At 63.6% G+C, this 56,881-nt stretch carries 51 protein-coding genes and 1 pseudogene (1 of these 52 only partly in view); 35 read left to right on the forward strand and 17 right to left on the reverse strand.

From position 1 onward, the window contains the following. A protein-coding gene (locus tag NKJ28_RS17660) for an Xre family toxin-antitoxin system antitoxin (RefSeq protein ID WP_023674344.1) crosses the window boundary here: on the reverse strand, positions 1-682 show its 5' portion. Its footprint begins 23 nt before the window's first position; only the first 682 of its 705 coding nucleotides appear in the window; it begins with the start codon at positions 680-682; its stop codon lies beyond the left edge, outside the window. A gap of 42 nt (positions 683-724) precedes the next feature. Between NKJ28_RS17660 and ileS the strand changes: the two genes are divergently transcribed. Together ileS and NKJ28_RS17670 are read left to right on the forward strand one after the other, a co-directional pair. Further along, a complete protein-coding gene (gene ileS / locus NKJ28_RS17665) occupies positions 725-3,715 on the forward strand; it encodes an isoleucine--tRNA ligase (protein ID WP_352636560.1) in 2,991 nt (996 codons plus the stop codon). 195 nt (positions 3,716-3,910) lie between these two features. Next, entirely contained in the window at positions 3,911-4,591 is a 681-nt protein-coding gene (locus tag NKJ28_RS17670; RefSeq protein ID WP_352458053.1) for a hypothetical protein, read from the forward strand. 85 nt (positions 4,592-4,676) lie between these two features. Here the strand turns inward: NKJ28_RS17670 and NKJ28_RS17675 are convergent, their stop codons facing one another. Next, on the reverse strand, positions 4,677-5,129 hold the full coding sequence (locus NKJ28_RS17675; protein WP_352636561.1) for a nucleoside deaminase: 453 nt from the start codon (positions 5,127-5,129) through the stop codon (positions 4,677-4,679). A gap of 76 nt (positions 5,130-5,205) precedes the next feature. Here NKJ28_RS17675 and NKJ28_RS17680 point away from each other — a divergent pair, with 76 nt between their 5' ends. From NKJ28_RS17680 to NKJ28_RS17700, 5 genes are all read left to right on the forward strand, one after another. Next, the gene (locus NKJ28_RS17680) at positions 5,206-7,110 is read left to right on the forward strand and encodes a pseudouridine synthase (protein WP_352636562.1); all 1,905 of its coding nucleotides are present in this window, start codon (positions 5,206-5,208) and stop codon (positions 7,108-7,110) included. After that, on the forward strand, positions 7,091-7,645 hold the full coding sequence (rsmD, locus tag NKJ28_RS17685) for a 16S rRNA (guanine(966)-N(2))-methyltransferase RsmD (protein ID WP_352636563.1): 555 nt from the start codon (positions 7,091-7,093) through the stop codon (positions 7,643-7,645). Before NKJ28_RS17680 ends, rsmD begins: the two co-directional genes overlap by 20 nt. A 97-nt stretch (positions 7,646-7,742) precedes the next feature. Next, positions 7,743-9,107 (forward strand): M16 family metallopeptidase, encoded by a 1,365-nt coding sequence (locus tag NKJ28_RS17690; RefSeq protein WP_352636564.1) that lies wholly within the window; start codon positions 7,743-7,745, stop codon positions 9,105-9,107. Positions 9,108-9,273: 166 nt separating this feature from the next. After that, positions 9,274-10,524, forward strand: a complete 1,251-nt coding sequence (locus tag NKJ28_RS17695; protein WP_502898243.1) for a M16 family metallopeptidase — start codon at positions 9,274-9,276, stop codon at positions 10,522-10,524. After that, positions 10,521-11,390, forward strand: a complete 870-nt coding sequence (locus NKJ28_RS17700; RefSeq protein ID WP_352636566.1) for a patatin-like phospholipase family protein — start codon at positions 10,521-10,523, stop codon at positions 11,388-11,390. The genes NKJ28_RS17695 and NKJ28_RS17700 overlap by 4 nt, the downstream gene beginning before the upstream one ends. A 169-nt stretch (positions 11,391-11,559) precedes the next feature. Here NKJ28_RS17700 and NKJ28_RS17705 read toward each other — a convergent pair whose 3' ends face one another. Further along, positions 11,560-12,456: an MBL fold metallo-hydrolase gene (locus NKJ28_RS17705; RefSeq protein ID WP_352636567.1), complete on the reverse strand. Its 897-nt coding sequence runs from the start codon at positions 12,454-12,456 to the stop codon at positions 11,560-11,562. On the opposite strand from NKJ28_RS17705, the gene NKJ28_RS17710 reads away from it, so the two are divergent. Beyond that, the gene (locus NKJ28_RS17710; RefSeq protein WP_023674354.1) at positions 12,434-12,565 is read left to right on the forward strand and encodes a hypothetical protein; all 132 of its coding nucleotides are present in this window, start codon (positions 12,434-12,436) and stop codon (positions 12,563-12,565) included. The two genes, NKJ28_RS17705 and NKJ28_RS17710, sit on opposite strands and share 23 nt — an antisense overlap. A 30-nt stretch (positions 12,566-12,595) precedes the next feature. Then, on the forward strand, positions 12,596-13,507 hold the full coding sequence (locus NKJ28_RS17715; protein ID WP_352636568.1) for a LysR family transcriptional regulator: 912 nt from the start codon (positions 12,596-12,598) through the stop codon (positions 13,505-13,507). A gap of 218 nt (positions 13,508-13,725) precedes the next feature. On the opposite strand, the gene NKJ28_RS17720 is transcribed toward NKJ28_RS17715, so the two are convergent. The 3 genes from NKJ28_RS17720 to NKJ28_RS17730 all read right to left on the reverse strand — a co-directional run bounded on the left by NKJ28_RS17720 (position 13,726) and on the right by NKJ28_RS17730 (position 16,645). Continuing rightward, positions 13,726-14,262, reverse strand: a complete 537-nt coding sequence (locus NKJ28_RS17720; RefSeq protein ID WP_352636569.1) for a dihydrofolate reductase family protein — start codon at positions 14,260-14,262, stop codon at positions 13,726-13,728. Positions 14,263-14,492: 230 nt separating this feature from the next. Next, positions 14,493-16,223, reverse strand: a complete 1,731-nt coding sequence (locus NKJ28_RS17725) for an adenylate/guanylate cyclase domain-containing protein (protein ID WP_352636570.1) — start codon at positions 16,221-16,223, stop codon at positions 14,493-14,495. A 179-nt stretch (positions 16,224-16,402) separates the two neighbouring features. Further along, entirely contained in the window at positions 16,403-16,645 is a 243-nt protein-coding gene (locus tag NKJ28_RS17730; RefSeq protein WP_352636571.1) for a dihydrofolate reductase family protein, read from the reverse strand. A 191-nt stretch (positions 16,646-16,836) separates the two neighbouring features. Between NKJ28_RS17730 and NKJ28_RS17735 the strand changes: the two genes are divergently transcribed. The 4 genes from NKJ28_RS17735 (at position 16,837) to NKJ28_RS17750 (ending at position 19,861) form a co-directional block, all read left to right on the forward strand. After that, positions 16,837-18,009: a nucleoside triphosphate pyrophosphohydrolase family protein gene (locus tag NKJ28_RS17735; RefSeq protein ID WP_352636572.1), complete on the forward strand. Its 1,173-nt coding sequence runs from the start codon at positions 16,837-16,839 to the stop codon at positions 18,007-18,009. Continuing rightward, the gene (locus NKJ28_RS17740; protein ID WP_352636573.1) at positions 18,006-18,674 is read left to right on the forward strand and encodes a uracil-DNA glycosylase; all 669 of its coding nucleotides are present in this window, start codon (positions 18,006-18,008) and stop codon (positions 18,672-18,674) included. The genes NKJ28_RS17735 and NKJ28_RS17740 overlap by 4 nt, the downstream gene beginning before the upstream one ends. Positions 18,675-18,767: 93 nt before the next feature. After that, positions 18,768-19,247 carry a TIR domain-containing protein gene (locus NKJ28_RS17745; protein ID WP_352636574.1) on the forward strand — a complete coding sequence of 160 codons (480 nt, stop codon included), beginning with the start codon at positions 18,768-18,770 and terminating at the stop codon, positions 19,245-19,247. Then, a complete protein-coding gene (locus tag NKJ28_RS17750; protein ID WP_352636575.1) occupies positions 19,181-19,861 on the forward strand; it encodes an Nmad2 family putative nucleotide modification protein in 681 nt (226 codons plus the stop codon). Before NKJ28_RS17745 ends, NKJ28_RS17750 begins: the two co-directional genes overlap by 67 nt. Positions 19,862-19,907: 46 nt before the next feature. Here the strand turns inward: NKJ28_RS17750 and NKJ28_RS17755 are convergent, their stop codons facing one another. After that, the gene (locus NKJ28_RS17755) at positions 19,908-20,747 is read right to left on the reverse strand and encodes a hypothetical protein (protein ID WP_352636576.1); all 840 of its coding nucleotides are present in this window, start codon (positions 20,745-20,747) and stop codon (positions 19,908-19,910) included. Next, positions 20,744-21,898, reverse strand: coding sequence for a toll/interleukin-1 receptor domain-containing protein (locus tag NKJ28_RS17760; RefSeq protein WP_352636577.1), 1,155 nt, complete (start codon positions 21,896-21,898; stop codon positions 20,744-20,746). The genes NKJ28_RS17755 and NKJ28_RS17760 overlap by 4 nt, the downstream gene beginning before the upstream one ends. Before the next feature lie 375 nt (positions 21,899-22,273). Here NKJ28_RS17760 and NKJ28_RS17765 point away from each other — a divergent pair, with 375 nt between their 5' ends. From NKJ28_RS17765 to NKJ28_RS17785, 5 genes and pseudogenes are all read left to right on the forward strand, one after another. Further along, positions 22,274-23,329 carry a LacI family DNA-binding transcriptional regulator gene (locus NKJ28_RS17765; RefSeq protein WP_352636578.1) on the forward strand — a complete coding sequence of 352 codons (1,056 nt, stop codon included), beginning with the start codon at positions 22,274-22,276 and terminating at the stop codon, positions 23,327-23,329. A gap of 69 nt (positions 23,330-23,398) precedes the next feature. Further along, positions 23,399-24,652, forward strand: coding sequence for an ABC transporter substrate-binding protein (locus tag NKJ28_RS17770; protein ID WP_352636579.1), 1,254 nt, complete (start codon positions 23,399-23,401; stop codon positions 24,650-24,652). A gap of 291 nt (positions 24,653-24,943) precedes the next feature. Then, a pseudogene (locus tag NKJ28_RS17775) lies at positions 24,944-25,868 on the forward strand (carbohydrate ABC transporter permease). Next, a complete protein-coding gene (locus tag NKJ28_RS17780) occupies positions 25,868-26,725 on the forward strand; it encodes a carbohydrate ABC transporter permease (protein ID WP_254817449.1) in 858 nt (285 codons plus the stop codon). The pseudogene NKJ28_RS17775 and the gene NKJ28_RS17780 overlap by 1 nt, the downstream one beginning before the upstream one ends. 27 nt (positions 26,726-26,752) lie before the next feature. Further along, positions 26,753-28,735, forward strand: coding sequence for a glycoside hydrolase family 127 protein (locus NKJ28_RS17785; RefSeq protein WP_352636580.1), 1,983 nt, complete (start codon positions 26,753-26,755; stop codon positions 28,733-28,735). On the opposite strand, the gene NKJ28_RS17790 is transcribed toward NKJ28_RS17785, so the two are convergent. Then, positions 28,722-29,462, reverse strand: coding sequence for a gamma-glutamylcyclotransferase (locus NKJ28_RS17790; RefSeq protein WP_023674368.1), 741 nt, complete (start codon positions 29,460-29,462; stop codon positions 28,722-28,724). The genes NKJ28_RS17785 and NKJ28_RS17790 overlap by 14 nt on opposite strands. Positions 29,463-29,672: 210 nt before the next feature. Beyond that, complete coding sequence (locus NKJ28_RS17795) at positions 29,673-31,055, reverse strand: FAD-binding oxidoreductase (RefSeq protein WP_352452295.1); 1,383 nt, start codon at positions 31,053-31,055, stop codon at positions 29,673-29,675. A gap of 224 nt (positions 31,056-31,279) precedes the next feature. On the opposite strand from NKJ28_RS17795, the gene NKJ28_RS17800 reads away from it, so the two are divergent. Next, complete coding sequence (locus tag NKJ28_RS17800; RefSeq protein WP_352636581.1) at positions 31,280-32,287, forward strand: AraC family transcriptional regulator; 1,008 nt, start codon at positions 31,280-31,282, stop codon at positions 32,285-32,287. Between the two features lie 131 nt (positions 32,288-32,418). Here the strand turns inward: NKJ28_RS17800 and efp are convergent, their stop codons facing one another. Next, positions 32,419-32,985 carry an elongation factor P gene (gene efp / locus NKJ28_RS17805; protein ID WP_352569791.1) on the reverse strand — a complete coding sequence of 189 codons (567 nt, stop codon included), beginning with the start codon at positions 32,983-32,985 and terminating at the stop codon, positions 32,419-32,421. 114 nt (positions 32,986-33,099) lie between these two features. On the opposite strand from efp, the gene epmA reads away from it, so the two are divergent. The 7 genes from epmA to lpxK all read left to right on the forward strand — a co-directional run bounded on the left by epmA (position 33,100) and on the right by lpxK (position 39,898). Further along, entirely contained in the window at positions 33,100-34,146 is a 1,047-nt protein-coding gene (gene epmA, locus NKJ28_RS17810; protein ID WP_352593087.1) for an EF-P lysine aminoacylase EpmA, read from the forward strand. Between the two features lie 167 nt (positions 34,147-34,313). Beyond that, the gene (locus NKJ28_RS17815) at positions 34,314-35,657 is read left to right on the forward strand and encodes a TldD/PmbA family protein (RefSeq protein WP_352636582.1); all 1,344 of its coding nucleotides are present in this window, start codon (positions 34,314-34,316) and stop codon (positions 35,655-35,657) included. After that, positions 35,644-36,450, forward strand: coding sequence for a 3'(2'),5'-bisphosphate nucleotidase CysQ (locus tag NKJ28_RS17820; protein ID WP_352636583.1), 807 nt, complete (start codon positions 35,644-35,646; stop codon positions 36,448-36,450). The genes NKJ28_RS17815 and NKJ28_RS17820 overlap by 14 nt, the downstream gene beginning before the upstream one ends. A gap of 74 nt (positions 36,451-36,524) precedes the next feature. Further along, positions 36,525-36,770, forward strand: a complete 246-nt coding sequence (locus tag NKJ28_RS17825) for a DUF4170 domain-containing protein (protein ID WP_023674378.1) — start codon at positions 36,525-36,527, stop codon at positions 36,768-36,770. Positions 36,771-36,775: 5 nt separating this feature from the next. Then, positions 36,776-37,555 carry a lysophospholipid acyltransferase family protein gene (locus NKJ28_RS17830; RefSeq protein WP_352636584.1) on the forward strand — a complete coding sequence of 260 codons (780 nt, stop codon included), beginning with the start codon at positions 36,776-36,778 and terminating at the stop codon, positions 37,553-37,555. Further along, positions 37,552-38,868: a lipid IV(A) 3-deoxy-D-manno-octulosonic acid transferase gene (waaA, locus tag NKJ28_RS17835; RefSeq protein ID WP_352636585.1), complete on the forward strand. Its 1,317-nt coding sequence runs from the start codon at positions 37,552-37,554 to the stop codon at positions 38,866-38,868. The genes NKJ28_RS17830 and waaA overlap by 4 nt, the downstream gene beginning before the upstream one ends. A gap of 1 nt (position 38,869) precedes the next feature. Then, entirely contained in the window at positions 38,870-39,898 is a 1,029-nt protein-coding gene (gene lpxK, locus NKJ28_RS17840; RefSeq protein ID WP_352636586.1) for a tetraacyldisaccharide 4'-kinase, read from the forward strand. Between the two features lie 252 nt (positions 39,899-40,150). Here the strand turns inward: lpxK and NKJ28_RS17845 are convergent, their stop codons facing one another. Both NKJ28_RS17845 and NKJ28_RS17850 read right to left on the reverse strand, forming a co-directional pair. Then, complete coding sequence (locus tag NKJ28_RS17845; RefSeq protein ID WP_031211156.1) at positions 40,151-40,384, reverse strand: DUF2093 domain-containing protein; 234 nt, start codon at positions 40,382-40,384, stop codon at positions 40,151-40,153. Between the two features lie 275 nt (positions 40,385-40,659). Further along, positions 40,660-41,586: a LysR family transcriptional regulator gene (locus tag NKJ28_RS17850; protein ID WP_352636587.1), complete on the reverse strand. Its 927-nt coding sequence runs from the start codon at positions 41,584-41,586 to the stop codon at positions 40,660-40,662. 90 nt (positions 41,587-41,676) lie between these two features. On the opposite strand from NKJ28_RS17850, the gene NKJ28_RS17855 reads away from it, so the two are divergent. After that, positions 41,677-42,570 (forward strand): DMT family transporter, encoded by an 894-nt coding sequence (locus NKJ28_RS17855; protein WP_352593097.1) that lies wholly within the window; start codon positions 41,677-41,679, stop codon positions 42,568-42,570. A 207-nt stretch (positions 42,571-42,777) separates the two neighbouring features. Here the strand turns inward: NKJ28_RS17855 and mutL are convergent, their stop codons facing one another. Together mutL and NKJ28_RS17865 are read right to left on the reverse strand one after the other, a co-directional pair. After that, positions 42,778-44,628 (reverse strand): DNA mismatch repair endonuclease MutL, encoded by a 1,851-nt coding sequence (gene mutL, locus NKJ28_RS17860; protein ID WP_352636588.1) that lies wholly within the window; start codon positions 44,626-44,628, stop codon positions 42,778-42,780. Between the two features lie 80 nt (positions 44,629-44,708). Continuing rightward, positions 44,709-45,611 carry a LysR family transcriptional regulator gene (locus NKJ28_RS17865; protein ID WP_352636589.1) on the reverse strand — a complete coding sequence of 301 codons (903 nt, stop codon included), beginning with the start codon at positions 45,609-45,611 and terminating at the stop codon, positions 44,709-44,711. Positions 45,612-45,714: 103 nt separating this feature from the next. Here NKJ28_RS17865 and NKJ28_RS17870 point away from each other — a divergent pair, with 103 nt between their 5' ends. Further along, entirely contained in the window at positions 45,715-46,704 is a 990-nt protein-coding gene (locus tag NKJ28_RS17870) for a zinc-dependent alcohol dehydrogenase family protein (RefSeq protein ID WP_352636590.1), read from the forward strand. A gap of 17 nt (positions 46,705-46,721) precedes the next feature. Here NKJ28_RS17870 and NKJ28_RS17875 read toward each other — a convergent pair whose 3' ends face one another. After that, a complete protein-coding gene (locus NKJ28_RS17875) occupies positions 46,722-47,624 on the reverse strand; it encodes a LysR substrate-binding domain-containing protein (RefSeq protein WP_023674388.1) in 903 nt (300 codons plus the stop codon). A 92-nt stretch (positions 47,625-47,716) separates the two neighbouring features. Between NKJ28_RS17875 and NKJ28_RS17880 the strand changes: the two genes are divergently transcribed. The 6 genes from NKJ28_RS17880 to NKJ28_RS17905 all read left to right on the forward strand — a co-directional run bounded on the left by NKJ28_RS17880 (position 47,717) and on the right by NKJ28_RS17905 (position 54,197). Further along, the gene (locus NKJ28_RS17880) at positions 47,717-49,267 is read left to right on the forward strand and encodes a trimethylamine methyltransferase family protein (RefSeq protein WP_352452281.1); all 1,551 of its coding nucleotides are present in this window, start codon (positions 47,717-47,719) and stop codon (positions 49,265-49,267) included. Between the two features lie 41 nt (positions 49,268-49,308). Continuing rightward, the gene (locus NKJ28_RS17885) at positions 49,309-50,958 is read left to right on the forward strand and encodes an ABC transporter substrate-binding protein (protein WP_352636591.1); all 1,650 of its coding nucleotides are present in this window, start codon (positions 49,309-49,311) and stop codon (positions 50,956-50,958) included. A gap of 105 nt (positions 50,959-51,063) precedes the next feature. Next, positions 51,064-51,543 carry a DUF3828 domain-containing protein gene (locus NKJ28_RS17890; RefSeq protein ID WP_352636592.1) on the forward strand — a complete coding sequence of 160 codons (480 nt, stop codon included), beginning with the start codon at positions 51,064-51,066 and terminating at the stop codon, positions 51,541-51,543. A 4-nt stretch (positions 51,544-51,547) separates the two neighbouring features. After that, positions 51,548-52,105 carry a hypothetical protein gene (locus NKJ28_RS17895; RefSeq protein WP_352636593.1) on the forward strand — a complete coding sequence of 186 codons (558 nt, stop codon included), beginning with the start codon at positions 51,548-51,550 and terminating at the stop codon, positions 52,103-52,105. An 11-nt stretch (positions 52,106-52,116) separates the two neighbouring features. Beyond that, positions 52,117-53,301, forward strand: coding sequence for a mandelate racemase/muconate lactonizing enzyme family protein (locus NKJ28_RS17900; RefSeq protein WP_352636594.1), 1,185 nt, complete (start codon positions 52,117-52,119; stop codon positions 53,299-53,301). A gap of 110 nt (positions 53,302-53,411) precedes the next feature. Next, positions 53,412-54,197 (forward strand): alpha/beta hydrolase, encoded by a 786-nt coding sequence (locus tag NKJ28_RS17905; RefSeq protein WP_352636595.1) that lies wholly within the window; start codon positions 53,412-53,414, stop codon positions 54,195-54,197. 14 nt (positions 54,198-54,211) lie between these two features. Here NKJ28_RS17905 and queF read toward each other — a convergent pair whose 3' ends face one another. Then, complete coding sequence (gene queF, locus NKJ28_RS17910) at positions 54,212-54,673, reverse strand: preQ(1) synthase (protein WP_023674394.1); 462 nt, start codon at positions 54,671-54,673, stop codon at positions 54,212-54,214. A gap of 114 nt (positions 54,674-54,787) precedes the next feature. On the opposite strand from queF, the gene NKJ28_RS17915 reads away from it, so the two are divergent. Then, the gene (locus NKJ28_RS17915; RefSeq protein ID WP_352636596.1) at positions 54,788-56,833 is read left to right on the forward strand and encodes an oxidoreductase; all 2,046 of its coding nucleotides are present in this window, start codon (positions 54,788-54,790) and stop codon (positions 56,831-56,833) included. Positions 56,834-56,881 lie beyond the last annotated feature (48 nt).

Consider the following 56,881-nt stretch of genomic DNA (forward strand, 5'->3'; position numbering starts at 1 on the left):
TGCGATGGAGCTCTTCTTCCACCAGGACGGCACCCGTCTCGGACTGCAAGAGGTTGATCGGTATCTCGTTGAGCACTCTGCTGCGCTTGCGCAACCAACGCTGCGCCTTTTCATGACTGCCGAAAACCCGGTCCGCCATCGCTGAAACCCGCTCAAGTCGCTGGACGCGGTCGGATTCGGTGATCGTCAGAGTCTCGTTTCGCTCTTTACGACGCGCCAGGGTCCGTCGCGGGCCGACGATCTTGTAGATTTCATCACTACTGAAGCCCCGTTGACGGAGCCCTTCGACCCTGGTGACATGAACGAGAAACCGTTCCGTCGCGGTATCGGGAATTGCGGCGTCGGCGGGATCGGCTTCTGGGCGAACCTTGCTATGCAGACTAGACATGAGCTGGCTCCGCTGCCACTTGCCCCTAGACATAGGCGCAAGTGGCACATCATGCAAGGAAAACCACGACAACAAACTAACGACCATGATGCCCCGACAGGAAACCGCCGAGAGTTCGGGCTTTTCAACATCGCCTGTGTCGGTTAAAAGCCCAGCCATGACGAGCTTTTCGCGCCTTCTCGCGACTGCGATACGAATTACAGGCCCGGTGTTCCGGGCGGCCTGACCGCCGCCGGAGCCGCCGGGAATCTTGCGCGCGGCCTCTCGCGCTTTTTCCAGATCATGATAGTTCAACGCCCGGGCTCTTTTGCCGCCGGCAACGCATATGGCAGACGAATGACTGATACCGAGACCGCCGAGACGATCGATTATTCCAAAACGCTCTACCTGCCGCAGACGGATTTCCCGATGCGCGCCGGGTTGCCGGAAAAGGAACCGCTGCTGGTCAAGCGCTGGCAGGACATGGACCTTTACCGCAAGTTGCGCGAAGACGCAGTCGGCCGCGAAAAATACGTGCTGCACGACGGCCCGCCCTACGCCAATGGCAACATCCATATCGGCCACGCGCTGAACAAGATCCTCAAGGACGTCATCACCCGCTCGTTCCAGATGCGCGGCTATGACTCGAACTATGTACCCGGTTGGGATTGCCACGGCCTGCCGATCGAATGGAAGATCGAGGAGCAGTACCGCGCCAAGGGCAAGAACAAAGACGAGGTGCCGGTCAACGAGTTCCGGCAGGAATGCCGTGAGTTTGCGGCGCACTGGATCAACGTGCAGGGTTCCGAATTCCAGCGGCTCGGCGTCGTCGGCGACTTCGACAATCCCTATACGACGATGGCTTTCCATGCCGAGGCGCGCATCGCCGGCGAGCTGCTGAAATTCGCAATGTCCGGCCAGCTCTATCGCGGCTCCAAGCCGGTGATGTGGAGCGTGGTCGAGCGCACCGCGCTGGCCGAGGCGGAGGTCGAATACCAGGACTATGAGTCGGACACGATCTGGGCGAAGTTTCCGGTCGTCAGCCTCGCTCGCCAGGTCATCAACATCGAGGATGGGCAGCCAGCCCTGGACCCCAAGCTGACGCAGACGTCGCTCGATCTGCTTGATGCCAACGTCGTCATCTGGACGACGACGCCGTGGACAATCCCCGGCAACCGCGCCGTCAACTACTCGCCGCGCATCAACTATGGTCTCTACGAGGTTACGGCGGCCGAGAACGCCTTTGGTCCTCAGCCCGGCGAAAAGCTGATCTTTGCCGAGAAACTTGCGGACGACGCTGCCGCGAAGGCCAAGGTCACTCTGAATCGGCTTCGCAGCGTTGGCGCCGAAGAGATTGAAAACCTTACGCTTTCGCATCCCCTCAAAGCTCTGGGCGGCGGCTACGATTTTCCCGTGCCGATGCTCGCCGGCGATCACGTCACCGACGATGCCGGCACCGGTTTCGTCCACACCGCGCCGGGGCATGGCCGCGAAGACTTCGACGCCTGGATGGATGCTGCCTCTGATCTTCGCCAGCGTGGCATCGACACCGCGATCCCCTTCACCGTCGACGATGCCGGCTTCTTCACCAAGGACGCGCCGGGCTTCGGCCCGGACCGCGAGGGTGGAGCGGCGCGCGTCATCGACGACAATGGCAAGAAGGGCAACGCCAACCAGGCTGTCATCGACGAGCTGATCAAGCGCAACGCGCTGTTCGCGCGCGGCCGCCTGAAGCACTCCTATCCGCATTCCTGGCGCTCGAAGAAGCCGATCATCTTCCGCAACACGCCGCAATGGTTCGTCTATATGGACAAGGAGCTTGGCGACGGCACGACGCTGCGCAGCCGCGCCCTGAAAGCCATCGACGATACCCGCTTCGTGCCCGCCGCCGGCCAGAACCGCATCCGCGCCATGATCGAGGAGCGCCCCGACTGGGTGCTGTCGCGCCAGCGCGCCTGGGGCGTGCCGATCGCCGTCTTTGCCGATGCCGACGGCAATGTGCTGCGCGACGAGGCAGTCAACCAGCGCATCATGGACGCCTTCGAGAAAGAAGGCGCCGACGCCTGGTTCGCCGCCGGCGCCAAGGAGCGGTTCCTCGGCAATCACGATGCCTCGAAATGGCAGCAGGTCATGGACATCCTCGATGTCTGGTTCGATTCAGGCTCGACGCATGCCTTCACGCTTGAGGACCGGCCCGACCTGAAATGGCCGGCCGACGTCTATCTCGAAGGCTCCGATCAGCATCGCGGCTGGTTCCACTCCTCGCTGCTCGAAAGCTGCGGCACCAGGGGCAGGGCGCCCTACGACACCGTCGTCACCCATGGCTTCACCATGGATGAGGAGGGGCGGAAAATGTCGAAGTCGCTCGGCAACACCGTCGTGCCGCAGGACGTCATCAGGCAGTCCGGCGCCGACATCTTGCGGCTGTGGGTGGTGACGACCGATTATTGGGAAGACCAGCGGCTCGGCAAGAACGTGCTGCAGACCAATATCGACGCCTACCGCAAGCTGCGCAACACCATCCGCTGGATGCTGGGCACGCTCGCCCACGACGATGGCGAGGAGGTGCCGCTGGATAAGATGCCTGAACTGGAGCGGCTGATGCTGCACCGGCTCGCTGAGCTCGATGAGGTCGTACGCTCGGGCTACGACGCGTTCGAATTCAAGCGCATCACCCGCGCGCTGCTCGACTTCATGGTGGTAGAGCTGTCGGCCTTCTATTTCGACATCCGCAAGGATGCGCTTTACTGCGAAGCGCCTTCCAGCGTGAAGCGCAAGGCTTCCGTGCAGGTGGTGCGCCATCTCTTCGACTGCCTGGTGAAATGGCTGGCGCCGATGCTGCCCTTCACCATGGAAGAGGCTTGGCTCGACCGTCATCCGGATGCGGTCTCCCTGCATCTCGACCAGTTCCCGGAGATCCCGGCGGACTGGAAGAACGAGGCGCTGGCGGAGAAGTGGCGCAAGGTGCGGCAGGTTCGCCGTGTCGTCACCGGCGCGCTGGAAATCGCCCGCGCGCAGAAGGTCATCGGCTCTTCGCTGGAGGCGGTGCCGGTCGTCACCCTCGACGACGCCGCGCTCGAAGCGGCGATTGCCGATGTCGATATGGCCGAGATGGCGATCACCAGCGATCTGGTAATCGTGCACGGCAAGGCGTCGGCGGGCAGCTTTACCCTCGACGACGTCAAAGGCGTCGCCGTGGTCGTCGAGAAGGCGGAGGACCGTGGTCTGGTGAAGTGCGCGCGCTCCTGGCGCTACACCGCCGATGTCGGCTCAGATCCGGAATTCCCGGATGTTTCGGCCCGTGACGCCGCTGTTCTGCATGAGCTGAAGGCTTTGAGCCGTCTTTAAGGCGGTGCACAAATGCCACGGCGGGCGGCCGATCGGCCCCCGCGCGTTGCCCTTAACGAGTGGTTGAGGTAAACACGCGAAACTCCGGACGACAAATTGTCGCCGGAATTCCGTCGGAAGAGCATAGGCGATGGGGACCGGACCTTTCTTTGGCCGGCGGCAATCGAGAGGCTGTCTACAGTGGGACTTTTTGGCATGACCGAGAGAACTTACGCGCGCGTTGCGCTGCTGGCGCCGCTTGTCGTATCGGGCCTCGCTTTGTCCGGCTGCATGGGCTCGCCCACTTACGGGACCGACAAGACCGCGGGCGCGCAGCTTGCCGGCGACCTCACCGGGGCTTTTTCCTTCGCACCCAAGCGCAAGGATAGTATCGACTACAAGCCGCGTCCCACGCTGGTGAAGCCAGGTCCGGGGCAGAAGGAAGTCTTGCCGCCGCCGCAGGAAAGCATCGAGACGGCAAGCGCCGAATGGCCCGAATCGCCGGAGCAGCGCCGTGCCCGCCTGCGCGCCGATGCCACCCTGCATCAGGACGACCCGGCCTACCAGGCGCAGGTCATCGATGACGTGCAGACGGATCCGGCGTCGGTCAAGGCCGCGCTGAAGCAGTCGGGCTCGAGCCACCCGCCAGCCTGGACTCCGGCCGATTCGGACAAGAGCCGCGCCGCGGAAATCATGCGCCGCCGGGCTGAAGGCAAACAGGGCGACCCGACCACCCGCAGATATCTGAGCGAGCCGCCGGTGCAATACCGCGCTGCCGCCGCCACCGCGCCGCAGGGTGACCTCGGCGAGGACGAGTACAAGAAGGAACGCCGCCTCAAGAGGGAGGCGGCCGCCAAGAGTAAGAGCGGCGGCATGTTCGACTGGCTGCCCTGGTAGGCTGACGGCGCCAGAGACGTTCTTGCCCTGGATTGGCTGGCTGGATTGGCTGACTTGGATTTGGACCGTCTGCCGGACCAGAAAATCAGGGTCCGCGTCGCTCTCGAAAAAAGTCCTTCAGCAATGCTGCTGCTGCGTTCTCGGCCATGCCCGGATAGATGTCGGGCACATGGTGGCAGGTCGGTGACGTGAAGAAGCGAACGCCGTTGACCACTGCGCCGCCCTTCTCGTCGGCAGCGCCGAAATAAAGCCGGCGCAGCCTGGCGAAGGAGATGGCGCCGGCACACATGGCGCACGGCTCCAGCGTCACATAGAGATCGTGGCCGCTGAGCCGCTCGCTGCAAAGCTTGCGGCAGGCCTCGCGGATCGCCAGCATCTCGGCATGGGCGGTGGGATCGGCAAACTCGCGGGTGCGGTTGCCGGCACTCGCAACGACCGTATCGCCGCCGACGACGACCGCGCCAACCGGCACCTCGCCACGCTGGGCGGCGGCTTCGGCTTCTTTCAGCGCCAGGGCCATGAAATCCTGCCGCTTCACGCGGTTTCCATTCCGATTATCTCCTCGCCACTAGAGCGCGATCCTGTTACTACCCGCGCAAACGAGCAAAGGCCACATGGACGACAAAAACAAGAAATTCCCGCGCAAGGCCGGCCCGAAGCCGGCGGGGCCGCGTGGTCGCGATGGCGCTCCCGGCAAGGGCGGCAAGCCACCCTTCGGCGCCAAAAAACCTTACGCTCCGCGCGGCGACCGGCCGGCGGCGGCCGAAGGCGAACGGCCGAAGCGCGACTTCAAAGGCGGCGACAGGCCGTTCAGCAAAGGGCCGCGTCCGGAAGGCAAGCCTTATGAACAGCGCGAGGGTCCACGCAAGCCTTATGCGCCGCGCGGCGACCGGCCGGCAGCTGCCGAAGGCGAGCGGCCGAAGCGCGACTTCAAAGGCGGCGACAGGCCGTTCAGCAAAGGGCCGCGTCCGGAGGGCACGCCTTATGAAAAGCGCGAAGGTCCGCGCAAGCCTTACGCACCGCGCGGCGACCGGCCGGCAGCTGCCGAAGGCGAGCGCGGCGAGAGGCGCTTCGACCGTCCCAAGCGTGATTTTGGCGGCGATCGACCGCAAGGGGCACAAAGGGCACAGGCGGCATCGGAAGGCGGCTTCAAGCCGCGCCCGCGTCGCGTCGAGGCAACGGAAGAAGCCGGCGAACGCATTGCCAAGCGGCTGGCGCGTGCCGGCCTGGCCTCGCGCCGCGACGCCGAGGAACTGATTGCGGCCGGCCGCGTCAAGGTCAATGGCAAGGTGTTGTCCTCGCCGGCCTTCAACGTCATGCCCGGCGACATCATCCATCTCGACGGCATGGAGATCCCGCCGATCGAGCGCACCAGGCTGTTCCTGTTCCACAAGCCGGCCGGCGTGGTCACGACAAACCGCGATCCCGAAGGCCGCAAGACCGTCTTCGACGTGCTGCCGCCCGGGCTGCCGCGGCTGATGACCATCGGCCGGCTCGACATCAACACCGAAGGCCTGCTGCTGCTCACCAATGATGGCGGCCTGTCGCGCGTGCTCGAACTGCCGGCGACCGGCTGGTTGCGACGCTACCGCGTGCGCGTCCACGGCAAGGTCGAGGAAAGCGCGCTTGCCGGCCTGCGCGAAGGCATTGCCGTCGACGGCGTCTTTTACGGCGCCATCGAAGCGACGCTCGACCGCGAGCAGGGCTCGAACGCCTGGCTGACACTCGGCCTGCGCGAAGGCAAGAACCGCGAGGTCAGGAACATCCTGGGCGCGCTCGGTCTCGACGTGACGCGGCTGATCCGTATTTCCTACGGGCCGTTCCAGCTCGACGATTTACCGGAAGGCCATGTGCTGGAGATCAAGGGCCGCGTGCTGCGCGACCAGCTCGGCGAGCGCCTGGTCGAAGAGTCCGGCGCCAATTTCGATGCCGATATCGCCAAGCCGTTTTCCAACAAGCCGGTCAGGCGTGAGCGCGAGGAGGAGCCCGAGCGGCCGAAATTCACCCGCGACGGCGAACGCCGGCCGATCGGCGAGGGCGGCCTGATCAAGAACCGCAAGCGGCGCGAGGGCAGCCGCGACGAAGCGCTCGGCAAGCTGTCGACAAGCCCTGACAGGAGCTTTGGGCCAAAAAAGAGCTTTGGCGAGCGTGGCCCCAGACCTGAACGCAGCGACTTCGGGGACAAACCCCGTGGCGACAAGCCTCGTGGCGGCTTCGGTGGGAAAAAATCCGAACGCGAGCAGCGGCCGATCGAGCCGCCGGGCCAGCGCAAGGCCAATGTCTGGATGGCGCCGGGCGCACGGCCGATCGGCAAGGGCAGAGCGGAGGCAGACGCCGCCAAGGCGGCAGAAAACAAGGCGCGCAAGGCATCGTTCAAGCCGTCTTACGGCAAGCCCGGCGGCAAGCCGCAAGGCGGCGGTGCAAAGCCGTTCGGCAAACCGCGCGGCGAGCGCCCGGATGGCGGTGGCGACCGGCCGCGCGGCGGCCCGAAAGGAAGCAATGCGGATCGTCGGCGGTGAGTTTCGCGGGCGTCCGCTGGCGACGCCCCGCACCTTTGCCATCCGCCCGACCACCGACCGCACGCGTGAGGCGGTCTTCAACGTGCTGGCGCATCGCTTTCCCGAAAGACTGGACGGCGCGCGCGTGCTCGACCTGTTCGCCGGCACCGGCGCGCTCGGCCTCGAAGCGCTGTCGCGCGGCGCCTCCTACGCTGTCTTCATCGAGGAATCCGCCGAAGGGCGCGGCCTGATCCGCACCAATGTCGAGGCCTTCGGCCTCACCGGCCGCACCAAGATTTTCCGCCGCGACGCGACGGGCTTGGGCGAGGCGGGCACCATCGCCGCATTCGGCCTGGTCTTTGCCGATCCGCCCTATGGCAAAGGCCTTGGCGAACGCGCCTTGCGCTCGGCCAAAGCAGGCGGCTGGCTCGCCCCCGGCGCGCTATGCGTCGTCGAGGAAGCGGCGGCGGCGCCGTTCGAGGCAGGGCCGGGCTTTTCGGTTGTCGACGAGCGCAACTATGGCGAGACGGTCATCCGGTTCATCGAGGCCGCCTGAGTTCGGCTTCCACGATGGCGCCTTCAAAATGACGAACAATTCGCTTTGCCTCGACCAGCAACCCCGCCTATCGTCCCACTACAAACCGGAGCCATCTATGACATTTCAGGCTGAATGGCTGCGCGGAACGCTCTTGGGACTGGCTCTGGTGATGGCCGCGCCGGCTCTGGCGGATAACAATCCTGACGATGGCGTCGTGACCGATTTCCTGCTCGACAACGGCATGGAGGTCGTCGTCATCCCCGATCACCGCGCCCCCATCGTCACCCATATGGTCTGGTACAAGATCGGCAGCGCCGACGAGCCGCCGGGCAAGTCCGGCATTGCCCATTTCTTCGAGCATCTGATGTTCAAGGCGACCAGCAACCATGCGGCGGGCGAGCTCGACCGTGCCGTCGCCGCCATCGGCGGCTCGGACAACGCCTTCACCTCCTACGACTACACGGCCTTTCACGAGACGGTGGTGCCTCAGGCGCTCGGTGAGATGATGGGCTTCGAGGCCGACCGCATGCGCAATCTCATCCTCAACGACGACGTCATCAAAACCGAGCGCGACGTCATCCTCGAGGAGCGCCGCTCGCGCATCGATAGCAATCCGCAGGCGGTGCTCGACGAGGAGATCGACGCCACGCTGTGGCAGAACCAGCCGTACCGCATTCCGGTCATCGGCTGGATGCAGGAGATGGAGAAGCTGAACCGCACCGACGCGATGGCCTTCTACAACAAATATTATACACCCAATAACGCCGTGCTGGTGGTGGCCGGCGATGTCGAGCCGGAAACGGTCAAGGCGCTGGCCGAAAAGACCTATAGCAAGGTCGCGCGCGGCCCGGATCTGCCTCCGCGCATCCGCCCGGTCGAGCCGGAGCAGAACACCAGGCGCACGGTGACGCTGACCGACGGGCGCGTCAGCGTGCCGAGCTTTACCACGCAATGGGTGGTTCCGTCCTATCACACGGCAAAGCCCGGCGAAGCCGAAGCGCTCGACGTGCTGTCCGAAATCCTCGGCGGCGGCAACCGCAGCCGGCTCTACCAGGAGCTTGTCGTCAGGCAAGGCATCGCCGCCGAGGCCGGCGCCTTCTTCCAGGGCACCATGCTCGACGACACCAATTTCACCGTCTACGGCGCGCCGCGCGGCGATGCCAAGCTTGCCGACATCGAGGCCGCGGTCGACGCCGAGATCGCCCGCATCGCGAAAGACGGCGTCACCAGCGACGAGCTGGAAAAATCCAAGGACCGTTTCGTACGCTCGATGATCTTTGCCCGCGACAAGCAGGAGGACATGGCCAACATCTACGGCTCGACGCTCGCCACAGGCGGTAACGTCCAGAACGTCCAGCAATGGCCGGACCGCATCCGCAAGGTCACTGCCGACCAGGTCAAGGCGGTCGCTGCCCGCTATCTCAATCTCGACCACGCAACGACCGGCTATCTTCTGCCGCAAACCCAAGCTGGGAATTGATTTGATGATGAGCCAGCATGGTCCTGCTCTGCCTTCTCCCCTCGTGGGCTCCTCCCCTTCTTCCCTTGTGGGAGAACGGAAGCGCCCGCACGCCGGCTCTCTTCTAGCAACCCTGTTCCTCTCCCTTCTCTTTGTCATCCTGCCGGCGCTTTCCGCTCGCGCCGCCATGAACATCCAGGAGGTGACCTCGTCGAAGGGCATTGCCGCCTGGCTGGTGGAGGATTATTCGGTGCCGATCGTCGCCATCCGCTTCGTCTTCGATGGCGGCGCGACGCAGGATCCGCCCGGCAAGGAAGGGCTTGCCAATCTGATGAGCGGCCTGTTCGACGAAGGTGCCGGCAACCTCGACAGCGAGGCCTTCCAGATCAAGCTTGACGATGTCGGCGCCGAGATGAGCTTCGATGCGCAGCGCGACGGCATCTACGGCTTGATGCGCATGCTGGCCGAGCAGCGCGACGGCGCCTTCGACCTGTTGCGGGTGGCGGTCAACCAGCCGCGCTTCGACCAGGTGCCGATCGACCGCATCCGCGCGCAAATCCTGTCCGGCATCATCGCCAACGAGCGCGATCCCGATACGCTCGCCCAACGCAAATGGCTGGACGCGATCTACGGCAGGCATCCCTATGCGCGGCCCGACCAGGGCACCAGGCAAAGCATCGCGACGATCACGCCGGCCGATCTCAGCGCCTTCCACAAGGCAAGTTTCGCCCGTGACGGCCTGCATGTCGCGGTGGTCGGCGCCATCGACGCCGAGACGCTGAAGCAGAAGCTCGACCTGGTGTTCGGCAGCCTGCCGGAAAAGCAGGCGCTTACGCCCGTTCCCGACATCGACCTGAAGCTCGGCCAGCAGCTCGAGGTCGTTTACGACCAGCCGCAGGCCTCGCTGCAACTCGCCTATCCCGGCGTGAAGCGGAATGCGCCGGATTTCTTCGCCGCGGTGCTGATGAACGAGATCCTCGGCGGCGGCACCTTCACCTCGCGGCTGTTCGACGAGGTGCGCGAGAAGCGCGGCTTGGCCTACAGCGTCAGCTCCGACCTCGTCGACCACCAGCATTCCGAGGCGCTGTCCATCACCACCTCGACCCGCGCCGATAGGGCGGCCGAGACGCTGGCCGTGGTGCGCGATGTGGTCAAGCGCATGGCCGAGGAGGGGCCGACCGAAGCCGAGCTGGCGGCGACCAAGAAATACATGATCGGCGCCTATGCCATCAACAATCTGAATTCCTCCGGCGCGATCGCCTCAACGCTGCTCGAGATCCAGCTCGGCAAGCTCGGCATCGACTACATGCAGCGCCGCGCCGCCCTGATAAACGCGGTGACGCTGGACCAGGTGAAAGCGGTGGCGAAAAAGCTGCTCTCCGCCGAGCCGGCCGTCATGGTGGTCGGGCCGAAGCTCGGCGCGGCCAACAAGGGATGAGCCCTAGCTTCGGCATCGCCTTTGGCGGCGGCGGGGCGCGTGGGCTGGCGCATATCCATGTCATCGAGGCGCTGGACGAGCTGGGCATAAGGCCGGCAGCAATCGCCGGCTCGTCGATCGGCGCCATCATGGGCGCCGGCATGGCCTCGGGCATGACCGGCAAGGACATCCACGACTATACGCGCTCGATCCTCGGCCGCCGCGCCGAAGTGGCGACGCGCATGTGGCGGGCGCGGCCCGGCACTTTTGCCGAAGCGTTGCAGGGCGGCTTGCGGGTCAGCCAGTTCAATGTCGAGCGCATCCTCAAGGCGTTCCTGCCCGACGCCATTCCCGAAACCTTCGCCGAATTGAAGATGCCGCTGAAGGTGACGGCAACGGACTTTTATGGCCACCAGCTCGCCGTGTTCGACGAAGGCGAGCTGCATTCGGCGCTGGCCGCCTCGGCGGCGATCCCGGCGGTGTTCCGTCCGGTGATGCGCGACGGCAGGCTGCTGATCGACGGCGGCATCTACAATCCCGTGCCGTTCGACCTGATCGAGCTCGACGCCGACATCATCATCGCCGTCGACGTGGTCGGCGCGCCAACCGAGGCCGGCCGCAAATTTCCGACCTCCGTCGACCTGATGTTCGGCGCCACGCAGCTGATGATGCAGTCGATCATCGCCAGCAAGCTGAACCAGAGCCGGCCCGACATATTGATCAGGCCGGCCGTTTCGAAATACCGGGTGCTCGATTTCATGAAGGTCGAGGCGCTGATGGCCGAGACGGTGGCGATCAAGGACGAGCTGAAGCGCGAGATCGAGAAGGCGGTCGAGGCCCGGGCCAAGGCCGAAGCCAGCAAGCGCACGAACCGTCTCGGCGGATGACAGCCATCAGTCGTCGGGCGTCAGCGCCCGCTGGACCATGAGCGTGTCGAAATCAGGCGGGCAGGGGCGGTAAGTTTGGGCGAGGCGCCCTTGGCCGAGACGGGCGAGCTTTGCGCGCCGAAAGCCGAAGCTGCGATCTCCCCCTCAAGGGAGGAGATTGGCGCCCATCTCAGCCCCACTTCATCTCGCCGGTGGCAACCTTGGAGCCGATGTCGAGCGCGACGCCCATGCCGAGGCCGGGGAAGCGGGCTTCCATGGCGCTCTTCAGCGCGGCAGCGTCCTTGGCCTTGGCCAATTCTTCCTCGAAGGCGACGAGATAGGTTTTGGTGTGCTCGACGCCCGAAAGGTCCGTAGCGGCCTCAGGCGTCATGTGCCCGGGCACGACGATTGCCGGCTTGCGCGCCGCGATCTTTTCGAGATTGGCGAGCCAGGCGGCGCGCAGTTCCCTGGTCGGCGTGTCGGCGGTCCAGACATGCACCCCGGCAAAGATCATCACCCCGCCGAACACCGCATTCAGCGACGGCACGAAGAGATAGCGCCGGTTGGTGAGGCCTTCCGCGGCGACGATCTCGATGGTCTCGCCATCGACGCTGAGCGTCTTGCCGTCGAATGCTTCGGGGATGACGACGTCGGCTAGCGCCTGCGGGCCATTCTCCTTGAGCTGCGGCCCCCAGACGGCGAGCTTCTTTTCGACATTGCCGTTGATGGCGGCCACCGTCTCGGCTGCGGCGATCACCCGTGCCTGCGGGAACGCCTGCTTGATCGGCTTGAGGCCGAAATAATAGTCCGGGTCGGACTGGCTGACATAGATGGTGGTGAGCGTCTTGCCGGTCGCCTTGATCGCCTCGGCCACGGCCCGGCCGTCGGGGTAAGTGAAACCGCCATCGATCAGCACGGCTTCGGCGGCGCCGGAGACCAGCACCGGGGCGCGGAAGAAGCCGTTTTGCCCGGCGGGGAAATGTTTCCAGGAAAGCCCGCCGGCCGCATGGCCAAGCCCGGCGGGAGCAAAGACCGCGGCAGCGCCGGCGGCGAGGGTGGTTTTCATGATGCTTCTCCGTGTGAACATGGATGTCTCCTGGGATCCGGAATTCGGCGGCCTCGATGCCCGCAAGATGGCAAAAGCGGAATGCGTATTGAAGGCCGACAAAATAGACGTAATGTATGCCATTGCCTGACAATGAGACTGCCTCTGCCATGAGCGAAGCATGAACCTGAACCGGCTGGCCTATTTCGCGGCGGTGGTCGATGCCGGCTCGTTCACGCGGGCCGCCGAGCGGCTGGGCATCACCAAGGCGGTGGTCAGCCAGCAGGTGGCGCGGTTGGAGCGCGATGTCGGAACGACGCTGCTGATCCGCACGACGCGGCGCGTCCATCCGACCGAGGCCGGCCGAACGTTCCATGCCCGCTGCCTGCAGGTCCTGCAGCAGGCCGAGGATGCATTCGACGAGCTCGCGCAGGCCGCCGCCGAGCCGACCGGCACGCTGCGCATCGCTGCGTCCAACGACTACGGCACATCGGCGGTGGTGCCGGTGGTCGCCGCCTTCAGCGCGCGCTATCCCGCCTGCCGGGTGGAGCTGACGCTGGGCGACGAGACGATCAACCTGGTTTCCGGCCACATCGACGTGGCCATCCGCGTCGGCTGGCTGGCCGATTCCAGCCTGCAGGCCCGGCGCATCGGCACCTTCCAACAATTCATGGTATGCGGCGCCGGCTTTGCAGGCCGGTTCACCGCCGGCGAACCGCAAGACCTCGCCGGGCTGCCCTTCGTCGCCAACATGGCGCTGCGCGAACCGCTGCTATGGCAATTTTCGCGCGGCGATGACGAGCAGCAGACCGTGCGCATGCAGGCAACGATTTCGATCGACGCAACGCCGGCAGTGCTGGCAGCGGTCCGCGCCGGCGCCGGCCTGTCGGTGCTGCCGGACTTTTTGGTGCGGAACGAACTGGCCGCCGGGCGGCTGGTGCAGATCCTGCCCGAGTGGCGGCTGCCCTCCGGCGGCATCTACACAGTCTACCCCGCCGCCCGCTTCCGCCCGCCCAAGGTGACGAGGTTTGTCGAGATGCTGATCGCGGCCGAGCAGAAGCTGGAGGCAGGCGGGCGGGGGCGGGGACGATAGCTTGGGCGAGGCCGCTGTTGGTCGGACGCTTGCGAGCCTGACACGCCAAGGCCGAAGCTGCGATCTCCCCCCTTGAGGGGGAGATGGCCGGCAGGCCAGAGGGGGTCGGTTCGACCGGGCGCGGCCTCCCTCTTGCGTCGGTAGGGGTTGGCGCATTACGCGAGACGACCCCCTCTGCCCTGCCGGGCATCTCCCCCTCAAGGGGGGAGATTGGCTCATTACGACTTTCCCGCCGCATACTCCAGCGCCACCACGCCGTTGCCGAATTGCGTGGCCGAGATCAGCTCGAGCGGCAATTGTGCGCCGGGCGGGAACAGCAGCTTGCCCTGGCCGACGGCACCGGGATAGCTGAGTAGCCTGATGCGGTCGACCAGGCCGTGGCGCAGCAATTCCTGCGCGACGCTGAGGCTGCCATGCACATAGATGTTGCCGCCGCTGCCTTGCTTCAGCCCTCTGACCGCTTCCGGCAACGCGCCCTGCAGCAGCTCGGCCGGCTGCCAGTCGAGCGCCTGCAAGCTGGTCGAGGCGACATATTTCGGCAGCGCATTGAACCGGTCGGCGAAGTCTCCGGTCTCCTTGGGCCACGAGCCGGCAAAAATCTCATAGGTCGTGCGCCCCAACAGCATGGCGCCGCTGTCGGCAAGCTCGTCGTCCTTGAATTTCTGCATCTCATCGTTCCAGGCCACGCTCGGCAGCTTCTCGACCTCGGCAATGCCATCGACGCTGATGAATTCGGTGATGATGAGTTTTCTCATGGCGGGTTCCTTTCTGGCAGGGCCGAGTGGCGCGGGCCTTATGCGACATGCGCCGTCAACTAGCGCTGCGCTTTTTCAGGGGGAGGGTTTTCCCTGTTCGCTTCCAAAGACCGATACCGTGGGAAAAGCTTCTCCGACCTGCCCGTCGTTCGGTCATGCGACAAGGTCCGCATCGGGGGCCGGTCTTTTTTTCTGTCCCAGATTGGATCTGGTTCGTAGTTACGGGCTGGCTACAGGTTGGCAATACCGGCTTTCAGCAGTCCTTCGCGGACGTGCTGCACATCAGACTCCTGGGCAAAGTGCAGGGTGGCGATAAATGAATCGAGGTCGAATTGGGGATCGAGCGTTCTGATCTTGCCTAGATGCGCCGCGGCCGCGATTTCGTCGCCGAGCCAGCCGTAGCAGGCAGCGGCGAAAGCGTGCTGAGCCGAGTCCATGGTTGACAGATGCATGAAAGCTTCGATCGCCTCGCCATACTGGCGCGCGGCGAAATGCGCCTTTCCCAGATGGCTCCAGAACCTCTCCGGGTGGTGCGGGTTCAACTGCATTGCCTTGCGGATCCATTCAATTCCCTCTTCCGGCCTCCCCAGCCACGTCAATAACTCGCCTTGCTGCACCACCACGAGGTCGTAATTGGGATTGAGGGCCAGCGCCCGCTCTTGATGGTAGCGCGCAGTGGTCAGCTCATTGTTGTTCACGTTCACTGCCGCGAGGATGCGGTGGACATCGGCATCGTTGTTGTCCAGCGCCAGCGCCCTGTCCAGCGCCGCCATGATGTTGTTCCAGACGGCATCCCTGTCTTCGCACCAACTATGGACCCAGGCCTGGCCAAGAATGCAGGCCCGCCAGGCATGGGCATGGGCATAATCGGGGTCGAGCGCGACGGCCCTTTCAATCAAGGTTTGCGCGCGTTCATTATCCGCAATCGTGCTTCGGTGATGCAGCACCTTGGCAGCAAGCACACATTCATACGCGGCCATGTTTGCAGGTTTCGCTCGCGCGAGCTGGTCCCGCTGAGCCGCCTCGACACGACCGGGCAGCGTGGCTGCGATCGCCGCGGTCACCTCATCCTGAATCGCGAATATGTCGTCCAGCTTCCGGTCATATTTGTCTGCCCAAATATGAGCGTCATTCGCCGTGTCGATGAGCTGAACCGTCACGCGCACCCTGTCGCCGATCTTGCGGACGCTTCCCTCCACCAGGTATTGGACGGTGAGTTTCTCGGCCACCTCGCGCACATTCACGGCGCGGTTCTTGTAGACGAAGCTGGAATTGCGCGAGATGACGAACAGCTCATGGTGGCGGGACAGTTCGGTGATGATGTCCTCGGTCAGTCCGTCCGCGAAAAATTCCTGCTCGGGGTCGCCGCTCATGTTGGTGAACGGCAGCACCACTATCGAAGGTTTCGAGATGGATCGCTTTGCCTCGACTTCCGGCAGGACAGAACTGTCAAACCCAACGCGATAGAGGCGAACCGGGCGGCTGATGTTCTTTAACGTCTTCTCGCCCAGGTCCTCCATGGCAATTTCGAGACGGTCGGCAATTTGGGTCGCCACTGCTGCGGTCACGCAGATACCGCCGACGTCGGCGAGTTGCTCGATGCGCGAGGCAATATTGACGCCGTCGCCGAAAATGTCCTCATCGTCGAAAATGATGTCGCCGAGATTTATGCCGATCCTGAATTCGATACGCCGTTCTTGCGGCACATCCGAATTGCGCCGTTTCATGCGCTGTTGGATTTCCACGGCGCATTTCACGGCATCGGTCACGCTCTGGAACTCAACGAGCATGCCGTCTCCGGTGGTCTTGATGATCCGGCCCTTGTTCTTCGCGATGGCGGGATCGACCAGTTCTATGCGATGGGTCCGAAGGCGTGCGAGCGTGCCGGATTCGTCGGCCTCCATTAGCCGACTGTAGCCCGCCATATCGGCAGCCAGAATTGCGGCTAGTCTCTGTTCCATCGCTTGAACCAAAAACCAAGCCTATCCTTCCTGGGTTGCCAAATCCAGCAATTTGGGCTTGTGGCTGAATCAAGACGTCTTCTACCGCAGCAGCAAGAAAGGGCGGGTCAGAACCCTCCGCCTTCCGCCAGGTGGCTGCGAACTCGATCGCATCAATGGCGGGAGGGATCCGCGCGGCGTCAAGCTCGTCGAGGCGATATATTTCGGCAGCGCGTTGAAGCGGTCGGCAAAGTCTCCGGTCTACTTGGGTCACGAGCCGGCAAATATCTCATAGGTCGTACGCCCAAAAGCATGGCGCCGCTGTCGGCCAGCTGGTCGTCCTTGAACTCTTGCATCTCATCGCTCCAGGTCACGCCCGGCAGCTTCTCGACCTCGGCAATGCCATCGACGCTGATGAATTCGGTGACGATGAGGTTTGGCATGGCGGGTTCCTTTCTGGCGGAGGACGGGGCACGAGGCCGATGCGATACACTCCGTAAAAAGAGCGGCGCTTTGTTGTTTTTATTCGATCCCAGAGGAGCGGTGCTGTCGCGACCGCGCGCGGTCTTCTATCTCGACTGCCGGCTGAAATAAGCCGATGGTCGTTTGCAGCGACTCGGGAGGGGAAAACTTGATGAATCAACAGTCACTCACCGTCAATAGGTATCAGTTGCGTGCGATTCGCACAGATCGGACTAAGCAACTTGGCAATGGTTTCGACCTTCCTGTGCTGGGCCTTATCGGCGAGATCGGCAGCCTCCTCAGTGAGGTTAAGAAGAAACAGCGCGACTCACGGTCTTATCTTGGCTACGAGACCAGCGTAGTTGAAGAGATGGGAGACGCCCTCTGGTATCTTGCCGTGATCGCGGATCATGGTGAATTGCCGCTCGCCACCATTGCCGCCTCAGCTCAAGGCGACGGGCAAGAGCCGATGTTCGACGGTGAGGATATCGAGCTCCTTAGCCTCCAACCACAGCCGCCACTCCCTTTGCATGCCCCTACCGCAGCCTTTGAGCGTACCCTTCTGCAGCTTGCGGGAGCAGTGGGCCGTTTGGCGGAGATGAGCGCACAGGGCGGCTTGCCCGCCGATCGTGCTGGGCTCCTTGCCCATCTTGCATCGATCTTCCGATTTCTCCTCACGGCTGCCAACGAAGCGGGCATCACGCTGCATCAGGCGGCCACGCACAATCTGAAAAAGGCTGCGGACCGGTGGCCGGAGGACCGGAATTTCTCGACCGACTTCGACCAAGATTTCCCAATAGAGGAACAGCTTCCCAAGACTCTAAAAATAGAAATATTCGAGAGGACCGCCAAGAATGGAAAGACGTACGTCGTGCAGAAATGCAATGGGCTTTTCATAGGAGATAGGCTAACCGACAACATCATGAAACCGGACGATTATAGATTCCATGACGCTTTTCATTATGCATATGCAGCTATACTCGGATGGTCTCCTGTCACACGCGCGCTGTTTCGCCTAAAGCGAAAAAGCGAAACGCAAGTTGATGAAGGTCAGGACGGCGCCCGAGCCATCCTGATCGAAGAAGGCGTTGCAACATACGTCTTCGGCGAGGCCAAACAGTTGGACTTCCTCGAAGGACAGGGCGCTGGTGATTTGGGCTTCACATTCCTGAAATCCGTCCGGCAATTTGTACGCGGCTACGAGTCAGAGGACTGTCCGCTCTGGCTGTGGGAGGAAGCAATTCTCAAGGGCAACGAGGCTTTTCGATTCCTGAAGACGCACCGACGTGGCCGACTTATACTAGATCGCCCAAACCGTAGCCTCCTAGTTGAAAGCCTGCCATGATTGATACCTCGGCCTTCCTAGAAGCGTTGCAGGGTTTGCGGTTCAACAACGCATTCAATCCTTACGCAGAGATTTGCGAGGCGCATGACGTTGTAGAGGCGCCTGCCGTTCGTCGACACAATCTCAAATTGGTTCTCGATGCCGCGCTTAGCCGGGGAGTTGAATCGATATGGATCGCACGGGACCTCGGCTATCGCGGTGGCCGGCGCACGGGCCTCGCCCTGACGGATGAAGTCCACCTTGCTGCGCACTCGACGCTGCTCGGCACGCCGCCGCTGAAGCGTGCCACTCGCGGGCCTGCGGTGGCGGAACGAACGGCGACTGTCATCTGGGAAGTTCTGCACGAACTTAATAGGCCGGTATTCCTTTGGAACGTCTTTCCTCTCCACCCCTTCGAGGCAGAAACGCCACTTTCGAATCGGTGCCACACACGCGCCGAACGGCATGCCTGTCGCCATTTGTTGCAATGGCTGATCGGGAGTTTGAAACCGCGGTCAGTGGTTGCTATTGGTCGTGATGCGCAGATCGCATTGGCCGATCTTGACGTCCCGGCCGAACGGGTCCGCCATCCCAGCTACGGCGGCCATAAGGAGTTTAAGGAAGGTGTCTACGCACACTATGGCGTGTCGCCTCCCGCGGAATCGAGAACCCTAAGACTTCTTTGAGCATACGTTGCGCTGGCGCGCTCTAGCGTGGGTTCGGTGGATATACTATAAGAACATCACGTGAACGAATCTCTGGCTTGGGAGAGATCTGCCGTGAGTGACAAGGTCTGCAATGTCTTCATAAGCCATGTCCACGAGGATGACTCGCGGTTGCAGCCGTTGAAGGATCTTCTCGCCAAAAATGGCTGCGCTGCTCGTGACAGTTCCGTCAATAGCGACAAACCCAACAACGCGCAGAATCCCGACTATATCAAACGCGAGATCCTCGCTCCTCGTATCGAGTGGGCCGGCACAGTTGTCGTCCTCATTACGCCGGGCACGAAGCTTAGCGATTGGGTTAACTGGGAGATCGAGTACGCCCATAAGCTCGGGAAGCGTATCGTCGGGGTCTGGGACTATGGCGAGCACGGATGCGAGCCTCCAGAGGCACTCGATGAATATGGGAACGCAGTGGTTCCCTGGCGCGCCGAACAGATTATCGACGCCATCTTCGGCAGGATCGAGGAATGGCGCGATCCGAAGGGCCAGCCTCGACCGGAGCGACCAATCGCTCGGTATCGCTGCGCGAGCTAGAGGTGCGCCTGCATTCCTATGTCCTGGATCACGACTACGGGTTCGCTCCAAACCCCTTTCACCGGGTATGCACCCTCGCGACCTGCAAGCCGAACATTCGCGAGCACGCGGCCATCGGTGACTATGTGGTCGGAACCGGGTGCGCCAAACGGCGGCGCCGAGGCTTTCTAGTTTACTTCATGGTCGTCGACGAAATCACGACCTACGATGCCTATTGGGAGGACCCTCGCTTTCACGCGAAGCGCCCGTTTCTTCACGGCAGCAAGATGCAAGCGTTTGGAGACAATATCTATCACCGCGATGCTGAAAGCGGAGAATGGCAGCAGGCGAGTTCACTCCACAGCGAGCGCAATGGCACGCCGAATCCGATCAACGTCGGACACGACACCAAGTCGGAGAAGGTCCTCATCGGACATGACTATGCATATTGGGGCGGAGCGGGGCCGGAAATCCCGGCGCTGTTCCGCGACTTCAACGGCGCGGATGTATGTGCCGGACGCGGTCATCGGAACCATTTCGCGGAGGAGCACCGAGACCAATTCATCGACTGGCTTCGGTCCCTCGACGCGCACGGCTACGTCGCTCGACCGCTCGACTGGATTCGGACCGCGTGAAGGAGAATTCTTGCCCGCGTGAGGCGTAGTCTTCGAACAGCATCCTTTATTCGCCGCCCAGCTCTCCACTGGCAATCTTCTCTCGGCGGAGAAGGCCGCGCAGCACAAGCGCGACCGCCTGATCGATGTGTGCCGTCGCAGCAAGCACCTTGTTCTCGTCCGCCGTCAGCCCGTTCTGAAGGTTCTCGACTGAAAACGCAGCAAAGCGATCCCGTCCAGGCCACGTACGAAATGGGGCGCCGGTGTCGACCGCGAGGCCCAACTCGACGGCGATATCCCGGGCGCAGCCGCCAAAGCCACCGAGAAGAAAAAGGGGCTGTCCGCCCTCAAGCGCGAGAAGCGCTTCTTCGGCTAGCCCCGGCATCTTTCCCTTGAAGCCCTCCACGATTCCGCCCAGCACAATGCGGGCGTCGCTTGCAGTACGCATCGCGACGCGCATCGCCGTCAGCCCATCAGCCCATTCCGTGCGCGTTGCGGGCGTGGCCGTTATCGCCACGCGCGCCTCCGTGGAGAGGACAGTTCCATCTGGTCCCAGGCAAAAGACTTCGGCGCTTCCCTTGAGCGCCTCAGACAACTCGACCAATCTGGCCGCAGGAAGATGGGCATGAACTGGCCAAGCCAAATAGTTGCTCACACCCACGCGCTCATCGCCCAGATCCGCATCGCGGCGATGCCGTGCGACCAGCTCGAACAGCAAACGTGAAAAGCCCTGCTCCCGAAGATCGCCTCCATAAAGGAGACGTGCGCCCATCGCGAGCAAATGCCTCGCGACTTCTGTCATTGCATCATCGAGATGTTCTAGCCCGAGCCCCAACACAGCCATGTCAGGACTTGCGGAGATCGAGATTGCGACGGCACGCTGACTCAACGGTTCTCTATAATTCATACGTCTCTCCCTGCCAGCCACTCCGTCATGCTGCGTAATTGCACTTTCGGCGCAATAACCTCAAAGAGGCGCTGCTCCTCTGCGCCGATTGGTGGCTCAGGATAGACCAACGTCACATCTGCCTGCGCTTTGCCTTCCAGACTAGCCAATGTGATGAGTTCAGGGGGGCGGGGAACAAAGACAACGCCGTCGTGGCCTGGGCCTGTTGATTGGACCCAGCATCGCCAAAGAAAGTCCTTAAGCACCTCGTCAAGCAGTTTGCTGACGATCACGTCGATGCGATCCGAATCGACAGGATCCATTCGCACAACTGGTACGTTTCCGAGATATGGAAATCCTCGTTCATCGAAGTCTCTGATGCAATTGGCGATCACAAGCGGGACATTCCAACGCTTTGCTTCGATGATCTCGCGACGGCACCACTCTCGCGACGAATAGCTGTCGGTATGAATAGCCACGACAGCGCTAACCTTCACTTTTTGAAGTATAACTCTGTTGAATTGTAGCCCGATCGGGATATCATGCACGTCAAAGAAGCTCGCTAAGCCATCGCTCTCATAAAGGTGTTTGCGAATGAGCTTGGCGATCCGTTCACCATCTCTATCGTGTTTCGAGTGACTGAGGAATATCTCGACCTTCTTCAGATATTGAACCAGGGCGTCCTGAGCCTCTGCAGGACGCTTCAAATGTTCCAAATAGGCCCTCAGCATGCGACAAAGCTGGTAAGTCAAATCGACGATGAGGCGTCGCTGACGCGCCTCGAGCGAAAGATCCTTCCATTTGTCCCACCTTGCAGCCTGCTCGACGAGCCCGATCTGCGTCGCAACACTATCAATGGCAACTGGGAAGACGCGGGCGGCCAATCCCACAGCCTCAACTTGCTCGGCCAGTTTTTTGCCCCAAGCCGTCCAACTCGGGTCCTGCACCCAATTCTTGTCGATCAACAGGATGATCGCTGATGTCTCCGCGTCGATCAAATCGACATCGATCGGCGTCGCGACGTCCGGAGCCGGGACGGACCGATAGACCACAGGCAGCCCGGCTCCGCCGGCCACATTCTCATAAAGTTTGCGGCGGTAGTGATCGTACAACACACGGGCAAGCCGTTCGCCATCCGCGAAGTTGGGATGCCACGCGACGTAGATGACCAAGAATGGTCGTGTGGAATCGTGCATATCTCGACTGCCGTTGCGTTATCTGGAACATCGCTTTTACATTACGGCGTTATAAGCGCGATGGCGACAGGGGCGGTTGCAATCATCATGCGCGGGCCAAGGGCGACCCCTGGGAGCGGATACCCCCTCGGTTATAAGGCGTACGGCGACCGCAAAACATGCATGAAGGACAGGGGAGGTATGGTTGGCCGCCACCCATCATACCTGCTTGCGTATCCCGCATCTTCGTCCTAATCTCCCTTTTGAGAAAACCTTTTTCCAGCCCCGCACCGTTCGCCGACCACCTTTTCGACACGCCACAGGCCCACAAGAGAAAAGCTTTTCCCAAATTGAAGGATCTGCATCCGAAAGATGGCTTCTGACGCACAGCCAACGCCCGCCAAGCAGCCCGTCACTCTCCGTGAGGTGGCAGCCCTTGCCGGCGTCAGCGTCGCCACGGCCTCGAAAGCCCTCAACGGGCAGGGGCGGATGACTGCCGAGACGCGGACCCGTATTCGCGAGACGGCGCAGCGGCTTGGCTTTCGCCCGAACAGCCTGGCGCAGAGCCTGTTGCGGCGGCGCTCCTTTACCGTCGGGCTTTTGACCAACGACACCTATGGCCGCTTTTCGCTCCCGCTGATGGCCGGCGTTTCCGATGCGCTGGTCGATGCCGGCGTCTCGGTGTTCCTGTGCAATGTCGAGGACGACCCGCGCCTTGCCCAGCTGCATGTCGATGCCATGCTCGACAAGCGCGTCGACGGCATCATCGCCACCGGCAAGCGCATCGACCGCCATCTGCCGGTCGACCTTGCCAATCTCGGCATTCCGGCGATCTACGCCTTCACCGAGCCCGATCCCGGCGCCATCGCGTTCGTCTCCGACGATGCCGGCGGGGCGCGGCTGGCGGTCGAGCATTTTTGCCGGCTCGGGCGACGGCGCATCGCCCATGTCACCGGGCCGGCGAGCTTTGCCGTGGTGCATGCCCGCGCCGAAGCCTATCGCGCGGTGCTGGCCGAGAACGGCTTGCCGGTCATGGAGCCGCTGCTTGGCCCGTGGTCGGAGGCCTGGGGGCATGAGGCGGTCAAGAAGTTGTTCGACGGCGAGGGGTTCGACGGTACGCGCGAAAAGCCCGATGCGGTGTTTTGCGGCAACGACCAGATCGCGCGCGGCGTCATCGACGCTTTGCGCGAGCGCGGTATCGGCGTGCCGGACGAGGTCGGCGTCATCGGTTTCGACAATTGGCAGATCGTCGCCGAGGCGACGCGCCCGCCGCTGACCTCCGTCGACATGAACCTTTCAGCACTTGGCCGCGAGGCCGGCCTTGCCTTGCTTTCGCTCGTCGGCGGCGAACCCGCTTTGCCGGGCATCAGAAAACTGCCGTGCCGGCTGGTGGTGCGTCAGTCATGCGGCCGTCCGCCGGACGGCTGAACGAAACGGGCCGTGTCGATAGTCACCCCTTGGGGGCGCGGCTAAATTAGAACCATGTGGAGGAGAAGCATGAGAACCACCATTACTGGGCTCGCCATCGCCGCGAGCATTTTCGGCACGCTGGCGACAGTCGGCTCGGCCGCCGCCGACACCGCCAATATCTGGGTGCGCGCCGACGGCTCGAACTTCATGCCGCGCGTCGTCGATGCCTTCAACAAGGGGCATCAGAACCAGATCAAGCTGGATATCATCCCCAACGCCGAAATCATCCCGAAATACGGCGCGGCCGCTGCCGGCGGCACGGCACCCGACGCGCTGTCGCTCGACCTGATCTACACGCCCTCCTTCGCCGCCGCCGGCCAGCTGGAAGACATTACCGACTGGGCGAAATCGCTGCCTTATTTCGCCAGCCTGTCGCCGGCGCATGTCAAGACCGGCACCTATAAGGGCCGCATCTACGGGCTGCCGTTCTCGGCAGACTCTTCAGTGCTGATCTGGAACAAGAAGCTGTTCAAGCAGGCTGGCCTCGACCCGGAAAAGGGCCCGACCAACTGGGCCGAGATCGAAGCCGATGCCGAAAAGGTCAACGCGCTCGGCGGCGATATCAAGGGCTTCTACTTCTCCGGCAATTGCGGTGGCTGCAACATCTTCACCTTCACGCCGCTGATCTGGGCCTCGGGCGGCGATATCCTCACCGAGGACGGCTCCAAGGCGACGCTGGACACGCCGCAGATACGCGGCGCCATCGACCTCTACCGTTCGATGGTCAAGAAGGATCTGGTGCCTTCAGGCGCGCAGACCGACACCGGCTCCAACTTCTTTGCCGCCTTCGCCACCGGCAATATCGGCATCTCGCCGTCCGGCGCCTTCGCCATCGGCGCGCTCAACACGCAATATCCCGACATCGACTACGGCATCACCTTCCTGCCCGGCAAGGATGGCGGCTGGTCGTCGTTTGCCGGCGGCGACAATTTCGTCGTCACCAAGGGCACCACCAAGGTCGCGGTGGTGAAGGAGTTCCTCGACTTCGCCTATTCGCTCGAGGGCCAGACCATTTTGGCGAAATACGGCAGCCTGCCGGTGCGCGGCGACATCGCCAATGAGGCGCTGAAAGACCTCGATCCGCGCTACAAGGTCGCCGCCGAAGCCATGGCCAAGGGCCGCACGCCCTATTCGGTGGTGTTCAACGACCTGATCAACTCGGCCAACGGTCCGTGGAACCAGATGATGAACGAGGTCTTCTTCGGCGAGGACGTCGACGGCGCCATCGCCAATGCGCAGGAAACCATGCAGTCGATCATCGATTCGGCGCCGCAGAAGTAAAGCGCCGGCTCCACCTCCCCCTCGAGGGGAGGTCGGACCGAAGGTCCGGGTGGGGTCGTTGCGGCAGTGCTCGACGTTTCTGTCGGCGCACTTCGCACAAGACCCCACCCCCGCAGCCCCTTAACCTCCCCCTTGAGGGGAGGTCGGACCGCAGGTCCGGGTGGGGTCATCGCGGCAGTGCTCGACGCTCTTTTGATGTCGGCGCGCTTCGCGGAGGACCCCACCCCCGGCCTTCGGCCGGACCCTCCCCTCAAGGGGGAGGGGGACGTAGCGCTAACGGAAGACCACGGCATGACCACCATCACAGCAATCTCCGCGCCAGCGCGCGCATACAAACTGGTCGGCGCCGGCCGCCGGCAGTGGATCGGCTTGCTCTATGTCGCGCCGGCCGTCGCCCTTGTCGTGGTCTTCTTCATCGTGCCGCTTTGCATGACCGCCTGGATGTCGCTGCACAACTGGCCGCTGATGGGCGCGCACAGCTTCATCGGGCTCGACAATTACTGGGCGATCCTGCGCGATACCCGTTTCTGGAACGCGCTGAAGTTCACCGGCTATTACACGGTGGTGGTGACGATCGCGATCTTCGCCGTCGCCTTTCCGCTGGCGCTGTTCATCGAAAGGCCGCGGCAGCTGACCGGCTTCTACCGCACGTCCTTCTTCATGCCGGCGGTTATCGGCTTCGCCTCGGCGAGCCTTTTGTGGTCGTGGCTGCTCAATGTCGATTCCGGCCTGTTCAGCCCGGCCGCTTTCGAGCTCGGCCTGACCGAGAAGAAATTCAACCTGCTGGCGACCTTCCAGCCGGCCTTCTGGTCGATCATCGCCATGGTGGTGTGGAAGGTGGCGGGCTTCACCATGATCATCCTGATGACCGGCCTGCAGTCGATCCCGCCGGACCTGCAGGAGGCGGCGATGATCGACGGGGCAGGGCCATTCGCGCGGTTCCGGGCGATTACCTTGCCCTTGATGCGCCGCACGCTGGCGCTGGCGCTGATCCTGTCGGTTGCCGGCTCGATCCTGGCCTTCGACCAGTTCTACATCATTCTGCGCGGCGGGCCGCAACCAGACGCTGACCGCCGTCTACTGGATCTTCAACCAGTCCTTCGTGTCGTTCAAGCTCGGCTATGGCGCAGCACTTTCGATGGTCCTGCTGGTCATCCTGGTGGCGCTCAGCCTTATCCAGCTGCGGCTGCTGCGCAATCCGGAAGGGGTCGACTGATGGCACAGGCCCGCAGCCGCAAACGCCGCATCGGCATGCAGATTGCCGAGCACTCGACCGGCATCATCGCATCCATACTGTTCCTGGCGCCGATCGCCTGGACGGTGCTTTCGGCCTTCAAGCCGGCGCAGGAGGCGCGCCAGCCGCCGCTGCCGCCCTGGCCGACCAGCGGCATCTCGCTCGAGAACTACGCCACGCTCAACACCTTCGGCGACGGCCTGTGGCTGCCGGCGCAAAACAGCATCTACGTCTCGGTCATGACCGTGGTGCTGTCGGTGATCGTCAGCGTGCTCGCCGGCTACGGTTTCTCGCGCTTCCGCTTTCCGCTGAAGAACCTGCTGTTCGTCGTCATCCTGTCGACAATCATGATCCCGTTCCAGTCGATCCTGACGCCGATCTTCCTGGTGCTGACAAAAATCGGCCTGCACAACACGCTGACCGGGCTGGTCTGCGTCTACGTCACGCTGCAGCTGCCGTTCTCGATCTTCATGATGCGCAACGCCTTCGACGCGGTGCCGCGCGAGATCGAGGAGGCCGCGCGCATGGACGGCGCCAACAACGTCACAATGCTGCTCAGGGTCATGCTGCCGCTGGTCTGGCCGGGCATCGTCACCATCGCGCTGTTCGCCTTCCTCGGCGCCTGGAACGAGTTTCTGGCGGCGCTGGTGCTGATGACAGACCAGTCGAAATTCACGCTGCCGATCATGATGACCGCGCTGCAGTCCGGCCGCTTCGGCGCGATCGACTGGGGCGCCGTGCAGGCCGGCGTCACCGTGATGATGGTGCCGTGCCTGGTGCTCTTCCTTTTGCTGCAGCGCTTCTACATCCGCGGCCTGATGGCAGGGGCCGTGAAGTGACCAATCGAACCGAACCGGAGTAAATTGATGACCGCATCGCAATCCGCCAGTCAGGGCGCCAAGCCGAAACTCGCCTTCCGCCCGCTGCCCGTGCCGCAGGTCGATGTGCGCGGCTTCTGGGGCGACCGCGTCGATGCCGTCGCCGCAAAGACCGCCGGCATCCTCTATGACCGCTGCGTCGAGGCGCGCATGCTGGAGCAGATCGACCCCGACCGGCCGTCGCCCGGCGTCGTCATTCCGTTCCACTCACCCTCGCCGGACGAGGCGGCCACCGCCGGCAACGAGTTCACCGGATCGACGGTGACGACGCAGATGTTCTGGGACTCGGATTGGGGCAAGACCATCGAGACCGCCGCCTATTCGCTCTACCGCCGCCGCAACGACGAGCTGGAGAAGAAGATCGACGCCGTCATCGACATGTACGGCAAGCTGCAGCAGCCCGACGGCTATCTGTCGAGCTGGTACCAGCGCATCCAGCCCGGCCTGCGCTGGACCAATCTGCGCGATTGCCACGAGCTCTATTGCGCCGGACACCTGATCGAAGGCGCGGTCGCCTATTACCAGGCCACGGGAAAACGCAAGCTGCTCGACATCATGTGCCGCTATGTCGATCACATCGCCGAGACGTTCGGTCCCGAGCCCGGCAAGAAGAAGGGCTATTGCGGCCATGAGGAGATCGAGCTGGCGCTGGTCAAGCTGGCACGGGTGACGGGCGAGCGCAAATACATGGAGCTTGCCAAATATTTCATCGATCAGCGGGGACAGCAGCCGCATTATTTCGACGAGGAGGCGCGCGCCCGCGGCGCCGACCCCAAGGCGTATCATTTCAAGACCTACGAATACAACCAGTCGCACAGACCGGTACGCGAACAGGACAAGGTCGTCGGCCACGCTGTGAGGGCGATGTATCTCTATTCGGGCACGGCCGACATCGCCACCGAATATGGCGACGACACGCTGCGGGTGGCGCTCGACCGGCTGTGGGACGACCTCATGACCAAGAACCTCTACGTCACCGGCGGCCTCGGGCCGTCCTCGCACAATGAGGGTTTCACCGCCGATTACGACCTGCCCAACGACACCGCCTATGCCGAAACCTGTGCTTCGGTCGGCCTCGTGTTCTGGGCTAGCCGCATGCTCGGCATGGGCCCCAATGCGCGCTACGCCGACATCATGGAGCGGGCGCTCTACAACGGCTCGATCTCCGGCCTGTCGCTCGACGGCTCGCTGTTCTTCTACGAAAATCCGCTCGAAAGCCGCGGCGCCCACCACCGCTGGAAATGGCACCGCTGCCCGTGCTGCCCGCCCAATGTCGGGCGCATGGTCGCCTCGATCGGCAGCTATTTCTACGGCCTGTCGGACGACGCACTCGCCGTCCATCTCTATGGAAACGGCACGGCTCGTTTCGATATCGCGGACCGGCAAATAGAGCTCACCCAGACCAGTAACTATCCATGGGACGGCGCGGTCTCGATCTCTGTCGAACCGGAAGCTCCGACCGAGTTCACTTTGCACCTGCGCTTGCCGGCCTGGTGCCGCAAGGCAGCGCTCAAGGTCAACGGCGCCGATGTCGATCTGGCTGCCATCAGCAGCGACGGCTATGCCGCGATCCGCCGCGAATGGCGCAAGGGCGACCGGGTCGAGCTCGACCTCGAAATGGCCGTCGACCGCCTCTACGCCAATCCGCAGGTGCGGCAGGATATCGGCCGTGTCGCACTGGCGCGCGGCCCGCTGATCTATTGCGTCGAGGAGACCGACAATTCCAGCCAGCTGCACCGCATCGCTCTGCCGCGCACGGCCGACATCGAGGCGCATCAGCAGCCGAACCTTCTGGGCGGCGTCGTGACACTTTCGGCGATTGCCAAAAAGGAGGCTTTCGAAAACTGGGAAGAGGGGCTCTACCGCACCGAACCGCCGGCGGTCGAGGACGCGAAAATCACCGCCGTGCCGTATTTCGCCTGGGACAACCGCGACCCCGGCGAGATGCTGGTCTGGCTCAGGGACGAATGAAGCCCGATCGCAGCGCCCGACCGATCTCCTCGGCCACAAGTTCCTGCAACTGCCAGAGATTGCGGTCGCGGATGCCGCAGGCGTCGAGATGGCGAATGGTCTCGAACAGATATTCGGCGCCCGAACCCCAATGGCCGACGGCCGTGGCCAGGGTCGCCGCTATCGCTCGCTTTTCGAGCTTGCCGGCATAGCGCGGATTGGCGGGATCGACAACGAAACCAAGCGCTTGGCCCGTGCCGTCGCCCGTCCTGACCTGCAGCCAGCGCGGCACGTTGACGGCCGGCAGGATGGTCATCTCACGTCGCAGCAACGTTTCGAGATTGGCCCCCACTGGCTCGGCGATCTCGAATACCATGCCCTGACACTGGCCGCCGCGGTCGAGGGCCATCATCAGGCCGGGCTGCTCGATGGTGCCCCTGAAGCGCTGCACCGTAAAACAGAACGAACGATGCCAGCCCGTCGCCACGGCCCGTTCGCCACCCCTGACCTCGCCGGCCGGCTTCCACAGCAGCGAGCCATAGGCGAACAGCTTCACCGGCCCGCCCGGCGCGCCGGCCAGCACCTCGTCGCGAATGCGCGCGTAATCGGCATCGGTCATGTAGACCATGCCCGGCGTCGGCCCGGCATCCTCGACCGCACGCAAGGTGCGGGCGACCAGCGCCTCGGTCAGCGCCATCGGTGTCTTGCGCGGCGAACGCCGTGATGCGGCGGAAATGACCTTGCTCATCCTCATGCTCTCAGCCTTGCCGCCATGTTGCCGAAGGCTGGAGGATTCTCAAGGGCCGAGTACACCGGCGCGGATCAGCATCCGAACTGTCATGTACAACAGCTTGACTGGATTCGACGAAATACCCAGCGGGCTTAAGCGCGTCGACTGAACCCATTTCAGCGCGACGCGCTTCAGTGCGGAGGCTGATCTGGCCGGCCGCCACCGCCGTCAAGCAGCCGGTCGAATGTTTTGGTTCACCCGGAAGAGGTTGTTCGGGTCGTATTTCTTCTTCAGCGTAGCCAGGCGCTCATAGTTGTCGCCATAAGCCGCCTTGAGCCTTGCATCGCCCTCGTCATCCATCATGAAGTTCAGGTAGGCGCCGCCCAGATCGAACGGATGCACGGCCTCCCAGTAGGCCTTGGTCCAGCGCGTCACCGGCCCCGCTTTCTGTGGGTCCGGATCGATCCCGGCGATGACCATCGACCAGGTCGCATCACGGTAATTCCAGGGTGTCTCGTCTTTGCCGACGCGATGGACCGCACCATCGATCGGGTAGAGGTGCATGAGCGATAGCTCGCTCGGCGTCTTCGCCGCCTGCTTGAGATGGGCGTCGATCGCCTCGTCGGACAGCGTCTTGACGAAATCGCCCCGCCAGTACCACTGCATTCCCTTTGGGTAGAGCCCATCGAACATGCTCTGCACCGCGGGATAGGGCATCGTTCCCATCCAGTTGAACCAGGGCGCGGGCAGCGCATCGAGCAGCGGGGCCAGCGCCTCTCTGCCCTTTTCCTCCGGGCCGTTGTAGCAGCACATCAGCAGACACATCCGCTTTCCCCAAAACTCTTCAGGGAAGGGTGCGCTCGAGAGGACGGTCTTGAGCCCGAGAAAGATCCCGAGTTCTTCGGGCGCGTTCGGCAGGAACTCGCGATAATGCTGCATGATGGTGCGGGCGTGGCGCTGATCCCATGCGATCGGCCCCGCAAAGACCATGCTGACCTGGTGGAGCTTGAACACAAAGCTGGTGACGATGCCGAAATTGCCGCCGCCGCCGCGAAGCGCCCAGAACAGGTTGGGGTTCCGCTCCTTGCTGGCGGTGACGAAGCTTCCATCGGCAAGCACGACATCGGCCTCGATCAGATTGTCGATGGTCAGGCCATATTTGCGCGTCAGATAGCCATGGCCGCCGCTCAGCGTCAGTCCGGCGACCCCGGTGGTCGAGATGATGCCCGCCGGTACGGCCAGGCCAAAGGCATGGGTGGCATGGTCGAGGTCGCCCTGAGTACAGCCCGGGCCTACTCGCGCCGTGCGGGCATCCGGATCGACGCGCACGCCGTTCATCGCCGACAGGTCGATCACCAGACCGTCGTCGCAGCTCCCCAATCCTGGTCCGTTATGGCCGCCGCCACGTACCGCAACCAGCAAATTGTTGTCGCGGCCGAAATTCACCGCTGTGATTACGTCGGCGACGTCGACACAGCGGGCGATGATCAGCGGCCGCTTGTCGATCATGCCGTTGTAGAGCTTGCGGGCCTCGTCATAGCGGGCGTCGCCGGCGCGGATGACTTCGCCTCGCAGGCTTGCTGCGAATTTGGTGATGTCTTCATCGTTCATGACATTCCTCCCTATTATTGGACCTGTCGGCCGGTCGATGAAACGCTAGTCTCGTCCGCTGTTCCCGCAAATGTCACATCGTCCATTTCTGTTGCCCGATCGTTCAGAGTAGGATTAGACCAGATGGATGGTTGCCCGGGCGGCCATATTGCCGGATAGTTCGATGCCTGACCGAAAAACTCGTTGTCAAAGGGAGTAGCCGATCGTTTCCGGAGGTGCAGTGCATGGATGTCCTTTCCGATGTGCTCCGAGCCGTTCGCCTCACCGGTGCGATCTATTTCGACGTCGACGCCAGCTCTCCCTGGGTTGGCGAGTCGCCGGGCACGGCCGACATTGCCGCCGCCGTCATGCCGGAGGCAGAGCACATCATTTCTTTTCATGCCGTGATGTCGGGCTCGTGCTGGGCCGCGCTGGGAGACGATTCGGTGCCGCCGGTGCTCGTGAACGCCGGTGATGTCGTTGTCTTCCCCGGTGGTGTTCCGAACGTGTTGAGCTCCTCGCCGGGGGCGCGGGGCGAACCCAATATGGCGATGTATTATCGGCCGATAGACGAGAGCCTGCCGTTCGCGGTGATCCATGGTGGCGGCGGAGACGAGCGGACCCGGTTCATTTGCGGGTATCTTGGCTGCGATGCACGTCCCTTCAATCCTCTCCTGGCCGCATTGCCGGCCATCCTGTGTGCCCGCAAGCCCGCCGATGGAAGCAGTTGGGTTATCGACCTTTTTCGGCTGGCGCTGGCCGAAGGTGGCAGTGGGCGGGCGGGCTGTGAAACGATACTCGCCAAGCTGAGCGAGCTGATGTTTGTCGAGATAATCCGCCGCCATCTCGAGACCCTCCCCGACGATTCGCGCGGCTGGCTGTCAGGCCTACGGGATCCACACGTCGGCGAGGCGCTCCGGCTCATCCACGCTCGCCCAAGGGAGGAATGGACATTGGACCGGCTCGCCCGCGAAGTAGGGCTCTCGCGCACGGCGTTTGCGAGCCGCTTTACCCACTATGTCGAGGTCTCCCCCATGCATTATCTTGCTCGCTGGCGTCTGCAACTGGCAGGACGCTTGCTCGAACGGCCCGAAATGAGCATCGCGCAAGCGGGTGCCGAGGTCGGCTACGAGTCGGAAGCCGCCTTCAATCGCGCCTTCAAAAAGTTCGTCGGCATTCCACCTGGCATCTGGCGAAAGGGACGGTCGGCGTTGCTCGAGGCTCAGAGATTGCCCGCTGGCGTCGTACAATAGGAAAGAACTGGCAGGGCGTTGACGCTTCGGTCTGCGTGCAGCGTCCCAATGCTCGAAAGCCCCTGGCACAAAGCGGTAGACGATGACCGGCCGCCGCGACGCTTTCGGCGAGGCGTGTCAGACTTCGCGCCTCAATCCTTCGCGCGCTCGACATAGGCGCCATCGGCCGTCATCACCACCACGCGGGTGCCGGCGCTGATGTGTGGCGGCACCAGGGTACGCACGCCGTTGGACAGCGTTGCCGGCTTGTAGGACGAGGACGCCGTCTGGCCCTTGGTCACCGGCTCGGTCTCGACCACCTCGAAAGTGGCGCGCTGCGGCAGTACCAGCGAGATGGCGATGTTGTTGTATTGCGAGATCTGCACCGGCATGCCTTCCACCAGATAGGGCGCCATGTCGCCGATCACGCTTTCCGGCACCGCGACCTGGTCGTAGCTCTCCGGATTCATGAAGTGAAAGCCTTCGCCGTCACGGTAGAGGAACGTGTGCTCGCGCTCCTCGACATAGGCGCGCTCGACCTGCTCGGTGGTGCGGTAACGCTCGGAAACCTTTACCCCGTCGGAGATACGCCGCATGTCGAGCTGGGTGACCGGCGTACCCTTGCCAGGATGAATGTTTTCGGCAAAGAGGATCACATAAAGCTTGCCGTCCTTTTCGACGACGTTGCCTTTGCGTAAGGAGCTGGCGATGACCTTCACGGGTTTCCATCCTGATAAAATTTGTTGGCGCAAATCGGCTGGAGAGGCCGTTGCGTGCGGCCTAGCGCATCTTGGCCGCAATCGCCAGCCCTCTGTGCAATTCCCCTGAAGCCGATGACCGCCGCCTCGCCGTGGTGGACGCCGCATGTCCACGCCGACCGCCGGCCGCGGCTGATCCTGCGCAATGCCATTGCCGCCGGGATGCGCGACTGGTTCGCCCGCCGCGACTTCGTCGAGGTGGAGACATCGGCCCTGCAGGTCTCGCCCGGCAATGAAGCGCACCTGTCGGCCTTTGCCACCGAGGCGATCGGGCCGGACGGGCAGCGCCAGCCGCTCTACCTCCACACGTCGCCGGAATTCGCCTGCAAGAAGCTGCTTGCCGCCGGCGAGGAGCGCATCTTCAGCCTCGGGGCTGTCTGGCGCAACCGCGAGCGCGGCCCCTTGCACCATCCTGAGTTCACCATGCTCGAATGGTACCGCGTCGGCGAGACCTATGAGAGCCTGATGCGCGACTGCGCCGAGCTCGTAGCGCTGGCGGCCGAACGGGCCGGAGCGAAGCGTTTTAGCTTCCGCGGCCGTGAAGCCGATCCGTTCGCCGAGCCGGAACGGTTGAGCGTCGCCGAAGCTTTCATGCGCCATGCCGGCATCGATCTGCTGGCGACGGTTGCAGCCGATGGCAGCACCGACCGCGCGGGGTTGCATGCCGCCCTGGTCCAGGCCGGATTGCGGACCGCGCCCGATGACAATTGGGCCGACCTGTTCAGCCGGGTGATGGTCGAAAAAATCGAGCCGGCGCTGGGGCAGGGGCGCAACACCATTCTTTTCGGATATCCGATCTCGGAGGCGGCATTGGCCCGGCCGAGCGCCGACGATCCGCGCACCGCCGAGCGCTTCGAGCTCTATTGCTGCGGCGTCGAGCTCGCCAACGCCTTTGGCGAATTGACCGATCCGGCCGAGCAGCGCCGGCGCTTTGCCGCCGAAATGGATGAGAAGCAGCGCGTCTATGGCGAACGCTACCCGATCGACGAGGATTTCCTCGCCGCGCTCGCCATCATGCCGCAGGCGAGCGGCGCCGCGCTCGGCTTCGACCGGCTGGTGATGCTCGCCACCGGCGCGCTCAGGATCGACGACGTGATCTGGACGCCGGTGGCCGCTTCCTGAGGGATTGTCGATCTCGCTCGCCGTTCATCCGCCTGCGGCCTGCGGTCCTGTTTGGGCGCTTAATGCACCCGGTTTGCCCGCTTCGCCATTGCAGAAGCGGCATCGGGACAATAGATGGTGCAGCAGCGGCTGCCCTTCAGCCGGCCGGAAATAACAGGATCATGCGCATGACCGATACGCTCGACGCAGCGAAACTGACCGATCGCGTCGCGGCCCTGGTCGAGGCTGCCAAACGGGCCGGCGCCGATGCCGCCGATGCCGTTGCGGTGCGCGGCCGCTCGACCGGCGTGTCGGTGCGGCTTGGCAAGGTCGAAGGCACAGAGGCGTCCGAGAGCGAGGACGTCTCGCTGCGCGTCTTCGTCGGCAAGCGGGTAGCGAGCGTTTCGGCAACGGCGGCATCCGACCCCAATATGCTGGCCGAGCGCGCGGTCGCCATGGCCAAGGTGTCCCCCGAGGATCCCTATCAGGGCCTCGCCGACCCGGCCTTGCTGGTCAAGAAACCGCGCGACCTCGATCTGTTCGACGCCACCGAGGTGTCGGCAGACCAGTTGAAGGAAGCAGCGCTTGCCGCCGAAGCGGCGGCGCTTGCCGTCAAGGGCGTCACCAATTCGGCCGGCAGTGGCGCCAGTGCCGGGCTCGGCGGCCTGGTGCTCGCCATCTCTCACGGCTTCGTCGGCCATTACGTCGCCTCGCGTTTTTCACGCTCGACCAGCGTGATCGCCGGCGAGGGCACCGGCATGGAGCGCGACTACGAATTCTCCTCGCGCCAGCATTTTTCCGATCTCGACGCGCCGGAAGACATCGGCCGCAAGGCCGGTGAGCGCGCTGTCCGCCGCATCGGCGCGCGCAAGGCGGCGACCGGGCCTGTCGACGTGGTGTTCGATCCGCGTGTGGCGCGCGGCATTGCCGGCCACCTTGCCGGTGCCATCAATGGCGCCGCGGTCGCGCGCAAGACCAGCTTTCTCCGCGACATGATGGGCAAGAAGGTGGCTTCGGCCGCAATCACCGTCACCGACGAGCCGCTCCGGCGCCGTGGACAGGCCTCGCGCCCGTTCGACGGCGAAGGCGTCGAGGGCGAAAAACTGTTCATGGTCGACAAGGGCGTGCTCAACCACTGGTTCCTGTCGACTTCGGCGGCTCGGGAACTCGGCCTCGTCACCAATGGGCGCGGCTCGCGCAGCGGCTCGTCGGTCTCGCCGTCGTCGACCAATCTCGCCATCGAGCCCGGGGAAAATACGCCGGAAGAGCTGATCAAGTCGCTCAAGACCGGCTTCTACGTCACCGAAGTGTTCGGCCAGGGCGTCGACATGGTGACGGGCGAATATAGCCGCGGCGCTTCCGGCTTCTGGATCGAAAATGGCGAGCTGGCCTATCCCGTCGCCGAGGTGACCATCGCCTCCAATCTGAAGACGATGTTCCTCAACATGGTTCCGGCGAGCGATCTCGACCGCAATTTCGGCACTGCCGCGCCCACGCTTTTGATCGAAGGAATGACCCTTGCCGGAGCTTGACCCGGCCGTCTCGGCCGGCGCTACTGAAGACCTGCAGCTGTTGCGCGATGCCGCCCGCGAGGCGGGGCTCATCGCCATGCAGTACTTCAACAACAATCCGCAAGTGTGGATGAAGGGCGGCACCTCGCCGGTCAGCGAAGCCGATCACGCCGCCGACAAATATCTGCGCGAGACCTTGCTGGCGGCCCGGCCGGATTATGGCTGGCTGTCGGAGGAAACCGTCGACGACCCGGTAAGGCTTGTCGCGCGCCGCACCTTCGTCGTCGATCCGATCGACGGCACGCGCGGCTTCCTCGAAGGGCTGCCCACATGGTGCGTCAGCGTCGCTGTGGTCGAGAACGGCCGAACGCTTGCCGGCGTGCTCGACTGCCCGGCGAAGGGCGAAATCTATTGGGCGCTGCCGGGCGAGGGCGCGTTCCTGAATGGCAGGCGCATCAGCGTGCGTCCGCCGTCGGAAACGGCCGAAATCGCCGGACCGCAGGCGATGATCGACCTGATGCCGGCGAAATGGCACAAACGGCTGAAGCGCGTGCTCTATATTCCTTCGCTCGCCTACCGGCTGGCGATGATCGCCGGCGGCCAGCTCGATGCCACCTTCGTCAAGGCCAACGCGCATGACTGGGACATCGCCGCGGCCGATCTCATCCTGCGCGAGGCAGGCGGCGCCTTGCTCGATCGGCATGGCCGCGCGCCGCTCTATGCCGGCGAAGTGATCCGTCACGGACCGCTCGCCGCCGGCAGCGGCGAACTCCTCGCCGTGCTCGCCGGCGTCATCGCCGGCCTGGACAATTGACCACTATCAATAGTTCCAAAGTCGGCGGCTTTGGTCTAGACCTGTCCCAAACTCACGATATGTGAAGGATCGACATGGCCGCTGAAGACGGAAAGAAACAGCTTTTGCACCTGGTGTTCGGCGGCGAACTCAAGAAGCTGGGCGGCACCGAATTCCGCGATCTCGACGCGCTCGATATTGTCGGCATCTATCCGGACTATCAATCGGCGCACGCCGTCTGGAAGGCCAAGGCGCAAGCTAGCGTCGACAATGCCCATATGCGCTATTTCGTCGTTCACCTGCACCGCCTGCTCGACCCCGAAAACAAGGCTGTCGGTTGACATCGATGAACCATGAAGCGGTCAAGCGATCAGCCCCGCGGTCGGCGGTCAGACGTCGCAAGCCGAAGACGTTCTGGCGCAAGATCCGCGAACCGCTGGCGCAGTCGCGATTCGTCAAGAATGCGCTTGCCGCGCTGTTTGCGTATTTCGTCCGCCTTGTCCGCTTGACCAACCGCATGGTCGACGGATCGGCCAAGTTTTCCGGCGGCGCCTATGCGCAGCTCGAGCCTGGCATCATCGCGCTCTGGCACGGCCAGCACCTGCTGACCCCGGCCTACTATCCCAAGGGACGGCCGCTGGTTGCCATGGTATCGCGCAGCGCCGATGCCGAGCTCAACGCGCTGATGGTCGAGAAATTCGGCATCGAGGCGGTGCGCGGCTCTGGCGGGCGCGAAAGCGCAAGGCATCTCGACAAGGGCGGGGCCAAGGCGCTCATCGCCCTCAAAAAGTCGCTCGCCACCGGCAAGAATGTCGCCATGATTGCTGATATTCCCCACGGCACGCCGCGCGATGCGGGGCTCGGCGTCGTCCTTCTGGCGCGGCTGTCCGGCCGGCCGATCCTGCCTGCCGCGATAGCCACCAGCCGCCGCAAGGTGATCCAGGGCAGCTGGGACAAGACGACGATCAACTTGCCCTTCGGCCGCTCCTCGATTGTCGTCGGCACGCCTGTCTTCGTGCCGGCCAACGCCGACGCCGCGGAAATGGAACGCAAGCGCCAGGAGGTCACGGCCTCGCTCAATGCCGCGACCGCCGAGGCCTATCGCCTTGTGGACGGTTCGAAATGAGTATGCGCTGGGCCCGCGCCTTCCTGACGGCCTACCGCTTCGCCGGGGCCGCCGCTTACCCGCTGGTCGGACCTTACGTCGCCTGGCGCACTTCCAGAGGCAAGGAGGACCGCATTCGCCGGCGTGAACGCTACGGCGTCGCCGGACGCCAGCGTCCCGAAGGCCCGGTGATCTGGATCCATGCAGCCAGCGTCGGCGAGACCATCGCCGTCGTGCCGCTGGTCGAGAGCATTCTCGATTACGGCGTCAACATCGTGCTGACGACGGGCACGGTCACCTCGGCGCAGGTCGCCGAAGAACGGCTGGGCGACCGCATCATCCACCAATATGTGCCGCTCGACCTCAAGCCGGCGGTCAGCCGCTTCCTCGACCATTGGCAGCCGGACCTGGCGATCATCGCCGAATCGGAGATCTGGCCGATGACCATCCTGGAACTCGGCGCCCGCCGCGTGCCGCAGGTTCTGGTCAACGGCAGGCTGTCCGACCGCTCCTTCAAGTCCTGGAAGAAGCGCGCCAACATTGCCGAAGCATTGTTCGAAAATCTTGCCCATGTCGTCGCCCAGTCGGATCTCGATGGCGAGCGCTTCCTGTCGCTCGGCGCCCGGCCGGTCACCGTATCCGGCAATCTCAAGGTCGACACCGCGCCGCCGCCGGCCGACGAGCGGGCGTTGGCGGCGCTGAAACGCCAGATCGGCGGTCGCCCGACCTGGGCGGCGACCTCGACCCATGATGGCGAAGAAGCGGTCGCCGCCGAAGTTCACGCCATGCTGCACAAGCGCCACCACGGGCTTTTGACGATCATCGTGCCGCGCCATCCCGATCGCGCCGGGCAGCTGGCCGCCCAGATTTCCGGCATGGGCCTGAAGCTGGCGCAGCGCAGCAAGGGCGACAGGATCACCGCCGACACGGATATTCTGCTCGGCGACACGATCGGCGAGATGGGGCTTTATCTGAGGCTGACGGAAATCGCCTTTGTCGGCCGTTCGCTGACTTCCGAGGGCGGCCAGAACCCGCTGGAACCAGCCATGCTGGAGACAGCGGTGCTTGCCGGCCGCAACGTCCAGAATTTTCGCGAGGCCTATCAGCGCCTGCTCGATAGCGGCGGCGCCAAGCTGGTGCGCGACCGCGATATGCTGGCCGGCGCCGTTAATTTCCTTTTGACCAACGAGGCGGCTCGCCATGAGATGATGGCGGCGGGTGCGGCGACGGTCGACGAGATGCGCGGTGCGCTGGCGCATACGCTCAGGTCGCTCGAGCCCTATATCCAGCCGCTGGTCGTCAAGTCGCGCCTGAAGGGCGCGAACGGGCGCTGACGTGACCTCGGAAGCGCCGCCCTTCTGGTGGGAAGAGCCGGACTGGCGGGTCACGGCGCTGTCGCCGCTTTCCGCCGTCTATGCGCTTGTCGCCGGTCGCCGCATGCGGCACGCGCCGCGCGAAAAGGTCGAGGCGCCGGTGCTCTGCGTCGGCAACTTCACCGTCGGCGGCACCGGCAAGACGCCGGTGGCGATCGCGCTGGCCGAGCAGGCCAGGCGCATGCAGCTCAATCCGGGTTTCCTGTCGCGCGGCCATGGCGGCTCCTTCGCGCAGCCGCATATAGTCGATCCGCACCACGACGCCGCCAAGCATGTCGGCGACGAGCCGCTGCTTCTGGCCGAACACGCGCCGGTCGCGGTGACGCCGAACCGGGCCGCCGGCGCCAGGCTTCTGCTGGAGAAGCTCGGCTGCGATTTCTTGATCATGGATGACGGTTTTCAGAGCGCGCGCATCCACATCGACTATGCGCTGGTCGTTGTCGATGCGCGCCATGGCATCGGCAATGGCCGCGTCATCCCCGGCGGGCCTCTGCGGGCAAACATCGTCGACCAACTGGTCTTCACCAGCGCCTTGCTGAAGATGGGCGAGGGCACCGCGGCCGACACGGTCGTGCGCCAGGCAGCGCGCGCCGGCAGGCCGATCTTCGAGGCGCACACTGCCCCGAGCAGCAAGGTGACGCTGGCCGGCAGGCGTTTCCTGGCGTTCGCCGGCATCGGTCATCCCGATAAGTTTTTCGACACTGTCCGCGAGGCCGGCGGCGAGCTTGCGCTGACCAAATCGTTTCCTGACCATCATTTCTATGGCGAGGACGAGCTTGCCGAATTGGCGGCGACGGCACGTAAAGCCGGGCTTGGCCTCATTACCACCGCCAAGGACGCTGCCCGCCTGCGTCACGGCGCAGCACCGCCGGAATTCCTCGACGGGCTCGATGTGCTGGAGATCGACACCGTCTTCGAGCTCGACCATGTGCCGCAACGCATCATCGACGAGACGCTGGATGCCTGGCGGCAGCGCCGGCTTAAAGGCTGACCAGAAGCTTGAGCACCGAGGCAATGCGGGACTGGAATTTGCAGCTTTCCGCCGGTCGAACGTATTTTGTTCTTGCTTTGTGCCGGCAGCTATGCTAGTAATTTAGCTATGGTGATGATTCGCCGGTGACCCGCCCTCGAGCCTGAGGCGGGTTTTTTATTTCAAGATAGCCTCTAAGGTTTCGGTGTTGCCGGCCTGACGCCGCGGCAGAGGGCGCAGGATCGCAACGGGGCGACTTCCATTTGCGCTGGACTAGCGTCGGCGGCGCAGTTCCGGATGCGCTTCGATCTCGCGGCGCAGCGAGGCGGCGGCATTCACATAGGGTTCTTGCCTGGCGACACTCCAGTATTTGAGCTCGTCGAGCGGGATGCTCTCGCCGGTCACCGCGCAGCGCACGAAGGCGCCGGGGCTGGTCACCTGGAAGTCGCCGTCGAGATAGCGGATGCGGGCTTCCTTGCCGCCGGGTCCTTCGAAACGGTTCATCATGGGGTGGTGCCGAAATTCATGACGATGTCATCGCCACAAATTGCGGCGAGGTCAAGCTTGACGTTGATGACGGCCAATCTCCCCCCTAGTAGGGGAGATGTCCGGCAGGACAGAGGGGGGCGCTGTCCCGCGGACCTCTCAATCGATTGCGATTGCGTCCTCAGCTTGTTCTCGGCTGGTCTTAAAGTTAGCGAGGCTAGCGATCCTTCGCGCCCCTCTCTGCCCTGCCGGGCATCTCCCCCACAAGGGGGGAGATCAGCGCTTGTCCGCCGCTCCTAGCTCTCTACCTCAAGGAACTCTTCGATCTTCTCCGCTGCTAGTCCTGCCTGGACCGCGATGCGCCGGGCGAGTTCGGCGGCGGCGGCGCGCGGGCGCCCCAGCGGCCGGTCGAGCCAGTAAGATATCGGGCTGAGCGCACTGCGCTCGTCTACGGCGACGATGCGGCCCGATTTCAATTGGTCCACCGTCAACGGCGGACGTGCCAGCGCAATGCCGAGCCCGTGCGCGGCGGCGTCGAGCACGAGGTTGTAGTCCTCGAAACGGCGGTCGTGCGGCCGGGGCCGATAGTCCATCTCCTGCGCCGCAAACCAGGCGCGCCAAGCCGAAGCGTCGGAATCATTGATCACCGGAAATTCGAGCAGCCGGGCGGGATCTCCGCGGCCGATCTCCCTGGCCAGTCCCGGCGAGGCGACAGGGAACACATATTCTTCGAAAAGCTGCACCGAGATCCGGCCCGGAATGCGACCGCGCCCGCAGCGGATCGACAGGTCGATGCCCTCGTCGGCAAGATCGCCCTGGCGGATGTCGACGTCGAGCACTATACGCAGCTTGGACGGGTGGTTCTCCAGCGCCGCCATGCGCGGCATCAGCCACAGCCCGCTGACCGAAGGGATCGAGGTCAGCCGCACCACCGCCGTGCCGCGCGGCTCGACCCAACGGTCCGAATTGCTGGCGATCAGGGCAAAGGCTTCGGTGGTGCGCAGATGCAGGCGATTGCCTTCGACGGTCAGCGAGACGCCGCGCGCGCCGCGATCGAAGACTTTCAGCCCAAGCCAGCCCTCGAGCTTGGCGATCTGCCGGCTGACGGCGCCATGGGTGATGTTGAGCTTCTCGGCCGCCGCCGAAAAGCTGCCGGTCCGAGCCGCGGCGTCGAAGGCGCGCAGCGTTTCGAGCGGCAGCATCGGGTCTAAGCTGTGATCCATAGTCACAGGTGATCCTCGATTTGTTCGTTTGTCAACCGACCCGCAATAGCGTTTCTCTACTTCATGGCATTGGATCGCGAGGACACCCAGATGAGCGCTTACACCGGCACGTTGAATACGACACAGCGCATGGATGCCACGGCTGCCATCGCGGTGGCGCTGACGGTGGTCGGCTGGGCCTCCGCCTTTCCGGCGATCCGCGCCGGCCTTGCCGCTTTCGGGCCGCTGGAACTTGGCGCGCTGCGTTTTGCCATCGCCGCGGTTCCGGCGGCGATCTTCCTCGCGGTCAAGCGGCCGGCACTGCCCAGGCTCGATGAACTCTGGCGCTTTGTCTTCGGTGGTGCCGTCTTCGTCGCGCTCTACACGGTGATGCTCAATTTCGGCGAGCTGACCGTTTCGGCCGGTGCGGCCGGCTTCATCATCAATGTCAGCCCGATCTTCACCGCCATCATGGCCATGGCGCTGCTCGGCGAACGCTTCTCGGGCCTGGCCTGGGCCGGCACATTCCTGTCCTTCGCCGGTATCGGGATCATCGCCATGGGCGAGGGGCAAGGGCTGCATTTCAACAGCGGTGCGCTGCTTGTCCTCGGCTCGGCGCTGTGCTCGGCCGTCAACACCATCGTCCAGAAGCCGCTGTTTGGTCGCCACCACCCGCTGACGATCTCGGCCTCGAACATGGTGCTTGGCGCGCTCTGCCTGTCGCCGTTCCTGCCGAGCGGTCTGGCGCAGGCGGCGGTCGCCGATACGGCCGGGCTCGGCGCGGTCATCTTTCTCGGCATCGTGCCCAGCCTCATCGCCTACGCTGCCTGGGCAACAGCACTTTCCCGACTGCCCGCGGCGCGTGCCTCGAACTTCCTCTATCTGGTGTCGCCGATGGCGACGCTGATCGGCTTCTTTTGGCTGGGCGAGGTGCCGACGCTGCTTGGCATCTTCGGCGGCGCGCTGGCGCTAGGCGGCGTCATCGTGGTGAATTTGAAGAGATGAGCAAAGGGTTTGGGGCTGTGCCTGACTCGAAAAGAGCCGCTGTACAGCGGCTCTTTTCGTACCCCCACCCCGCTGCTTCGCAGCGACCCTCCCCACAAGGGGGAGGGTAAGCTCCTCGCGAGGCGCCCGCGGCTAATCTCCCAACCTCCCCCTTTGTGGGGAGGTCGGACCGAAGGTCCGGGTGGGGGTCCGCGCCCTGCGACCTTCTCACCGCCTCCCAAACAGCCTCTCGATATCCGCGAGCTTGAGCTCGATATAGGTCGGGCGGCCATGGTTGCAGGTGCCGGAGCCCGGCGTCGCCTCCATCTGGCGCAGCAGCGCGTTCATCTCTTCCGGTTTGAGCAGGCGGCCGGAACGCACCGAGCCGTGGCAGGCCATGGTCGCGGCTATTTTGTCCAGCCGCTCCTTCAGCGTGTCGACCGTGTCGTTGTCGGCGATCTCGTCGGCGAGATCGCGCACCAGCTGCTGGACGTTGGTCTCGCCGAGCATCGACGGCGTCTCGCGCACCGCGACGGCACCGGGGCCGAAGCGCTCGATGCCGAGGCCGAAGCGGGCCAGCGTCTCGGAGTGTATGGCAAGCCGCTCGGCATCCTCTTCCGACAGGTCGACAATCTCGGGCAACAGCAGCATCTGCGACGGCACCGCGCGTGAGTGGAGGGCGTTCTTCAAGGCCTCGTAGACCAGCCGCTCATGCGCCGCATGCTGGTCGACGATGACAAGCGAATCCCTGGTCTGGGCGACGATATAATTCTCGTGCACTTGCGCGCGCGCCGCGCCCAGCGCCGTGCCGAGCAGCGTTTTCGCCGCTTCGTTTTGCCCGGCGCGCGCATCGGCGCTGTGCAGCGGCCCCGCGTCGAAGGCCGCCTGCTCGTCCTCGCCGAACCCGTCGCCCATATCGAGCGGCCGCTGCGGCGAACGGGCAGGATCGAACCCGGAAAAGCCCGATGCCCGATAGGCGGCCTCGTAGCTGCGGTGACCGTTGGCCGGGCCACCATGCGCATAGGATGCGGCGCCTGGCCGGAACGCCGCCATCATGCCGGCGGCCCCGGTGGTGGCGGCGCGGATGCCGGCATTGGCCAGCGCTTCGCGGATAGCGCCGACGATCAGCCCGCGCACCAGCCCCGGGTCGCGGAAGCGCACGTCTGCCTTGGCCGGATGGACGTTGACGTCGACGATCGCCGGATCGAGCGTCAGGAACAGCACGGTGACGGCATGGCGGTCGCGCGGCAGCACGTCGGCGAAGGCGCCGCGAATGGCGCCGGCGATCAGTTTGTCGCGCACCGGGCGGCCGTTGACATAGGCGTATTGCTGCAGCGCGTTGGCGCGGGTGAAGGAGGGGACCGAGACATGGCCGGCGAGATGCACGCCGTCCCGCATCGCGTCGATGGCGATCGCATTGTCGGAAAAGTCGGCGCCCATCACCTGCGCCACCCGGCGCAGCCGGCCTTCCGGGCTGTCGTCGGTCGCCGGTAGTTCCAGCGTCGAGCGGTCCGGCCCGGCCAGGGTGAAGCGCACGGCGGGAAAGGCGATGGCGATGCGCTTGACCACGTCGCCGATGGCCGAGCTTTCGGCGCGCTCGCCCTTCATGAACTTGAGCCTTGCGGGCGTGGCGAAGAACAGGTCGCGCACCTCGACCGTGGTGCCGCGATTGGCCGCCGCCGGCCTGACCGCGGAGACGCGGCCGCCGTCGATGCCGATCTCGGCGGCGTTTTCACTGGACGCGGTGCGCGAGCGGATCGACAGCCGCGCCACCGAGCCGATCGACGGCAAGGCCTCGCCGCGAAAGCCGAGCGAGCGGATGTCGTGAATGTCGTCGGCGAGCTTGGAGGTGCAATGGCGCGCAATCGCCAGCGCCAGTTCCTTTTCCGGAATGCCCGAGCCGTCGTCGCTGACGCGGATCAGGTTCAGCCCGCCGCCGGCGGTGACGATCTCGACTCTGGCAGCGCCGGCATCGAGTGCGTTTTCGACCAGCTCCTTGACCACGCTTGCCGGACGCTCGATGACTTCGCCGGCGGCGATCTGGTTGATCATCGTTTCGGAAAGCTGGCGGATGGGCATGGGGCACTATAGGCGGATTCGTGATCGATGCGGGAGGGCGGAATTGAGGAAATCCACGCAGCCGACCGCGGCCGTGCACTTCAACTCATGAGCTTGGGCAGCGCTGCCGACAGTGCATCGACGGCAAGGCGGACTTTCATCGGCAGATGACGCGTCTGCAACCACAGGGCATGAACGTCATAGAGAAACCGGGATTGTTCCGGCAACAGCGGGACAAGTGCGCCCGCCTGGATGCGCTGGCGAACCATCCAGTATGGCAGCCACGCGAGCCCCATGCCGGCGGCCGCGGCATCGGCGATGGCATCGAGGTCGTCGAGCCGCAATCTGCTGACTGGCCTGACCTCAATCGCGGGGTGGCCATTGCGCGGAAACAGCCACGGCTGAACGGCACGCCCGGAACGGCGGTAGATGATCGCGTGATGGCTGCCGAGGTCATCTATTTCATGTGGCTCGCCGTGCCGGTCGAGATAGGGCGGGGACGCGCAGACGACCATGTGCTGGCGCGCGATGCGACGCGCCATCACCCCGGTCTGGTCCTCCAGATCGCCCGTTCGGATGGCAAGGTCGCAGCCATCCTCTGCCAGATCGGCGATGGCATCGCTGAACGATAGGTTAAGTTCCAGCGCCGGATATTGCTGCGCAAGCCCGAACAGGATCGGGGCAACGCAGCGCCGGCCGAAATGCACCGGCATGAGGACACGCAGCTTTCCGCGCGGTTCGGCAAGCTGGTCGGCGGCGAGTGCATCCGCGGCCTCCGCTTCGGCAAGCACCAGCCGGCAGCGTTCATAATAGGCGCGCCCGAAATCGGTCAGGCTTTGGCGGCGCGTGGTCCGGTTGATGAGGCGCACGCTCAGGCGCTCCTCGAGAAACCGGACATGCTTGCCGACCATCGGCCCGGACAGATCGAGAGCCGTCGCCGCGGCCGCGAACGAGCCAAGGTCGACGGCTTTGACGAACACGGCCATGCTCGTAAGGCGATCCATATTCAAAACCCACAGTTTCTGCTGATCTACTCAAGCGGCTATTTATCCGTCTGATGAGCGCTGGCATAGCTGATTCAGTTCAAATATTTTGGAGTTGTGACCGATGGCACGTGTCGTTCGCTTTCATGAGCTCGGTGGTCCCGAGGTCCTGCGCATCGAGAATGTTGACACGCCTGCGCCCGCGAGCGGTGAGATTCAGATCCGCGTCAAGGCGTTGGGCATAAACCGCGCCGAGGCGCTGCTGCGTTCGGGGACCTACATCCAGACCGCGCCGTTGCCTTCCGGTCTTGGGCTCGAGGCGGCGGGTATCGTCGAGATGGTCGGCGAAGGCGTGGACGGGTTTGCGCCTGGCGATGCCGTCAGCATCGTGCCGCCATTGTCGATGGTCCGCTGGCCTGCCTATGGTGAGATTGCCAGATATCCCGCCGAGCTCGTCGTCAAGCACCCGCCATCGCTGAGTTGGGAAGAGGCCGCCGCCGCGTGGATGCAATATCTCACCGCCTACGGTGCGCTGATCGACATTGCCAACCTCCAAAGCGAGGACTTTGTTGTCATTACCGCGGCCTCGAGCAGCGTCGGACTTGCGGCGATCCAGATCGCCAACATGATTGGCGCGACCCCGATCGCGGTCACACGGACATCCGCCAAGAAGCGGGCTTTGCTTGAGTTCGGCGCGGCCCACGTCATCGCCTCGGCAGAGGAGGACCTGGAAGCTAGGCTGAAGCGAATCGCCGGCCCGGACGGCGTGCGCGTGGTGTTCGATGCCGTCGGCGGCCCGATTTTCAAGCCTCTGACGGCAGCGATGGCACCGGGTGGCATTCTCATCGAATATGGCGGCTTGAGCCTCGACCCGACACCCTTTCCGCTACCTGCAGTGCTGGCAAAGACACTGACGCTGCGCGGTTATCTCGTCCATGAGATCGTGCGCGATCCGGTCCGGCTGCAGGCCGCCAAGGCGTTCATCCTTGCCGGACTGAGCTCGGGTTCGCTGAAGCCGGCAATCGCCAGAACCTTTCCGTTCGACCAGATCGTCGAGGCGCACCGCTATCTCGAATCGAACGAGCAATTCGGCAAGATCGTCGTGACGGTTTGACCGGGCATTTATCGGCCTCACGCCTGCGCCGCCAGCCAGTCCCGCACCTTGCGGGCATTGTCGCTGAGCTCGCGGTTCTTCGACCAGATGACATGAAAGCCCTTGCCGGTCGTCATCGTGTGGCCGGTGACGCGCACCAGCAGCCCTGATGCCAGCAGCCGCTCGGCGAGGTGACCCCAGCCGAGCGCGATGCCTTGCCCTTCCATGACTGCCTGGATCACCAGCGCATAGTCGTTGATGCGCAAGCCGCGCCCGGCATCGGCGATGTCGACACCGGCCGAGGCGAACCATTCGTCCCAGCTCGCAGCCTCGCGAAACGGCTCTTCAAGATGAATAAGGCGGTGCGATTGAAGGTCCGCGACACGCTCCGGCAGCCCGAACCGTGCCACATAACTAACGCCGGCAACGGGGAATATCACCTCATCGGCCAGCGGCAGCGAATGATAATCCGGCCATTCCTTGGGCTCGCCGCCGCGGACGCCGAGCGGGATGTCCTCGGCGATGATGTCGAGATCGCGGTCGGCGGTCTGGATGCGCAGGTCGATGCCCGGCAATTCGTCGCGAAACTGCTGCAGGCGCGGCATCATCCAGAACGAGGCGAAGGCGGTCGAGGCCGCGAGCGTCACATGCGCGCCGACGGCGATCTGGCGCAGATCCTCCGCCGACTTGCGAATGTGCGACAGGCCGAGCGAGACGTCGGCATGGAAGCGGTCGCCAGCCTCGGTCAGGCTGACTTGCCGGTGGCGGCGCTGGAAGAGTTTGGCGCCGAGCTGCTCTTCGAGCCCACGGATCGCATAGGAGACGGCAGCCTGCGTCATGCCGAGCTCGCGCCCGGCGGCGGTAAAGCTCGACAGCCGCCCGGCGGCCTCGAAAACGATCAGGCTGCCGGCCGACGGCAGCAGGTGGCGCAAGCTTCGCATAAGCTGAGCTTATACAAGAGATCAGGATTTTCCAGCGTCACAGCCGCATTTTGTCTGGCTAGATTGGTCACCAACAGGAATATGGAGCCTTCATGAACGCACCGGCCGTTGAAGTGAGCGAACACACCAACCGCCGCAGCGGTGGCCGCCTGGGGCGCAAGGCGCTGCGGGGCGCACCCATAGCGTCGTTTCCAACCCTGGTCCGCCAGATTCCCGTCTATCAGATGGTTCCGGACGAGGCGGTTGAGCTGATCCACCAGGAGTCGCTCTCCATCCTCGAAGAAGTGGGATGCGAGTTCCGCGACGACGAGGCGATCGCAATGTGGAAGGCGGCGGGCGCCGATGTCTCGGAGACAAGGGTCCGGATCGACCGCGCCCTGCTGATGGAGCTCATCTCGAAGGTCCCGTCGGAGTTCACGCTCAATGCGAGGAATCCCCAGCGTTCCGTACGTGTGGGTGGCAACAACTCCATCTTCGTGCCGATGTACGGGGCGCCTTACGTGCGCGACCTCGACAACAACAGGCGCTACGGCACACTCGCCGACCTCAACAATTTCCACAAGCTCGCCTACATGGCGCCGGCGCTGCATTCGTCGAGCTCGATCATCTGCGAGCCGATGGAAATCGCGGTGCCGAAACGTCACCTCCACATCATCCATTCGGCGCTGAAGCACTCCGACAAGCCGTTCATGGGCATCGTGACCTCCAAGGATCGAGCCGAAGACACGATGGCGATGGCAGGCATCGTGTTCGGCGAGGACTATGTCCGCGACAACCCGGTCCTGGTGTCGATCACCAACTGCAATTCGCCGCTGGTGTGGGACGCCACCATGCTGGACGCGATGAAAGTCTATGCGCGCCACAACCAGCCGCTGATCCTCGCCCCCTTCGCCCTTTGCGGCGCCTCGACTTCGGCCTCTGCCGTCGGTGCGGTCGCGCAGGTCAATGCCGAAGCGCTGGCGGGCGTCGCGTTCACACAGCTCCTGCGTCCGGGTTCGCCGCAGATCTACGGACAGTTCATGGTGACGGTCGACATGAAGACCGGCGCTCCCATGGGCGGCACGCCGGAGGCGGCCCAGATGATGTATCTCATGGGCGCGCTGGCGCGGAAGTATCGTCTGCCGTGGCGCACGTCCGGTTTCCATGTCGGCTCGAAGCTGAACGACGCCCAGGCGGGCTACGAGGCGAACATGCTGATGCATGCCGCCATCCTTGCCGGCGCCAACTACATCTGGCACTCCGCCGGTTGGCTCGAGGCCGGCCTGACCTGCGGCTATTCGAAATTTGCCACCGACTGCGAGCAGCTTGTCGGCTGGTACAAATATGCTGGCGGGCTGCCATTCGACGATTTCAAGGAGGCTATGGCGGCTATCCGCGAGGTCGGACCGCAGGGCCATTTCCTCGGCACCCAGCACACGCTTGAACATTTCGAGTCCGCCTTCTTCATACCGAGCATCATGGACTTCAATTCGTTCGAACAGTGGAAGGCGGAAGGAGCAAAGGACCACGACACCCGCGGCCGCGAGAAAGCGCGCAACATGCTCGCCGATTATGAGGAGCCGAAGCTCGATGAGGGCATCGCCGATGGTCTCAAAGATTTGATTGCGCGGCGCGAGGAGAAACTGCCGGACAGCGTTAGTTGATCAGGGGCGAAGACCCGATGCGAACCATAAGGGAGGAAAAAATGACACTCTTCAGAAGCAACGGCGATCGCGTACCGAGCGCCATCGAAGCAATGGCCAGCGAGGCGCGCGCCGGTCGCGTCGACCGGCGGGAGTTTCTGGCCCTGGCAAGCGCTTTCGGCGCATCGACGGCCCTTGCCTACGGCATGATTGGACTTGCAGTGCCGGAGCGGGCTTTGGCTGAAGAGCCGAAGAAAGGCGGAACGCTGCACGTTTCGATGTCGGTGAAGGCGCAAAAGGACCCGCGCACCTACGACTGGGTGGAACTTGCGAACATTTCACGCTGCTGGCTCGAGCCGCTTGTCCGCTACACCCGCCAGTTCACATTCGAGCCGGTTCTGCTCGAAAGCTGGGAGGTCAACGACGACGCCACCGAATACGTGCTGCATGTGCGCAAGGGCATTACCTGGAACAACGGCGATGCTTTCAACGCCGATGACGTGGCCTACAATCTGACGCGCTGGTGCGAGAAGGCTACCGCCGGCAATTCGATGGCCGCGCGCGTTGGTGCGCTGATCGATGCAAAGACCGGCAAGGCCAGGGAAGGGGCGATCACCAAGGTCGACGACAACACGGTGAAGCTGAAGCTGAACGAACCGGACATCTCGCTGATCCCGAACTTCACCGACTATCCGGCGCTGGTGGTCCATCGCAACTTCGACGCCGACGGCGCCAATCCGATCGAGAAGCCGATTGGCACCGGGCCGTTCGAAATGGTGTCTTATGCGGTCGGCCAGAAAGCGGTCGTCAAGCGTCGTGAGAATGGCAAATGGTGGGGCGGTGAAGCGCTTCTCGACGGCGTCGAATTCATCGACTACGGAACCGATTTCAACGCCTCGATAAATGCATTCGACTCCGGCGAAATCGACCTCAATTTCGAGACGCCGGCCGACTTCATAGACATTCTCGACAAGATGGGGCTGGTCAAATCGGAGGTCGCCACAGCGACCACGCTCGTCGCCCGGACCAACATCACGAACAAGCCCTATGACGACAAGCGGGTTCGCAACGCCCTCCAGATGGCCGTCGACAACAAAGCGGTGCTCGAACTTGGCTACGCCGGGCGAGGCACCGTTGGTGAAAACCACCACGTCAGCCCGATTCATCCGGAATACTACGCGCTGCCCAAGAAGACACGCGACGCCGCGGGCGCCAAGAAGCTTATGGCCGATGCCGGGCAGGACGACTTCGAGCATGAACTGATCACCGTCGAGGACGATTGGCAAAAGAACACCGGCGACGCTATTGCCGGCCAGTTGCGCGATGCCGGGATCAAGGTGAAGCGCACCGTGCTGCCGGGTTCGACCTTCTGGAACGACTGGACGAAATACCCCTATTCCATGACCATCTGGTACATGCGCCCGCTTGGCGTCCAGGTGTTGGCGCTCGGCTATCGCACCGGCGAGGCCTGGAACGAAACCGGCTACTCGAACCCTGATTTCGACGCCAAGCTCAAGCAGGCTCTTTCGCTCATCGACGTGGAAAAGCGCCGCGAGGTCATGAAGGACATCGAGCAGATCCTGCAGGATTCGGGCGTCATCATTCAGCCGTTTTGGCAGAAGCTGTTCAGCCACATGAACGAGAAGGTGAAGAACTACGGTGTCCACCAAACCTTCGAGATGGATCTCCAGAATGTCTGGCTGAACGCCTGAGTTGCCAGCAGAGGACGCGTTGCAGGATTTCATGGACCGCAAGAAAGCCGACGGGCAAGATGCGTGGTACTGATAGCTTCCGTCAGTGAACAATCGGGGACACCCATGAAACTGCCACTTTTTGTTGCCGCGCTTTCGATGGCTGTGCCGGCGGCCGCGTTTGCCGGCCCTGCTGCCAACGCCGTGAAGTTCTTTTATGTCCCGTCGGTCAAATTCGAGGCCGATGCGCAATATCGCGACCGCTTCACCGTACCGGTGACGAAACTGTTCGAGCTGAACGACAATGCGGCAAAGAACCATCCGGATGAAGTTCCCTGCATCGACTTCGCCCCTGGTCTCGATGCGCAGGACTATGACGAGAAGACCGTGGCCAAGACGCTGACGCTGGCCGAAACGCTGGATGGCGACAGCGCCGAGGTGACGGCGACGTTCAACCTTTTTCCGGAAGGCGATGATTCCAAACGCGAAATGGTCTGGTCATTGAAGAAGATCGACGGCAAGTGGAAGGTCGCCGACATTACCTCGAAGACCAGCGGCTGGACGCTGAGTGCGCTCGAATGCCTGGCCGGGCAGCCTCCGGAGTGACGCCGTGCTTCGCTGCCATCCCTGGATTTTGGCGACTGCGTGCCTGCTGGCCGGATTGAGCAGCGCCGCCGCTCAGGGCCTGTTCGGCGCGCCGCCCGCAAACGCGCCGGCCGACAGTGCGGCACCTCCGCCGGCAGTGTTGCCGCCGGCAGAAAACGCGCCGGCCGCACCCGTGCAGCCGGGCTCGCCGACTGCGGTGGTGAAGCCGTTCTACGAGCATGCCGGGCTCGAGGTCGATCCGGCTCAGCGGGGCCATTTCACCGACCCGGCAAAGTCGGTGCTCGACAAGAGCGACGCGCTGCGGAAGTCGGGGCAGGGCGAGTGCCTCGATCCCAACATGGCGCTCGACAATTCCGAATACGAAAAGGCGGAGATCGACAAGAGCCTGAAGACCATCGAAGCGGTCAAGGGCGACGAGGCCAAGGTCGTCGTCGCTTTTGTCGTCTCCGGCAATCCGCACCGGCTGGAATGGAAGTTCAAAAAGATCGACGGCGACTGGAAGATATCGGACCTGCTCTCGGTGACAGGCGAATGGGCGCTCAGCCAATACCAGTGTGAGTGAGAACGGAACCGATGAAGATCACGAACATCCGCGTCACCCACGTCAACGTCCCGCTCAATGCTCCGTTCTGGTGGACGGCTGGTCTCTACGGCGGCGCCTCGAAATCGATCATCGAGGTCGAGACGGACGAAGGCGTGGTCGGACTGGGCGAGGCGCCATGGTGGCATTTCGGCGAGGTGATCAAGGCCGAGATCGCGCCGGCGCTGATTGGCGCCGATCCGCTCGACATCGCCGACTGCGAGGCGCGCTGCGTGCCGCCCTGGCAGATTACCGCCAACACCGGCGAGAATGCAGCCACGGTGGCGTTCGGCGCCGTCGAACTGGCGCTGTGGGATATAAGAGGCAAGGTCTTCGGCATGCCGCTCTACAAGCTGCTCGGCGGCGCGGTGCGCAAGGACATTCCGTTTTCGGAATATTTCGCCTTTCGCCCCGCTCAAGGCGGAGCCGGCGGCGAGATGACCGCCGAAGCGATCGTCGACTACTGTCTCGGCATGCGAGAACAGCACGGCTCGACGATCTTCGAGGGCAAGCTGATCATGGGCGATCCCGAGCTCGAGATCAGGACAGTGCGCATGCTGCGCGAGGCGCTTGGCGATAAAGCGCAGATCAAACTCGATTCCAACATGCAGTGGTCGCTGACCACAGCGCGCTGGGTGCTGCGCGAGATTGAGCCGTTCAACATCCGCAACTACGAGGATCCGGTCGCGACCTTCGAGGAGATGGCTGCGCTGCGCCAGCATTCGCGCATTCCGTTCTCGACGCACATCCCGGATCTCAGACGGGCAGTCGCGCTCGGTGCGCCGGATTACTTCGTCTGCAATTTCGCAGCACTCGGCGGATTGTCGAAAACTCTGAAATTCATCGCCGCCTGTGAGGCGATGGGCAAGGGGTTCTGGTGCTATTCGAACGATCTCGGCATCATGACATCGGCTTATCTGCACGTCGTGGCGGCGACACCGTGGATCACCGAAGCATCGCAGTCGTTGTTTCGCTGGCAGATCGGCGATGTCATCAAGGACGGTCCTTTCCGCCAGACGGGCAATACGGTGCGCGTGCCGGAGGGTGACGGGCTGGGCGTCGAACTCGATCCGGCGGCAATGAAACGCTGGTCAGCGCACTTTGCCGAACACGGGCCGATGCACCATTTCAGCGACCCGAACAACCCCAGCCGCTACCGGCGGCTGCCGCTCAACTGATGCGAAGTGCATGTGACCGATCGATGAGAAGAGGTCCTGTCGTGGTTGCTTTATTCGCGGCGGTTTGCGTCCTGGCTTGCGCTGTCACCTGGGAGGCAGGAAGCCGCGCGGTGGCCCGCGTGCCTCAGCAAAGCTTCACGCTGCCTGTGGGGTTACCGGTGGAGCGCATCGTTCTGAAGCAGGAGGGCGCGCCCGACCTTGCCGGTTGGGTGGCGGATCAGCGGGACAGTTGCGGAACAATCGTGCTGTTACACGGACGCGGTTCAAACAAGCTGGCCATGGTTCCAAGAGCGAAGCTGCTTTTCGAAAGCGGCTACTCGATCGTGCTGTTCGATCTGTCGGGACATGGCGAAAGCGGCGGCGATATCAGAGGCTTTGGTCACATCGAACGGCAGGACGCCAGCCGCATCCTCGCCTTTGCCCGGCAACGCTTCGCCGGTCGCAAGGTGGCGGCCATCGGCTCGTCGCTCGGTGCGGCTGCTTTTGTATTTGGCGCTCAGCAGGAGCATGCCGATGCCTATGTCCTGGAGCAGCTCTACGCGACTTTGCTGGAAACCACGGCGTTGCGAGCGCCCTTGCCTATGTTGCGCGACGTACAGGCGACCATCCTCTTGGCGCAGATGCAGCTCCGCCTTGGCTTCGGGGTAGATGATGTCCGGCCGGTCGATCGCATCGGCGCGATTGATCGGCCGATATTGCTGCTAGCAGGCAATTCGGATCCGTTTGTCGCTCGCAGCCAGACACTGGCGTTGAAAGATGCGGCACGCGCTGACGCAAAGCTGATCTGGTTCGACGGCGCGCGGCATGTTGATCTCTATCGCTATGACCAACAGCGGTACCGCGACGCGGTGATGCCTTTCCTGGAGACCAACCTGTGCCGGACCGGGATCAGGTGAGCCGCTCCGTCCGATCAGCCGCGCCCGCGATAGGGGGCGACGCCGGTGTCGGGCAGCCACACACCTTCCGGCGGCGCGCCGGTTTGCCAGAACACGTCGATCGGGATGCCGCCGCGCGGATACCAGTAGCCGCCGATGCGCAACCACAATGGCTTGGTCGCGGCGATGATGCGGCGGCCGATCATGACGGTGCATTCTTCGTGAAAGGCGCCATGGTTGCGAAACGAGGTCATGAACAGCTTGAGCGACTTCGATTCCACCAGCAGCGCATCGGGTGCGTAGTCGATGACGATATGGGCGAAGTCCGGCTGGCCGGTGACCGGGCAGAGCGAAGTGAATTCCGGGCAGGTGAAGCGAACGATGGCCGGCGGGCCGTCGCCGCGCGAAAACGGCACGGTTTCCAGGACTGCCGCTTCAGGGCTCTGTGGCGCCTCGACGTTGGTGCCGAGCTGGGTGAGGTTTTTCGTATCGGTCATGAGCAGGTTCCTTGCTGCATGTCGCCCAAAACTGCGCAGCGATTTTGGGACAGCGACATGCGTAAAAACAAAAATTTGCCGCTCATTAGCACAATTTGAAACAGCAGGAAGACGATGACTAGCAACGACCCGCTCCTCCAGCCCTGTCGGCTCAAGCATCTGACGCTGAAGAACCGGGTGATGTCGACCAGCCATGAGCCGGCCTATTCCGAGGACGGCATGCCGAAGGAACGCTACCGGCTCTATCATGCCGAAAAGGCCAAGGGCGGCATGGCGCTGACCATGACCGCCGGTTCGGCGATCGTCTCGCGCGACAGCCCGGCCGCTTTTGGCAATCTGCATGTCTATGACGACCGCATCGTGCCATGGCTCGCCGAGCTTACCGATGCCTGCCACGAGCACGATTGCAAGGTGATGATACAGATCACCCATCTTGGCCGCCGCACCGGTTGGAACAAGGCCGACTGGCTGCCCGTCCTGTCGGCTTCGCCGGTGCGCGAACCGGCCCATCGCGCCTTTCCCAAGACTATCGAGGACTGGGATATCGAGCGCATCGTCGCCGACTATGCGGCGGCCGCGCAGCGCTGCCAGGCTGCCGGCCTCGACGGCATCGAGTTCGAAGCCTACGGCCATCTGATGGACGGTTTCTGGTCGCCGGCTACCAACCAGCGCGACGACGATTTCGGCGGCTCGCTCGACAACCGGCTGCGCTTCACCGGAATGGTGCTCGACGCAGTGCGTGCCGCGGTCGGCGAAAAGTTCGTCGTCGGCATCCGCATGGTCGCCGACGAGGATTTCGAGAAAGGCCTGTCGAAACAGGAGGGCGTCGAAATCGCCAGGCGGCTGGCCGGCTCCGGCAAGGTCGATTTCCTCAACATCATCCGTGGCTCGATCGAGACCGATGCGGCGCTGACCAAGGTCATCCCGGTGACCGGCATGCGCTCGTCACCGCATCTCGACTTCGCAGGGGAGGTGAGAGCGGCGACGAAATTCCCAACCTTCCATGCGGCGCGGATTTCCGACGTCGCCACCGCGCGTCACGCCATCGCCACCGGCAAGCTCGACATGGTCGGCATGACGCGTGCCCACATTGCCGACCCGCATATCGTCAAAAAAGTGATGGAGGGCCGCGAGCACGAGATCCGGCCTTGCGTCGGCGCCACCTATTGCCTCGACCGCATCTATGAGGGCGGCGAGGCGCTGTGCATCCACAATGCGGCGACGGGCCGCGAGGCTGATATCCCGCATATTATTCCGAAAACCGAGGGACCGAAGCGGAAGGTGGTCGTCGTCGGCGCCGGCGCCGGCGGGCTGGAGGCGGCGCGCGTCGCCGCCGAGCGCGGGCACCAGGTGACGGTGCTGGAAGCATCGAGCCAGGCCGGCGGCCAGGTGCGGCTGGCAACGCAAAACCCGCGCCGCAAGGAATTGATCGGCATCATCGACTGGCGCCTGGCCGAACTCGACCGGCTGGGCGTCGAGATCCGCTACGACAAATGGGCGGAGACGGACGACGTGCTGGCGCTGTCGCCGGACGTGGTGGTGGTCGCCACCGGCGGGCTGCCGCAGAACCCGCCTCTGACGGCGGGCGACGATCTCGTCACCTCGAGCTGGGATATCATGGCCGGCAGCGTCAAGCCGGCCGAGAACGTGCTGCTCTATGACGACAATGGCGGCCATCAGGGCATGGGTGCCGCCGAACTGATCGCCAATAGCGGCGCCAGGCTGGAGCTGGTTTCACCAGAGCGCTTCTTCGCCCCGGAAATGGGCGGCATGAATCATGTGCCCTACATGCGCGCGTTCCAGGAAAAGGGTGTCACGGTGACCATCAACACACGGCTGCGCTCGGTGCGGCGCGAAGGCAACCAGCTGATCGCCGAGCTCGCCTCCGACTTCGCCGATGGCTGGCGCGGCGAGCGGCGCGTCGACCAGGTGGTGGTCGAGCACGGCACGCTGCCGCTGGACGATCTCTACCTGGCGCTGAAGCCGCTGTCGAAGAACGCCGGCGCGATCGATTACGAAAAACTGGTCAATGGCGGCGACATCTTTCCGGTGCGCAATCCGCAGAGTGGTTTCGTGCTCTTCCGCATCGGCGATGCAGTAGCCTCGCGCAACATCCACGCCGCCATCTATGACGGCATCAGGTTCGGCTTGCGAATCTGAGGAATATTGATTGGTGGCGCGCAGCCGAACCTCCGTACGGAGAGCCAC

Origin of the sequence: Mesorhizobium sp. M0145, assembly GCF_040322355.1 — a bacterium.
Lineage (GTDB): Bacteria > Pseudomonadota > Alphaproteobacteria > Rhizobiales > Rhizobiaceae > Mesorhizobium.

Bases quoted from the DNA above. Each gene is read 5' to 3' on its own strand.
- NKJ28_RS17880 (WP_352452281.1), top strand. From the start codon at position 47,717: ATGAACGCACCGGCCGTTGAAGTGAGCGAACACACCAACCGCCGCAGC.
- NKJ28_RS17690 (WP_352636564.1), top strand. From the start codon at position 7,743: ATGACATTTCAGGCTGAATGGCTGCGCGGAACGCTCTTGGGACTGGCT.
- epmA (WP_352593087.1), top strand. From the start codon at position 33,100: ATGACCGCCGCCTCGCCGTGGTGGACGCCGCATGTCCACGCCGACCGC.
- NKJ28_RS17710 (WP_023674354.1), top strand. From the start codon at position 12,434: ATGATGCTTCTCCGTGTGAACATGGATGTCTCCTGGGATCCGGAATTC.
- NKJ28_RS17720 (WP_352636569.1), bottom strand. From the start codon at position 14,262: ATGAGAAAACTCATCATCACCGAATTCATCAGCGTCGATGGCATTGCC.
- NKJ28_RS17795 (WP_352452295.1), bottom strand. From the start codon at position 31,055: ATGAACGATGAAGACATCACCAAATTCGCAGCAAGCCTGCGAGGCGAA.
- NKJ28_RS17715 (WP_352636568.1), top strand. From the start codon at position 12,596: ATGAACCTGAACCGGCTGGCCTATTTCGCGGCGGTGGTCGATGCCGGC.
- NKJ28_RS17885 (WP_352636591.1), top strand. From the start codon at position 49,309: ATGACACTCTTCAGAAGCAACGGCGATCGCGTACCGAGCGCCATCGAA.
- waaA (WP_352636585.1), top strand. From the start codon at position 37,552: ATGAGTATGCGCTGGGCCCGCGCCTTCCTGACGGCCTACCGCTTCGCC.
- NKJ28_RS17790 (WP_023674368.1), bottom strand. From the start codon at position 29,462: ATGAGCAAGGTCATTTCCGCCGCATCACGGCGTTCGCCGCGCAAGACA.
- NKJ28_RS17725 (WP_352636570.1), bottom strand. From the start codon at position 16,223: ATGGAACAGAGACTAGCCGCAATTCTGGCTGCCGATATGGCGGGCTAC.
- NKJ28_RS17755 (WP_352636576.1), bottom strand. From the start codon at position 20,747: ATGAATTATAGAGAACCGTTGAGTCAGCGTGCCGTCGCAATCTCGATC.
- NKJ28_RS17780 (WP_254817449.1), top strand. From the start codon at position 25,868: ATGGCACAGGCCCGCAGCCGCAAACGCCGCATCGGCATGCAGATTGCC.
- mutL (WP_352636588.1), bottom strand. From the start codon at position 44,628: ATGCCCATCCGCCAGCTTTCCGAAACGATGATCAACCAGATCGCCGCC.
- NKJ28_RS17845 (WP_031211156.1), bottom strand. From the start codon at position 40,384: ATGATGAACCGTTTCGAAGGACCCGGCGGCAAGGAAGCCCGCATCCGC.
- NKJ28_RS17900 (WP_352636594.1), top strand. From the start codon at position 52,117: ATGAAGATCACGAACATCCGCGTCACCCACGTCAACGTCCCGCTCAAT.
- NKJ28_RS17750 (WP_352636575.1), top strand. From the start codon at position 19,181: ATGGCGCGATCCGAAGGGCCAGCCTCGACCGGAGCGACCAATCGCTCG.
- queF (WP_023674394.1), bottom strand. From the start codon at position 54,673: ATGACCGATACGAAAAACCTCACCCAGCTCGGCACCAACGTCGAGGCG.
- NKJ28_RS17730 (WP_352636571.1), bottom strand. From the start codon at position 16,645: ATGCCAAACCTCATCGTCACCGAATTCATCAGCGTCGATGGCATTGCC.
- NKJ28_RS17855 (WP_352593097.1), top strand. From the start codon at position 41,677: ATGAGCGCTTACACCGGCACGTTGAATACGACACAGCGCATGGATGCC.
- NKJ28_RS17705 (WP_352636567.1), bottom strand. From the start codon at position 12,456: ATGTTCACACGGAGAAGCATCATGAAAACCACCCTCGCCGCCGGCGCT.
- NKJ28_RS17870 (WP_352636590.1), top strand. From the start codon at position 45,715: ATGGCACGTGTCGTTCGCTTTCATGAGCTCGGTGGTCCCGAGGTCCTG.
- NKJ28_RS17830 (WP_352636584.1), top strand. From the start codon at position 36,776: ATGAACCATGAAGCGGTCAAGCGATCAGCCCCGCGGTCGGCGGTCAGA.
- NKJ28_RS17815 (WP_352636582.1), top strand. From the start codon at position 34,314: ATGACCGATACGCTCGACGCAGCGAAACTGACCGATCGCGTCGCGGCC.
- NKJ28_RS17670 (WP_352458053.1), top strand. From the start codon at position 3,911: ATGACCGAGAGAACTTACGCGCGCGTTGCGCTGCTGGCGCCGCTTGTC.
- NKJ28_RS17680 (WP_352636562.1), top strand. From the start codon at position 5,206: ATGGACGACAAAAACAAGAAATTCCCGCGCAAGGCCGGCCCGAAGCCG.
- NKJ28_RS17770 (WP_352636579.1), top strand. From the start codon at position 23,399: ATGAGAACCACCATTACTGGGCTCGCCATCGCCGCGAGCATTTTCGGC.
- NKJ28_RS17825 (WP_023674378.1), top strand. From the start codon at position 36,525: ATGGCCGCTGAAGACGGAAAGAAACAGCTTTTGCACCTGGTGTTCGGC.
- NKJ28_RS17800 (WP_352636581.1), top strand. From the start codon at position 31,280: ATGGATGTCCTTTCCGATGTGCTCCGAGCCGTTCGCCTCACCGGTGCG.
- NKJ28_RS17765 (WP_352636578.1), top strand. From the start codon at position 22,274: ATGGCTTCTGACGCACAGCCAACGCCCGCCAAGCAGCCCGTCACTCTC.
- NKJ28_RS17735 (WP_352636572.1), top strand. From the start codon at position 16,837: ATGAATCAACAGTCACTCACCGTCAATAGGTATCAGTTGCGTGCGATT.
- NKJ28_RS17890 (WP_352636592.1), top strand. From the start codon at position 51,064: ATGAAACTGCCACTTTTTGTTGCCGCGCTTTCGATGGCTGTGCCGGCG.
- NKJ28_RS17785 (WP_352636580.1), top strand. From the start codon at position 26,753: ATGACCGCATCGCAATCCGCCAGTCAGGGCGCCAAGCCGAAACTCGCC.
- NKJ28_RS17700 (WP_352636566.1), top strand. From the start codon at position 10,521: ATGAGCCCTAGCTTCGGCATCGCCTTTGGCGGCGGCGGGGCGCGTGGG.
- NKJ28_RS17850 (WP_352636587.1), bottom strand. From the start codon at position 41,586: ATGGATCACAGCTTAGACCCGATGCTGCCGCTCGAAACGCTGCGCGCC.
- rsmD (WP_352636563.1), top strand. From the start codon at position 7,091: ATGCGGATCGTCGGCGGTGAGTTTCGCGGGCGTCCGCTGGCGACGCCC.
- NKJ28_RS17865 (WP_352636589.1), bottom strand. From the start codon at position 45,611: ATGGATCGCCTTACGAGCATGGCCGTGTTCGTCAAAGCCGTCGACCTT.
- ileS (WP_352636560.1), top strand. From the start codon at position 725: ATGACTGATACCGAGACCGCCGAGACGATCGATTATTCCAAAACGCTC.
- NKJ28_RS17875 (WP_023674388.1), bottom strand. From the start codon at position 47,624: ATGCGAAGCTTGCGCCACCTGCTGCCGTCGGCCGGCAGCCTGATCGTT.
- NKJ28_RS17740 (WP_352636573.1), top strand. From the start codon at position 18,006: ATGATTGATACCTCGGCCTTCCTAGAAGCGTTGCAGGGTTTGCGGTTC.
- NKJ28_RS17915 (WP_352636596.1), top strand. From the start codon at position 54,788: ATGACTAGCAACGACCCGCTCCTCCAGCCCTGTCGGCTCAAGCATCTG.
- NKJ28_RS17695 (WP_502898243.1), top strand. From the start codon at position 9,274: ATGAACATCCAGGAGGTGACCTCGTCGAAGGGCATTGCCGCCTGGCTG.